Annotated in this window: 57 protein-coding genes and 2 pseudogenes (2 of these 59 running past the window's edge); 33 read left to right on the top strand and 26 right to left on the bottom strand. The window is 63.5% G+C overall.

The genetic code is table 11. The annotated features are described in order from the left end of the window. The 4 genes from BMW66_RS02440 to selD form a co-directional block, all read left to right on the top strand. On the top strand, positions 1-658 hold the 3' portion of the coding sequence (locus tag BMW66_RS02440; RefSeq protein ID WP_245729306.1) for an ABC transporter permease. It extends 287 nt beyond the left edge of the window; only the last 658 of its 945 coding nucleotides appear in the window; its start codon lies beyond the left edge, outside the window; it ends in the stop codon at positions 656-658. 3 nt (positions 659-661) lie between these two features. Then, a complete protein-coding gene (locus BMW66_RS02435) occupies positions 662-2,698 on the top strand; it encodes a dipeptide ABC transporter ATP-binding protein (protein ID WP_093115049.1) in 2,037 nt (678 codons plus the stop codon). Positions 2,699-2,734: 36 nt separating this feature from the next. Beyond that, positions 2,735-4,162, top strand: coding sequence for a C69 family dipeptidase (locus BMW66_RS02430; RefSeq protein ID WP_093115048.1), 1,428 nt, complete (start codon positions 2,735-2,737; stop codon positions 4,160-4,162). Positions 4,163-4,269: 107 nt separating this feature from the next. Next, entirely contained in the window at positions 4,270-6,447 is a 2,178-nt protein-coding gene (gene selD / locus BMW66_RS02425; protein WP_093115047.1) for a selenide, water dikinase SelD, read from the top strand. On the opposite strand, the gene mnmH is transcribed toward selD, so the two are convergent. The 6 genes from mnmH to BMW66_RS02395 all read right to left on the bottom strand — a co-directional run bounded on the left by mnmH (position 6,434) and on the right by BMW66_RS02395 (position 12,529). Continuing rightward, the gene (gene mnmH, locus BMW66_RS02420; RefSeq protein WP_093115046.1) at positions 6,434-7,504 is read right to left on the bottom strand and encodes a tRNA 2-selenouridine(34) synthase MnmH; all 1,071 of its coding nucleotides are present in this window, start codon (positions 7,502-7,504) and stop codon (positions 6,434-6,436) included. The genes selD and mnmH overlap by 14 nt on opposite strands. Before the next feature lie 62 nt (positions 7,505-7,566). Beyond that, the gene (locus BMW66_RS02415) at positions 7,567-8,853 is read right to left on the bottom strand and encodes a TRAP transporter large permease (protein ID WP_093115045.1); all 1,287 of its coding nucleotides are present in this window, start codon (positions 8,851-8,853) and stop codon (positions 7,567-7,569) included. Next, complete coding sequence (locus tag BMW66_RS02410; RefSeq protein ID WP_093115044.1) at positions 8,850-9,377, bottom strand: TRAP transporter small permease; 528 nt, start codon at positions 9,375-9,377, stop codon at positions 8,850-8,852. Before BMW66_RS02410 ends, BMW66_RS02415 begins: the two co-directional genes overlap by 4 nt. Positions 9,378-9,389: 12 nt before the next feature. Further along, positions 9,390-10,376: a TRAP transporter substrate-binding protein DctP gene (dctP, locus tag BMW66_RS02405; RefSeq protein ID WP_093115043.1), complete on the bottom strand. Its 987-nt coding sequence runs from the start codon at positions 10,374-10,376 to the stop codon at positions 9,390-9,392. A gap of 24 nt (positions 10,377-10,400) precedes the next feature. Continuing rightward, positions 10,401-11,342 (bottom strand): hydroxymethylglutaryl-CoA lyase, encoded by a 942-nt coding sequence (locus tag BMW66_RS02400; protein ID WP_093115042.1) that lies wholly within the window; start codon positions 11,340-11,342, stop codon positions 10,401-10,403. Then, positions 11,339-12,529, bottom strand: coding sequence for a CaiB/BaiF CoA transferase family protein (locus BMW66_RS02395; RefSeq protein ID WP_093115041.1), 1,191 nt, complete (start codon positions 12,527-12,529; stop codon positions 11,339-11,341). The genes BMW66_RS02400 and BMW66_RS02395 overlap by 4 nt, the downstream gene beginning before the upstream one ends. A 447-nt stretch (positions 12,530-12,976) precedes the next feature. Between BMW66_RS02395 and BMW66_RS02390 the strand changes: the two genes are divergently transcribed. The 7 genes from BMW66_RS02390 (at position 12,977) to BMW66_RS02360 (ending at position 19,831) form a co-directional block, all read left to right on the top strand. Then, a complete protein-coding gene (locus BMW66_RS02390) occupies positions 12,977-13,996 on the top strand; it encodes a TRAP transporter substrate-binding protein (RefSeq protein ID WP_093115040.1) in 1,020 nt (339 codons plus the stop codon). A gap of 98 nt (positions 13,997-14,094) precedes the next feature. Further along, a complete protein-coding gene (locus BMW66_RS02385) occupies positions 14,095-14,697 on the top strand; it encodes a TRAP transporter small permease (RefSeq protein ID WP_093115399.1) in 603 nt (200 codons plus the stop codon). Between the two features lie 10 nt (positions 14,698-14,707). Beyond that, on the top strand, positions 14,708-15,994 hold the full coding sequence (locus BMW66_RS02380; RefSeq protein WP_093115039.1) for a TRAP transporter large permease: 1,287 nt from the start codon (positions 14,708-14,710) through the stop codon (positions 15,992-15,994). 25 nt (positions 15,995-16,019) lie between these two features. Continuing rightward, the gene (locus BMW66_RS02375) at positions 16,020-16,463 is read left to right on the top strand and encodes a universal stress protein (protein WP_342741835.1); all 444 of its coding nucleotides are present in this window, start codon (positions 16,020-16,022) and stop codon (positions 16,461-16,463) included. A gap of 213 nt (positions 16,464-16,676) precedes the next feature. Then, positions 16,677-17,180, top strand: coding sequence for a TRAP transporter small permease subunit (locus BMW66_RS02370; RefSeq protein WP_093115038.1), 504 nt, complete (start codon positions 16,677-16,679; stop codon positions 17,178-17,180). Beyond that, positions 17,177-18,718 carry a TRAP transporter large permease gene (locus tag BMW66_RS02365; protein ID WP_093115037.1) on the top strand — a complete coding sequence of 514 codons (1,542 nt, stop codon included), beginning with the start codon at positions 17,177-17,179 and terminating at the stop codon, positions 18,716-18,718. The genes BMW66_RS02370 and BMW66_RS02365 overlap by 4 nt, the downstream gene beginning before the upstream one ends. A gap of 45 nt (positions 18,719-18,763) precedes the next feature. Then, positions 18,764-19,831, top strand: a complete 1,068-nt coding sequence (locus BMW66_RS02360) for a TRAP transporter substrate-binding protein (protein WP_093115036.1) — start codon at positions 18,764-18,766, stop codon at positions 19,829-19,831. Between the two features lie 121 nt (positions 19,832-19,952). Here the strand turns inward: BMW66_RS02360 and BMW66_RS19960 are convergent, their stop codons facing one another. Then, positions 19,953-20,150: a hypothetical protein gene (locus BMW66_RS19960; RefSeq protein ID WP_139196108.1), complete on the bottom strand. Its 198-nt coding sequence runs from the start codon at positions 20,148-20,150 to the stop codon at positions 19,953-19,955. Between the two features lie 84 nt (positions 20,151-20,234). Between BMW66_RS19960 and ectA the strand changes: the two genes are divergently transcribed. The 3 genes from ectA (at position 20,235) to BMW66_RS02345 (ending at position 23,580) form a co-directional block, all read left to right on the top strand. Next, the gene (gene ectA / locus BMW66_RS02355) at positions 20,235-20,801 is read left to right on the top strand and encodes a diaminobutyrate acetyltransferase (protein WP_093115035.1); all 567 of its coding nucleotides are present in this window, start codon (positions 20,235-20,237) and stop codon (positions 20,799-20,801) included. Positions 20,802-20,834: 33 nt separating this feature from the next. Next, positions 20,835-22,100 carry a diaminobutyrate--2-oxoglutarate transaminase gene (gene ectB, locus BMW66_RS02350; RefSeq protein ID WP_093115034.1) on the top strand — a complete coding sequence of 422 codons (1,266 nt, stop codon included), beginning with the start codon at positions 20,835-20,837 and terminating at the stop codon, positions 22,098-22,100. 61 nt (positions 22,101-22,161) lie between these two features. Next, entirely contained in the window at positions 22,162-23,580 is a 1,419-nt protein-coding gene (locus BMW66_RS02345; protein ID WP_093115033.1) for an aspartate kinase, read from the top strand. Positions 23,581-23,767: 187 nt separating this feature from the next. Here BMW66_RS02345 and BMW66_RS02340 read toward each other — a convergent pair whose 3' ends face one another. The 3 genes from BMW66_RS02340 to BMW66_RS02330 form a co-directional block, all read right to left on the bottom strand. After that, positions 23,768-24,133 carry a cupin domain-containing protein gene (locus tag BMW66_RS02340; RefSeq protein WP_093115395.1) on the bottom strand — a complete coding sequence of 122 codons (366 nt, stop codon included), beginning with the start codon at positions 24,131-24,133 and terminating at the stop codon, positions 23,768-23,770. Between the two features lie 56 nt (positions 24,134-24,189). Further along, positions 24,190-24,591, bottom strand: a complete 402-nt coding sequence (locus tag BMW66_RS02335) for a group I truncated hemoglobin (protein WP_093115032.1) — start codon at positions 24,589-24,591, stop codon at positions 24,190-24,192. Positions 24,592-24,680: 89 nt separating this feature from the next. Beyond that, positions 24,681-24,998 (bottom strand): tautomerase family protein, encoded by a 318-nt coding sequence (locus tag BMW66_RS02330; protein WP_245729304.1) that lies wholly within the window; start codon positions 24,996-24,998, stop codon positions 24,681-24,683. A 93-nt stretch (positions 24,999-25,091) separates the two neighbouring features. On the opposite strand from BMW66_RS02330, the gene BMW66_RS02325 reads away from it, so the two are divergent. After that, positions 25,092-25,790 carry a winged helix-turn-helix transcriptional regulator gene (locus tag BMW66_RS02325; RefSeq protein ID WP_093115030.1) on the top strand — a complete coding sequence of 233 codons (699 nt, stop codon included), beginning with the start codon at positions 25,092-25,094 and terminating at the stop codon, positions 25,788-25,790. Positions 25,791-25,804: 14 nt separating this feature from the next. On the opposite strand, the gene BMW66_RS02320 is transcribed toward BMW66_RS02325, so the two are convergent. The 3 genes from BMW66_RS02320 to BMW66_RS02310 all read right to left on the bottom strand — a co-directional run bounded on the left by BMW66_RS02320 (position 25,805) and on the right by BMW66_RS02310 (position 28,720). Next, positions 25,805-26,476, bottom strand: a complete 672-nt coding sequence (locus BMW66_RS02320) for a hypothetical protein (protein WP_093115029.1) — start codon at positions 26,474-26,476, stop codon at positions 25,805-25,807. Continuing rightward, positions 26,477-27,877, bottom strand: coding sequence for a selenium-binding protein SBP56-related protein (locus BMW66_RS02315; RefSeq protein ID WP_093115028.1), 1,401 nt, complete (start codon positions 27,875-27,877; stop codon positions 26,477-26,479). It lies immediately after the preceding gene. An 84-nt stretch (positions 27,878-27,961) separates the two neighbouring features. Further along, complete coding sequence (locus tag BMW66_RS02310; RefSeq protein ID WP_093115027.1) at positions 27,962-28,720, bottom strand: IclR family transcriptional regulator; 759 nt, start codon at positions 28,718-28,720, stop codon at positions 27,962-27,964. Between the two features lie 91 nt (positions 28,721-28,811). Between BMW66_RS02310 and BMW66_RS02305 the strand changes: the two genes are divergently transcribed. The 3 genes and pseudogenes from BMW66_RS02305 (at position 28,812) to BMW66_RS02295 (ending at position 32,032) form a co-directional block, all read left to right on the top strand. Continuing rightward, positions 28,812-29,939 (top strand): S-(hydroxymethyl)glutathione dehydrogenase/class III alcohol dehydrogenase, encoded by a 1,128-nt coding sequence (locus tag BMW66_RS02305; RefSeq protein WP_093115026.1) that lies wholly within the window; start codon positions 28,812-28,814, stop codon positions 29,937-29,939. Positions 29,940-30,190: 251 nt separating this feature from the next. Further along, positions 30,191-30,682 carry an Lrp/AsnC family transcriptional regulator gene (locus BMW66_RS02300; protein WP_093115025.1) on the top strand — a complete coding sequence of 164 codons (492 nt, stop codon included), beginning with the start codon at positions 30,191-30,193 and terminating at the stop codon, positions 30,680-30,682. 163 nt (positions 30,683-30,845) lie between these two features. Further along, positions 30,846-32,032 (top strand): annotated as a pseudogene (locus tag BMW66_RS02295) (glycine cleavage T C-terminal barrel domain-containing protein). Positions 32,033-32,086: 54 nt separating this feature from the next. Here the strand turns inward: BMW66_RS02295 and BMW66_RS02290 are convergent. The 4 genes from BMW66_RS02290 to BMW66_RS02275 form a co-directional block, all read right to left on the bottom strand. Beyond that, on the bottom strand, positions 32,087-32,779 hold the full coding sequence (locus BMW66_RS02290; protein ID WP_093115024.1) for a DUF1194 domain-containing protein: 693 nt from the start codon (positions 32,777-32,779) through the stop codon (positions 32,087-32,089). Then, positions 32,773-33,201 carry a VOC family protein gene (locus tag BMW66_RS02285; protein WP_093115023.1) on the bottom strand — a complete coding sequence of 143 codons (429 nt, stop codon included), beginning with the start codon at positions 33,199-33,201 and terminating at the stop codon, positions 32,773-32,775. The genes BMW66_RS02290 and BMW66_RS02285 overlap by 7 nt, the downstream gene beginning before the upstream one ends. Positions 33,202-33,263: 62 nt before the next feature. Beyond that, on the bottom strand, positions 33,264-34,640 hold the full coding sequence (locus tag BMW66_RS02280) for a surface lipoprotein assembly modifier (protein WP_093115022.1): 1,377 nt from the start codon (positions 34,638-34,640) through the stop codon (positions 33,264-33,266). A gap of 13 nt (positions 34,641-34,653) precedes the next feature. Then, positions 34,654-35,682: a hypothetical protein gene (locus BMW66_RS02275; RefSeq protein ID WP_139196107.1), complete on the bottom strand. Its 1,029-nt coding sequence runs from the start codon at positions 35,680-35,682 to the stop codon at positions 34,654-34,656. Positions 35,683-35,884: 202 nt separating this feature from the next. Here BMW66_RS02275 and thyX point away from each other — a divergent pair, with 202 nt between their 5' ends. The 10 genes from thyX to BMW66_RS02230 all read left to right on the top strand — a co-directional run bounded on the left by thyX (position 35,885) and on the right by BMW66_RS02230 (position 42,297). Further along, entirely contained in the window at positions 35,885-36,811 is a 927-nt protein-coding gene (thyX, locus tag BMW66_RS02270; RefSeq protein WP_093115020.1) for an FAD-dependent thymidylate synthase, read from the top strand. Positions 36,812-36,992: 181 nt separating this feature from the next. After that, positions 36,993-37,808: an urease accessory protein UreD gene (locus BMW66_RS02265; RefSeq protein WP_093115019.1), complete on the top strand. Its 816-nt coding sequence runs from the start codon at positions 36,993-36,995 to the stop codon at positions 37,806-37,808. A 14-nt stretch (positions 37,809-37,822) separates the two neighbouring features. After that, positions 37,823-38,125, top strand: a complete 303-nt coding sequence (locus BMW66_RS02260; protein WP_093115018.1) for an urease subunit gamma — start codon at positions 37,823-37,825, stop codon at positions 38,123-38,125. 12 nt (positions 38,126-38,137) lie between these two features. Further along, a complete protein-coding gene (locus BMW66_RS20260; RefSeq protein WP_175483140.1) occupies positions 38,138-38,296 on the top strand; it encodes a hypothetical protein in 159 nt (52 codons plus the stop codon). Then, complete coding sequence (locus BMW66_RS02255) at positions 38,293-38,598, top strand: urease subunit beta (RefSeq protein WP_093115017.1); 306 nt, start codon at positions 38,293-38,295, stop codon at positions 38,596-38,598. Before BMW66_RS20260 ends, BMW66_RS02255 begins: the two co-directional genes overlap by 4 nt. Positions 38,599-38,601: 3 nt before the next feature. Continuing rightward, positions 38,602-40,308, top strand: a complete 1,707-nt coding sequence (gene ureC / locus BMW66_RS02250; protein WP_093115016.1) for an urease subunit alpha — start codon at positions 38,602-38,604, stop codon at positions 40,306-40,308. Positions 40,309-40,317: 9 nt separating this feature from the next. Beyond that, entirely contained in the window at positions 40,318-40,806 is a 489-nt protein-coding gene (locus BMW66_RS02245; protein WP_093115393.1) for an urease accessory protein UreE, read from the top strand. 2 nt (positions 40,807-40,808) lie between these two features. Beyond that, positions 40,809-41,444 (top strand): urease accessory protein UreF, encoded by a 636-nt coding sequence (locus BMW66_RS02240; protein WP_175483151.1) that lies wholly within the window; start codon positions 40,809-40,811, stop codon positions 41,442-41,444. Next, positions 41,441-42,061 (top strand): urease accessory protein UreG, encoded by a 621-nt coding sequence (gene ureG, locus BMW66_RS02235; protein ID WP_093115014.1) that lies wholly within the window; start codon positions 41,441-41,443, stop codon positions 42,059-42,061. Before BMW66_RS02240 ends, ureG begins: the two co-directional genes overlap by 4 nt. Positions 42,062-42,105: 44 nt before the next feature. Beyond that, positions 42,106-42,297: a DUF3008 family protein gene (locus tag BMW66_RS02230; protein ID WP_093115013.1), complete on the top strand. Its 192-nt coding sequence runs from the start codon at positions 42,106-42,108 to the stop codon at positions 42,295-42,297. 75 nt (positions 42,298-42,372) lie between these two features. Here the strand turns inward: BMW66_RS02230 and BMW66_RS02225 are convergent, their stop codons facing one another. Beyond that, positions 42,373-44,304: a prolipoprotein diacylglyceryl transferase gene (locus BMW66_RS02225; RefSeq protein WP_245729302.1), complete on the bottom strand. Its 1,932-nt coding sequence runs from the start codon at positions 44,302-44,304 to the stop codon at positions 42,373-42,375. A gap of 141 nt (positions 44,305-44,445) precedes the next feature. Here BMW66_RS02225 and BMW66_RS02220 point away from each other — a divergent pair, with 141 nt between their 5' ends. Further along, a complete protein-coding gene (locus tag BMW66_RS02220; protein WP_245729301.1) occupies positions 44,446-45,126 on the top strand; it encodes a thiamine diphosphokinase in 681 nt (226 codons plus the stop codon). On the opposite strand, the gene BMW66_RS02215 is transcribed toward BMW66_RS02220, so the two are convergent. The 8 genes and pseudogenes from BMW66_RS02215 to BMW66_RS02185 form a co-directional block, all read right to left on the bottom strand. Next, entirely contained in the window at positions 45,083-45,991 is a 909-nt protein-coding gene (locus BMW66_RS02215) for a DMT family transporter (RefSeq protein WP_093115012.1), read from the bottom strand. The genes BMW66_RS02220 and BMW66_RS02215 overlap by 44 nt on opposite strands. A gap of 172 nt (positions 45,992-46,163) precedes the next feature. Beyond that, positions 46,164-48,110, bottom strand: coding sequence for an acetate--CoA ligase (acs, locus tag BMW66_RS02210; protein ID WP_093115011.1), 1,947 nt, complete (start codon positions 48,108-48,110; stop codon positions 46,164-46,166). 73 nt (positions 48,111-48,183) lie between these two features. After that, positions 48,184-48,939 (bottom strand): ABC transporter ATP-binding protein, encoded by a 756-nt coding sequence (locus BMW66_RS02205; RefSeq protein ID WP_093115010.1) that lies wholly within the window; start codon positions 48,937-48,939, stop codon positions 48,184-48,186. Between the two features lie 12 nt (positions 48,940-48,951). Further along, positions 48,952-49,086 (bottom strand): ABC transporter ATP-binding protein C-terminal domain-containing protein, encoded by a 135-nt coding sequence (locus tag BMW66_RS20840; protein ID WP_425441304.1) that lies wholly within the window; start codon positions 49,084-49,086, stop codon positions 48,952-48,954. Between the two features lie 153 nt (positions 49,087-49,239). Next, positions 49,240-49,608: pseudogene (locus tag BMW66_RS20835) on the bottom strand (ATP-binding cassette domain-containing protein); the annotation flags it as partial. Between the two features lie 114 nt (positions 49,609-49,722). After that, positions 49,723-50,919: a branched-chain amino acid ABC transporter permease gene (locus BMW66_RS02195; RefSeq protein ID WP_093115008.1), complete on the bottom strand. Its 1,197-nt coding sequence runs from the start codon at positions 50,917-50,919 to the stop codon at positions 49,723-49,725. A gap of 3 nt (positions 50,920-50,922) precedes the next feature. Continuing rightward, a complete protein-coding gene (locus BMW66_RS02190; RefSeq protein ID WP_093115007.1) occupies positions 50,923-51,954 on the bottom strand; it encodes a branched-chain amino acid ABC transporter permease in 1,032 nt (343 codons plus the stop codon). 138 nt (positions 51,955-52,092) lie between these two features. Beyond that, positions 52,093-53,439 carry a substrate-binding protein gene (locus BMW66_RS02185; RefSeq protein WP_093115006.1) on the bottom strand — a complete coding sequence of 449 codons (1,347 nt, stop codon included), beginning with the start codon at positions 53,437-53,439 and terminating at the stop codon, positions 52,093-52,095. A 219-nt stretch (positions 53,440-53,658) separates the two neighbouring features. Between BMW66_RS02185 and BMW66_RS02180 the strand changes: the two genes are divergently transcribed. The 4 genes from BMW66_RS02180 to BMW66_RS02165 all read left to right on the top strand — a co-directional run. After that, positions 53,659-54,957: a helix-turn-helix domain-containing protein gene (locus BMW66_RS02180; protein ID WP_093115005.1), complete on the top strand. Its 1,299-nt coding sequence runs from the start codon at positions 53,659-53,661 to the stop codon at positions 54,955-54,957. Between the two features lie 96 nt (positions 54,958-55,053). Beyond that, a complete protein-coding gene (locus BMW66_RS02175) occupies positions 55,054-55,422 on the top strand; it encodes a response regulator transcription factor (protein ID WP_093115387.1) in 369 nt (122 codons plus the stop codon). Beyond that, complete coding sequence (locus BMW66_RS02170) at positions 55,419-55,688, top strand: hypothetical protein (RefSeq protein ID WP_093115004.1); 270 nt, start codon at positions 55,419-55,421, stop codon at positions 55,686-55,688. The genes BMW66_RS02175 and BMW66_RS02170 overlap by 4 nt, the downstream gene beginning before the upstream one ends. After that, positions 55,688-56,181, top strand: the 5' portion of a protein-coding gene (locus BMW66_RS02165) for an ATP-binding protein (RefSeq protein ID WP_093115003.1). Its footprint extends 2,197 nt past the window's final position; only the first 494 of its 2,691 coding nucleotides appear in the window; the start codon lies at positions 55,688-55,690; its stop codon lies beyond the right edge, outside the window. Before BMW66_RS02170 ends, BMW66_RS02165 begins: the two co-directional genes overlap by 1 nt.

The following is a 56,181-nucleotide window of genomic DNA, read 5'->3' as shown; positions in this document are numbered from 1 at the left end:
TCAGCTTGGGCGCGACACCTTCTCGCGCATTCTTTACGGCGGGCAGGTCGCGCTCAAGATCGCGGCGATCGGGGTGTCGGTGGCGCTTCTGGTCGGGCTGGTGCTCGGGATGATCGCGGGCTTCGGGCCGCGCTGGCTCGACAATCTGCTGCTGCTCGCGTTCGACACGGTGCGGTCGTTTCCGACCATCGTTCTGGCGCTGGCGATGGTGGCGCTCGCGGGGCCGAGCATGGGGATGGTGCTCATCATCGTGATCGTCACCTCTATTCCGCAATATGCGCGGGTGGCGCGCACCGCGACACTGACGCTCAAGAACACCGACTTCATTCTGGCCGAACGCTCCCTCGGGGCCAGCACGATCCGCACGCTGTGGCATCATATCATGCCCAATGTGGTGGGCCCGCTGATGATCCTGGCGGCGATGGATGTGCCGGTGGTGGTCACGGTCGAGGCGGGGCTGAGCTTTCTCGGGCTTGGCGTTCTGCCGCCCACGGCAAGCTGGGGCACGATCCTCAACGAGGGGTATCTGGTGATCCGCGATGCGCCATGGATGGTGATCGCGGGGGGCATTCCGCTGATCCTTACGACGCTAGGCTTCACCTTTCTGGGCGAGGCGTTGCGCGACATTTTCGATCCACGCATGGGCAAGGGGCGCTGAGGCATGGAAACGCTTCTCGACATTCGCAATCTCTCGGTCGATTTCCGCACGCCGCGCGGCCGGGTGCAGGCCCTGCGCGACGTCTCCTTTCCGGTGCGCAAGAACCGCATCGTCGGCATTGTCGGCGAAAGCGGGTCGGGCAAGTCCACCGTGCTCTGGGCGATTCTTGGGCTGTTGGCCAAGAACGCCGAGGTGACATCCGGCGAGGTGCAGTTCGGCGCGCGCGATCTGCTGCACGCCGGAGAGGCCGCCCTGCGCGCCGCGCGCGGAGAGGAGATTTCCGTGGTCTTCCAGGACCCGATGACAAGCCAGATCCCGGTTCTGACCTATGGGCAGCAGATGCTCGACATCCTCTATCGCCGCCGCAACGTCTCGGCGGCCGAAAAGCGCCGTTTGGCGGTGGAGATGCTGGGCAAGGTCGGCATCCCCGATCCGGCCAGCCGCATCGACCAGTATCCGCACCATTTCTCGGGCGGGATGCGGCAGCGCGCCGGGATCGCCATGGCGCTCCTGACCGGGCCGAAGCTTCTGCTGGCCGATGAGCCGACCACCGCGCTCGACGTGACGATGGAGGCGCAGATCATCCATCTGTTGCAGGAGTTGCAGCACGAACTGGACGCCACCGTTGTCGTGGTCTCGCACAACCTCGGCCTGATCGCGGAACTGTGCGACGATGTGGTGGTGATGTATGCCGGAGAGGTGATCGAGGCCGGCGAGGTGCGCGAGATCTTTCACAACGCGCAGCACCCCTATACTCGCGCGCTTCTGGAATGCGATCCGGCGCGGATCGACGACGTGTCGCGCAAGCTGCCGGTGATCCCCGGCGAAATTCCCGATCTGACGCGGCCGCGGCAGGGCTGCATCTTCGCGCCGCGCTGCCAGCGGGTGATGCCGGAATGCCGGCAGATCACCCCACCGGATGTAGAGCGCAGCGCCGGCAATTTCGCCCGCTGCCATCTGCTTGACGGGCCGCTGGCGGACCCGTCCTGGCCGCCGCCGCACGAGGTGAACACCGTCGGGCGGGGGCAGGAAACCGCGCTCAAATCCGCCACCGTCGCCTCGGCGGAGCCGCTGCTCGATGTCAGCGCGCTGAACGTGCAGTTCGAGACGATGGGACCGATCCGCGCGAAGCTGCGCGGCGTCGAGGCCCGGCATGTGGACGCGGTGCTCGACGTGAGCCTGTCGGTGCGTCCGGGCGAGACCGTGGGCCTTGTGGGCGAGAGCGGCTCCGGCAAGACGACGCTGGGGCGCACGATCCTGAACCTTGTCAGGGCGCAGGGCGGGTCCGTTCGGTTCGAGGGCAACGAGATCCGCAACATGCCCGAAGGGCGGTTCAAGCCGTTGCGCCGCGACATGGCGATGATGTTTCAGGATCCGGTCGGCTCTCTCAGCCCGCGCAAGTCGGTGCGCGCGCTGATCACCGAGCCGTTCCAGATCCACGGCATCACCGGCGTCGATCTGGACAAGGAGGCCGAACGGCTCGCCGATATGGTGCGCCTGCCCAAACCCTTCCTGTCGCGCTATCCGCATGAGCTTTCGGGCGGGCAGGCGCGGCGCGTGGGCGTGGCGCGGGCGCTGGCGCTCAATCCCAAGCTGATTATCGCGGATGAACCGACGGCGGGGCTCGATGTGTCGGTGCAGGGAGAGATCCTCAACCTGATGGCCGACCTTCAGTTCGAGCATGGGCTGGGATACCTGATCATCACCCACAACCTGCCTGTGGTGCGCCACATCGCGGACCGGCTGGCGATCATGTATCTGGGCCGGATCGTGGAGCAGGGCGACACCGCGGAGCTTTTCCGCAATCCGGTGCATCCCTACACGCAGGCCCTTGTCGAGGGCGTGCCGCAACCCGACCCGGACAGGCGCCGGGCGCATGTGTCGATTTCGGGCGAGGTGCCGAGCCTGCTCAACCGGCCGAAGGGCTGCGACTTCGCAACCCGCTGCCCCTATGTGCAGGATCGCTGCCGGGGTGAGAAACCGCCGCATTACGAGCTTGAGGGCGGACGCAGCCACGCCTGCTTTTTTCCGCTGAACTGAACCCACGACATCACAAGAACAAGAAGAGTGAAGACCATGAGCTATGGTATCTATATCGGGCGGAACCATACCGCCGACGGTATCCCCTATCTGGCCGGATATGGCGATGAGCCGTCGAGCCACTGGCTCGAGATCAACCCGCGGCAGGATCACGCGCCCGGCAGCACCGTCACCGTCGGCGTCACGCCGCAGGCCGATATGCCCGGACGGCTGAGCGAGATACCGCAGGCGGCGCGGACGGCGCGCAATATCCGCGTGAGCTATAGCTACTACCTCGGCGTGCCCGCACCGCTGACGAATGGCGGGCTGAATGAACACGGGGTGGCGGTGCGCGACATCTGGTCCACCTCGCGCAGGGATCTGATCGCAATGACGCCCCGAGACCAGAGCGGGCCGAATTATTCCGATCTGGCGCGTTTCGTCGTGGAACGCGCCCGCACCGCCCGCGACGGGGTGGAGTTGATCGGGGCGCTGATCTCGGAGCACGGCTATTCCACCTATGGCGGCAACTCTCACATCATTGCGGACCCGGACGAGGCATGGGTGGTGATCGAGTTCGCGGGCGGCAAGGGCCTGTGGTGCGCGGAGCGGCTTGGCCCCGACAGCATCCGCGCCTCGCGCCCCGGCTACATCGCCGAGATCCCGAAAGAGCCGAACGCGGATTTCCTCTTTCCGCCGCATTTCTTCGAAACCGCCATCGAGAAGGGATGGTATGACCCGGCAGAAGGGCCGTTTCACGTCAACCGGATCTATGGCGATGGCAAATATCGCTGGGACGGGGTGGCGTGGATCGAGGATGCGATGCGCGCGCGCGCCGCGCGTCCCGAAAAGATCACGCTGGAGGATGTGTTCTGGTCGATCAGCACCGAACGTCTGACCGGCGACACCGCAGGCTACGGGCAGGTTGTGCCTCTCACCCACCCCGCGCATGATGCGCTGCGGATGATGTGGTATGCGCCCGTCGGCGCGGCGACAGCACCGCTTCTGCCGGTCTTTCTCGGCCAGTCGTCGGTGCCCCCCGCCTATCGGCAGCACCGCTACCTGACCAAGGGCGAAAGCCACCGATTTCTCGACCTCCGCAAGGATGACAAGACCCCCGATACGGTGTCGATTGTCCCGCAGGGGATCGAGACCGCCGGATCCGCCGTCTATGTCTTCAAGCGGTTGATGCATCTTGCCTTCCAGAAGCCCGATCCGATCCTGCAAGAGATCGATGACCACTGGCGCGCGGTGGAGCGTCGGGTCAACGCCGCGCTTGGCGATGTGCTGCGCAGCGCCGGCATTCTTCTGGATGCCGGAGAGGAGGCGCTCGCCGCGCAGGTGCTGACGGAATACAGCCATGCGCGGCTGGCCGAAGCACTGGCTGACTGCACCGCGCTGGCGGACGCCGCGTATGTGCGTCTGCGGGCGCTGGATGCGCTGAATCTCACGCGCAGGCCGCTTCGACCGGAGCAGATCTGGTAGGCAGGGACCGCAGAGCGCCGGGCGCGAAATTTCGCGGACAGGTGAATGGCCCCGCCCCGCACCTTGGGATAAGGAGGGGCGAATACCATTCTCCGAGGCGCACCGCGATGCAGACCCAGATCCCCCTGACCCGCGACCTCGTGCTGATCGGTGGCGGGCATACCCATGCGCTGGTGCTGCGCAAATGGGGCATGTCCCCGCTGCCCGGCACGCGGCTGACGGTGATCAACCCCGGCCCCGCCGCGCCCTATTCGGGGATGCTGCCGGGGCATATCGCGGGGCATTACACGCGCGAAGAGCTTGACATAGACCTTGTGCGGCTGGCGCGGTTCGCCGGGGCGCGCGTGATCATGGGGCATGCCACCGGGATCGACGCCGGCCAGAAGACGATCACCGTCGAGGGGCACGGCGAGATCGGCTATGACGTGGCCTCCATCGATATCGGGATCACGGCAGAGATGCCCGAGCTGCCGGGATTTGCCGACCATGCCACCGGGGCGAAGCCGCTGGACACCTACGCCAGTCGCTGGGCCGATTTTCTGGATTCGGTGCCGGCGGAGGAGGCCGCGCCGTCGGTCGCTGTGATCGGGGCCGGGATCGCGGGGGTGGAACTGTCGATGGCGATGGCGCACCGCCTGCGCGGCATGGGGCAGACGCCGGTGATCACGCTTCTGGAGGCCGGAGACGGCATCAGCGGCACGTCGCCCGCCACGTCAAGGCGACTGATGCGGGCGCTTGCGGAGAATAATGTCACCTTCCGCACCGGGGCACGCATCACGCATCTTGAGGCGGGCCGCGTGCATCTGGAGGGGGGAGAGGCGGTCGAGGCCGGATTCATCGTCGGATCGGCCGGGGCCTTCCCGCATGGCTGGCTGGCGGGGACGGGCCTGCCGCTGCACGGCGGCTTCATCGAGGTGGACCCGACGTTGCAAGTGCGCGGGCATGACGATCTCTTCGCGGTCGGCGATTGCGCGCATATGGGCCATGCGCCGCGCCCCAAGGCCGGGGTTTTCGCCGTGCGCGCCGCGCCGGTGCTGCACGACAACCTGCGCGCGGCGCTGAGCGGCGGCAGCCTGCGCCGGTTCACCCCGCAAGGCGATTACCTCAAGCTCATCTCGCTGGGCAAGAAATCCGCGATGGGGGAGAAATGGGGGCGTGTCCTCTCCGGCGCGTTCATGTGGTGGCTCAAGGACCGGATCGACCGCAAGTTCATGGATCAGTTTGCCGACTACCCGGTGATGGCCCCGCCGCGCCTGCCCGATCCGGTGACGCTTGGCGTGCGCGAGGAACTGGCGGGGGGCAAGCCGCTCTGCGGTGGCTGCGGCTCAAAGGTCGGGGCGGAGGTGCTGTCGCAGATCGTTGCCGGGGCACCGCCCGCGATGCGCGATGATATCACCCCCGCGCCGGGCGACGATGCCGCGATCCTCACGGTGGGCGGGCAAAGTCAGGTGATCACCACCGACCACCTGCGCGGGTTCATCCTCGATCCGGCGCTGATGGCACGGATCACGGCGGTGCATGCCCTGGGCGATGTCTGGGCCATGGGCGCCGCCCCGCAGGCCGCCACGATCAACGTGATCCTGCCGCGCCTATCGCCCGCGCTTCAGACCCGCACGCTGCGCGAGATCATGCGGGCGGCGGGCGATGTGATCACCGGCGCGGGCGCGGCCATCGTGGGCGGGCACACGACGATGGGGGCCGAACTGACGCTTGGTTTCACGGTTACGGGGCTTTGCGACGAAGCGCCGATCACGCACGCTGGCGGGCGGTCGGGCGATGCGCTCCTGCTGACCCGGCCGATCGGGTCGGGCACCCTGCTGGCCGCCGAGATGGCGATGCAGGCGCGCGGGCGCGATGTCGCCGCGATGCTGTCGCAAATGGCGGCGCCGCAGGGCGATGCCGCCCGCATCCTGCGCGGCGCGCGTGCGATGACCGATGTGACGGGCTTCGGGCTGGCTGGGCATCTGCGGGCGATCTGCATGGCGTCAAGCACTGGCGCCGCGCTGGAGCTTGAGGCGATCCCGACCTATGACGGGGCGGCGTATCTGGCCGGGGCGGGGCATCGCTCCACCCTCTATACCGCCAATGCGCAGGCGGCGCCGGTGATCGGCGCGCGCGGCGCGACGGGCACGCTTCTGCACGATCCGCAAACCGCGGGCGGGCTGCTGGCCGCCGTCGCCCCCGATGAGGCCGATGATCTTCTCGCGCAGTTGCGGCAGGCCGGGCACCGCGCCGCGCGCATCGGGCATCTGACCGATGAGCCTGCCGTGATCAGGTGCCGCTGACTGGCGCGCGCCGCGGCAGGTCCAGCGCGAGGATGCGATCGGCGGCCCGGCCAAGCGCCGCCGCATCAAGGTCCGTCATCGCCACCCGCGCCAGCGGCGCGCCGAGACGGGCGCTCGACTTGGCATAGCGCGGGTCGTAGTGGCGCTCCATCAGATCCTGCGCCAGCGCCCGAAGCTCTCCGGCGGCGAGCATCTCCTGCCAGCGGGCGATCTGCGCCTTGCCGTGATGCGGCGCAAGCTGCGCCAGCGCCGCGCCGAAGGCGCTGCCATCCTCCAGAAGATCGGCATAGGCCCTGACCAGATAGGCGGCGCGCGCTTCCACGCTGGCCTCGATCAGCACGCGCGGCGCGCGGGTCATCGCCTTCCACAGCGCGGGCGGCACGAACACCCCGCCGATCCTGTTGCTCTCGGCCTCCACATAAACCGGGCGCGAGGTGTCCATCCCGGTCAGCCGCATGGCGATCATCCCCTCGAACCGCTTCTGCGACGGCTGCCCGCCGGGCCGCGCGCCGAACACCGATCCGCGATGCGCCGCCAGCCCTTCGAGATCGAGCACCTGCGCGCCGCGGTCCGCCAGATGATGCAGGACATCTGTCTTCGCCGTTCCGGTGCCGCCGTCGATCACCACCACGCGATGCGCCAGCGGCGTGTCGTGCATCGCCCCGACCACCAGACGCCGGTAACTCTTGTAGCCGCCCTCGATCAGCCCGACACGCCAGCCGACCTGCTCCAGGATCGACGCGAATGAGCCCGACCGCTGCCCGCCGCGCCAGCAATAGACCAGCGGTCGCCAGCCGCCTGTCCGGTCCGCCAGCGGCCCCTCAAGGTGGGCGGCGGCATTGCGCGCCACCAGCGCGGCGCCGACCTTGCGGGCAAGGAACCGATCCTGCTGCACGTAGATGGTGCCGACATGCGCCCGCTCTTCATCCGACAGCACCGGCAGGCTGATCGCGCCGGGGATGTGATCCTCGGCGTATTCCGACGGGCTGCGCACGTCGATGATATCGTCATGGGGCAGCTGCGCGAGATCCTGCAGCGAGGTGAGTCTTTCGGCCATACCCGCGATCTAGACCAGCCCGGCGCCAAAGACCACAGGTCAACACGCCGGGAGACGTGGCTTTACCTGCCGAAGCCCGCGGCCGTCGGCAGCCATGTGGCGATCTGCGGAAAAGCGACAAGAAACGCCATGCCGCAGAGCATCAGAAACACGAAGGGACTTGCCCCGCGCACGATCCGGCTCAGCGGGGCATCGGTGATCCCCTTGATCACGAACAGGTTCATGCCCACCGGCGGGGTGATCATCGCCAGTTCGAGGTTGATCATCAGAAGGATGCCATACCAGATCGGGTCGATCCCGAGGCTCAGCATCGTCGGAAGCAGGATCGGCGTCGTGATCAGGATGATGGCGATGGATTCAAGGAACATCCCCAGCACGAAGATCAGCACCATGACCACGAGGATGAAGCCGAGCGGGCTCAGCCCGAGGTTGACGACCGCCTCTGTCACGCCGACGGGCAGACGGATGAGGGTGATCGCGTGGCCGAACATCGCCGCGCCGGCGATGATCATGAACACCATCATGGAAGTGCGCATGGTGGCATAGGCGCACTCCCAAAGATCGCGCAGGCCGAACCCGCGATAGATCACGACAGCGACGAACAGCGCATAGAGCGATCCGGCCGCCGCCGCCTCGGATGCGGTGAATACGCCGAAGTAGATGCCCCCCATCACCAGCGGGGGGGCCAGAAGCGCCCAGATCGACCGGCTGAAGGCAGCGCGCGCGCGCGCCCAACCCGCCCAGTCCGGTGCGTCGATATTGGAGTGGGTGCGCGCCTGAACCATGCAGTAGACCGAGAATACGAGCGCAAGCAGCACGCCCGGAACGATCCCGGCAAGGAACAGCGCGCCGATGGAGGCCTCCGACACGATGGCATAGAGGATCATCGGCCCCGATGGCGGGATCAGGATGCCAAGCGTGCCGCCCGCGGCAACGACGCCAAGGGCGTTGTGTTCCGGGTAGCCGAACCGCTTCATCTGCGGGATCGCGCTCGACCCGATGGACAGCGCGGTGGCGACCGAAGACCCGGAGATGGCCGCGAAAATGGTGCAGGCCAGAACCGTGGCGACGCCAAGACCGCCCTTCACATGGCCGATCACCGTATGGGCGAAATCGTAAAGATCGTCGATCACCTTGGCGCGGATCATCACCTGCGCCATGAACACGAAAAGCGGTATGGTGCTCAGGATCGGCTTGTTGAGATGGGTGTAGACCGCGTCGCCTGTCCCGTCCATGTCGCCTTCGAACAGAAAGAGGATGACGCTGGCGGTCAGGCCAAGGGCGGCAAAGATCGGAATCCCCGTCAGAAGAAGCACGATCAGCCCGGCAAACACGAGAAACAGGGTCACTTGCGCTCTCCTCTCAGCGTCGCGAACAGGCGCAGGGCAGCCATGGCGCCCAGAAGGATGGCGCCGACGACAATGGGAACCTGCGGTATCCAGGTTTCGATTTCCACATACCCCACGGAGTAGGAGCCGAAGCTGTAGGCGAAAGTGATGGAGTCCCAGATGGAGACACCGAGAATGAGGGCGAAGGCAATCACCGAAAGGTTCGAGAAAAGGCGCTGAATGCGGGCGATCGGCGGGCTCAGCCGTGTCGAAACGAGGTCGATGGAAATATGGTCGCCGCGCCGGAAGGCCTCTGCCGTGCCAAGCATGACCATCGCCACAAGAAGATATCCGATGACTTCGTCACTCCATTGAATTGGGCGGTTGAACACATAGCGTTGGATCACGGCGGTCGTGATCTGCACGAAAATGACGAGAATCAAAAACGTGCTGACCGCCCCGCAGAGGCGGACAACCCCGGTCACCAGCCGTTCGGGAAAGAAGGGGGCCTTGGCCGCCCCCTTCCGGTTTTCACGATCAGGCATCACGTCGCCCGATCACATCTTGTCGATGAGATCGAGGAGCTTCTGGCTGTCGGCGTCGTTCGCACCGAACGCCTCGTCGAAGGCCGGGCGCATGACGCTTTCGAGCCTGGCGATCTCCTCGTCGGTGGCGATATGCACTTTCACGCCCTTTTCGCGAAGCTGATCGGGGCCGGCCGCGCTGGCCGCGACCGATGCCTCGACGGCCCATTGCGCCGCCTTCAGCCCGGCCTCATCAAGCGCCTGCTTGGACTTGTCCGACAGCCCCTCGTAGAACTCGGGGTTCAGGTAGCCGTGAAGATAGGCCGAGAGCACGGGGACCACGGTGAAGGCGTCCTGAACCTCGAAGTATTTGCGCGACACGGCGGCGGCGACATCGGTCAGGGCGGCATCAACGATCCCGGTGGCCAGCGCCTGATAGACCTCGGAGCCGGGCATGGCCGTCGGGGTCGTGCCAAGCGCGCGCAGCGCGGCGTCGAAGGGTGGAGTCAGTCCGCGGAATTTCAGCCCTTCGAAATCCTCCGGCGCCACCAGCGGTTCGCCATTCGTGGTAAAGACGGTGGAATTGGTCTGGAACATCCAGACAACATTTTTCACGCCTTTCTCCTCGAGCTTGTCCTCGAGGAAGGCCGCGGCCTCGGACTCGGGCCATTTTTCCCAGATCTCGATATCACCGAAGGCAAAGGGCGCCACGGTCACGTTCATGATCGGCAGCGTCTTGCCCCACTGAAAGTTGAGCGAAAAGGCGCATTCGATGTCGCCCTTGGCGGTGGCGACGATGTTCTCGCGCGCGCCCACAAGGCTGTCGGCGCCAAAGATCTGCACGTCGATCTCGCCGTCCGAGAGCGTTTCCACCTCTTCGGCCCAGCGATCGACCACCTTGGCGATATGGTGCGCCGGCGGAAGCTGATGGCTGCACCGCATCTCGGTCGCGGCGAGGGCCCCGGTCGGGGCCGCTGCCAGAATGGCAAGGCCCAGGGCCGTCTTGGTCAGGTGCTTCATGATAGTTCCTCCCTTGGTTGAAAATCAGGCGCGCCATCGCGCGTTCTGAGGTGGGCCCGCACGATGCAGCGCCCCGTGAAAGTCATCGTCGGGCATCGCCTCCTCCGCGATGCGCCGGGCAGTCTTGAGGGTGTCCAGGTCGATCCCGGTGGCAAACCCCATGGTTTCGGCAAGATAGACAATATCCTCGAATACGACATTGCCGGTGGCGCCGGGGGCGAACGGGCAGCCGCCCAACCCGCCCAGAGAGGCGTCGATCACCCGAGCGCCATTGTCGAGCGCGGCGGCGGCATTGGCCACGCCCATGCCGCGCGTGTCGTGCAAATGGATGATGAAGGGGCGTCCCGCGCAAACACCGGACATGCGCGCGCAGAGTTCGCCGACCGCCTTCGGCCCGGCATAGCCCACGGTATCGGCCAGCCCGACAATATCGGCCCCGGCCTCAAGGCAGGCGTCCGCCAGCCGCAGCACCTCGTCATGGGCGACATCGCCGGCGAGCGAGCAGCCAAAGGCCATGGCGATCCCCGCGTTGACGATCTTGCCGGGGGCCTCGGCGTCGCGCCGCGCCGCGATCTGCCTAACCAGATCGACGGCGTCGCCGCGCGAGCGGCGCATGTTCGCCTCGCTGTGTTCCTCGGTGGCCGACACGACGCAGACCATTTCGCGGATCGCGGTGGCGAATGCCGCCTCCGCCCCCCGTTCATTGAGCGTCAGGGCCGCGGAATGCAGATCGTGCCGCTCCGCCCCTTCGATCATGGCGCCTACGTCGGCGAACTGCGGAAACCGCCCCGCCGGCAGGAAAGAGCCGATCTCGAAATGGCGCACGCCCGCCGCGGCCTCGCGCTCCAGCCAGTTGAGTTTCGCCTCCGTCGCGGGGTGGGAGCGGGCGATCTGAAGGCCGTCGCGCAGGCCGACCTCGCGCAGGGTGATCCGGTCGGCGGGGTAGATGGCGTCGATCCGGCTCATGCGGTCACCCGGCGCCCTGCGCCGCTTGCGGCGGCGATCTCCGACTCCGACAGCCCCGCCGCGCCCAGCACATCGCGCGTATCCTGCCCGATCCCGGCGATATCGGCGCCCGCGCTCATCACCGCATGGTCATCGACCTCGAAGGGAAAGCCCGGCGCGCGATAGCTCTGCCCCTCGGGCAGATGCGACACATGCAGGCCACCGGGGCGGTTCACATGCGGATCGTCATACATCTCTGCGGGGCGATTGATGGGCGAGAAGGGGATGCCCGCCTCCTCGAACACGGCGATCAGGTCGTCAAAGCCGCGCCCGCGCACCGCCTGCGCCACGATGGGAATCGTCCAGTCCCGCGCCTCGATCTGATCCATACGGGTTTGCAGGCGCGGATCGCTCCGCAACTGATCAAGCCCGAGCAGATCGCACAGCGTCACCCACTGCCCCTCGGTCACGGCGCCGACGAAGATCTGCCGCCCCTCGGCGGTTTCGAAGATGTCATAGACCGGCCATGAGAACTCGCGCTCCGGCATGGGCGGCGCCTCGCGCCCTTCGATGTCGAATTGAACCATGTGCTGCGCCACGAGGAAAAGACAGTTCTCGAACAGCCCGGTGCGCAGCGTGTGCCCCTTGCCATCCTTGCCGCGCTGCAACAGCGCCGCAAGCACCGCGAAGGCGCCGAACAGCCCGCCCATGATGTCATTGGCCGATGAGCCGATGCGCAGCGGCCGCCCGGTCGGCCCGGTCATATAGGCCATGCCGGTCATCATCTGCACCACCTCGTCCATGGCGGTGCGGTTCTCGTAGGGGCCTTTCAGAAACCCCTTGAGCGACGAGACGATGAGATCGGGGTAGCGCTCGCGCAGCGTCTCGGGCGCAAGCCCCATCTTCGCAAGCGACTGATCGCGGAAGTTCTCCACGAACACATCCGCCGTATCCAGCAAACGGTGCAGCGCCGCGCGGCCCTCATCGGTCTTGAGATCGAGCGTGATGCTTTTCTTGCCGCGGTTGAACGTGGGGTAGAAGCCGCGCCCCATGCCGGTCAGCGCGCGCGTCTTGTCGCCCTCCGGCGGTTCGACCTTGATGACCTCCGCCCCGAGAAAGCCGAGAAACATCCCGCAGGACGGCCCCATGATCATATGCGACATCTCTATGACGCGCAGTCCGGTCAGCGGTTTGAAGTCATCGGTCATTCATGCGTCCTCCTTGGGGGGACCATAGCCTCCCGGTCGCATGATGAATATTATAATGTTTCGACATATGCCTTCTTGAAACAAGAACGGTTAGCGTAATCTGAACGCGCCCCGAACCTGCGTGCGCCTCGTGCAATGGTCACTGAAATCATGTGTCAAACCATGCGAGCGGGCGGGTTTGCCGTTGAAACACCTGATGAAAAGCGACTTTTTTATGTAGAAAGTTGACACCTCGCTTTGCACAGGCCATCGTTCATGTGTCTCAAACGTGGTTCCGCCCGGATCGCCGGGTCCGCACAATTATGTGGCACGGGAACAGACAGCGCGCCCGACGGGCCGCACACGCGTGTGAAATGTCATGCTGGCATACGCGCGGACATTGTGGATCAAACTGCCGCGCGCTGCCGCGTGGTCCGCAGAAAACTAAAACTTGAGGGGAGTTTTCTTATGAAAATCACCAAACCCATCCGACACATCGTGACTGGCTTTGCGCTGGCCTCGGCGCTTGGAACGGTCGCCGCGGCCGACACATGGCGCTATGCCTTCGAAGAGGCGATCGACGAGGTTCAGGGCGTCTTTGCCCAGAAGTTCAAGGAAGAGGTCGAGAAGAATTCCGATCATACCGTGCAGCTCTTTCCCTACGGGACGCTTGGCGAATCCGCCGACACGATGGAGCAGGCACAGGCCGGCATCCTGCAGTTCGTGGATCAGTCGCCGGGCTTCACCGGCTCTCTGATCCCCGAGGCGCAGGTTTTCTTCGTGCCCTACCTGCTGCCGCAGGACACCGACGCGCTGGCGAGGTTCTTCCGCAACTCCGAGGCCATCAACGAGATGTTCCCCGAGCTTTACGCCGAACAGGGGCTTGAACTGCTGACCATGTTCCCCGAAGGCGAAGTGGTGATGACCACGAAAGAGCCGGTGACCGGGCCCGACGATCTCGACGAGGTGAAGTTCCGCGTCATGACCAACCCGCTTCTGGTGGAAAGCTACAAGGCGTTCGGCGCAACGCCCACGCCGCTTCCGTGGGGCGAGGTCTACGGCGGGCTGCAAACGAACATCATCCAGGGCCAGGAAAACCCGATGTTCTTCGTCGAATCCACAAAGATGTATGAGGTCACGGACCACATCACCTTTACCGGCCACAACAATTTCACCACTGCCGTGATGGCCAACAAGGACTTCTATGACGGGCTGTCCGAAGAAGATCAGCAAATGATCCAGGACGCCATCGACGTCGCCTTCGATCACATCATCGAGTATCAGGAAGGGCTCACGGAAGAAGCTCTCGACGCGATCCTGGAAGCCAAGCCGGAAATGAACGTCACGCGGCTGACCGAAGAGCAACGCCAGCCGTTCATGGACGCCGCTGAATCGGTGGAGCAGCAGTTCCTCGACATGACCGGCGATAGCGGTGCCGAGATTCTTGAGCAAATGAAAGAGGATCTCGCAGAAGCGACATCCGACTGAAGATCACAAATGACGGGCGCCCACAGGGCGCCCGTTTTTTCAATGAAAACAAATTCAGGGATGGGACAGTGACGGAGCATGACGAAGACGGCTCGCAAATTCAGTCGCAAACCGATACGACATCGACAGACGATGCTCCCTTAAAGGCCTATAAGTCGGATCTTCCGGGGCTTTTGGGTGTCGTGGACACAGGGATTGCCCGCATCGAATCCGTTTTTCTGGCGGCTGGGGTTCTCTTGATGGCCTGCAACACCATCGCGAATGTGGTGGGCCGTTTCGTTTTTCAATCGAGTCTTTTCTTTTCCGAAGAGCTCAACCGCGTTCTCATCATCCTGATCACCTTTGCCGGCATCTCCTATGCGGCGCGGCAGGGTCGGCACATCCGCATGTCCGCGATTTATGACACGCTTCCGTCGAAACCGCGCAAGCTTCTGATGATCGTGATTTCCCTTGTCACCGCGGTCTTCATGCTCGGGTTGGCGTGGTATTCGCTGCAATACATGTTGACGCAGGCCGGGCGCGGCCGGGTGCTGCCGTCGTTGCAGATCCCGGTCTGGATCATTCTGGTCTGGGTGCCGGTCGGGTTCTTCATGACCGGGCTTCAGTACCTGCTGACCGCGATCAAGAACATGATTCAACCCGACATCTATCTCTCGACCAATGTGCTCGAGGGATACGATGACGACGAGATCGAGATCTGAGGAGAGCATCATGTCGATCACGATTTTTTCCATCATGGTGGTTCTTCTTCTGCTGGGATTTCCCATGATGATCCCGCTCATCGTCGCGGCCTTCGTCGGGTTCTTTACCCTCTTCGGCGGCATGGGGCAGATGGAGACCATGGTCCAGCAGATGATGGCCGGGATTCGTCCGGCCTCTCTGATCGCGGTGCCGATGTTCATTCTGGCCGCCGACATCATGACGCGCGGACAGTCGGCGGGCCGGCTCATCGACATGGTCATGGCCTTTGTCGGGCACATGCGCGGGGGGCTGGCCGTTTCGACCGCCGCCGCCTGCACGATGTTCGGCGCGGTGTCCGGCTCCACTCAGGCGACCGTGGTCGCCATCGGCTCCCCCTTGCGGCCGCGCATGCTCAAGGCCGGATACAAGGACAGCTTCATTCTGGCGCTGATCGTGAATTCCTCGGACATCGCCTTTCTGATTCCGCCATCCATCGGCATGATCATCTACGGGGTGGTGTCGAACACCTCCATCTCCGAGCTGTTCATCGCCGGCGTCGGGCCGGGGCTTCTGATTCTGGTTCTGTTCTCGATCTACTCGTGGATCTACGCGGTGAGACACAAGGTGCCGACGGAGGAGCGGGCGACATGGTCCGAGCGGATGACGACCACGCGCAGGGCGCTCTGGCCGCTCGGGTTTCCGGCGATCATCATCGGCGGCATCTATGGCGGCATCTTTTCCCCGACCGAGGCCGCGGCGGCCTGTGTGCTCTATGCGCTGTTTCTGGAAATGGTGGTGTTTCGGGAGCTGGATTTCAGAGGGCTGTATGACACCGCGAAGTCCACCGGGCTGATCACGGCGGTCGTCTTCATCCTCGTCGCGGTGGGCAATGCCTTTTCGTGGGTCATTTCCTTCGCGCAGATCCCGCAGGAAATCCTGAGCGGTATCGGCATCGACGAAATGGGCCAGATCGGCGTTCTGGTGGTCATCTCCATCGCCTTTTTCATCGGCTGCATGTTCGTGGACCCCATCGTGGTGATCCTCGTTCTGGTTCCGATCTTCGCCCCGGTTGTGGACAGTGTCGGGCTCGACCCGGTTCTCGTGGGCGTTATCATCACCTTGCAGGTGGCCATCGGCTCTGCGACACCTCCATTCGGGTGTGACATTTTCACGGCCATCGCGGTGTTCAAGCGGCCCTACATGGACGTGGTGCGCGGCACGCCGCCGTTCATCCTGATCCTGCTGTGCATATCCGCGGCGCTGATATTCTTTCCGCAGATCGCCCTTTTCCTGCGGGACATGGCCTTTGCCAAATGATCCCGGTGCAACAAACAGATAAGGAATGACGATGTTCAAGAATATCCTTGTCCCCTTCGATGGCTCCACCGGGGCGGAGGAGGCCCTCATCACGGCGGCCAGCCTGGCCAAGCTCTGCGATGCGGAAGTGACGGTCCTGACGGTCTATCGCCACCACTCGATGCTGGAGGCGTCGTTCTCGATGGTGCGCACGCAAGAGCCGGGCAGCATCGACGACGCCATGCGCAGCCACGCCAAGGAGGTGGCCGAACACGGCAAGGCGATCCTGACGGAACAGGGCGCCCCCCGCGTGCGCGGCTTCACCAAGGTCGGGCAGCCCGCGCGCACGATCATCTCTTTCGCCAAGCAGCACGAGAACGATCTCATCGTGATCGGCAGCCGCGGAATGGGATCGGTCGAAAACTACCTGCTGGGCAGCGTATCGCACAAGGTCACCGGCCTGTCGCCCGTTCCCGTGCTGGTCATCTGAGGCCAGAACCCACCGCCCGAGGCGGGAAAGCCGGCGCGGCGCCCTTGCCCCGGGGCGCGGCCGGGCATTTCCCACTTGGCACACTGGCCCCCTTTCATTACCAACGGTCCCGAACGACCGGGGGGAATTCATGCACACAGACTGCGATGCGCCGGGGCCTTTCCGCGCCCGGCGGGCAGGGGGCCGTCATCGGGCAGGCGCCGGGGCCGCGCGATGGTGAAACTGAGGTCGCTGATCCTGGCGCTCTGCCGCTGGGCGGACAGGGCCACCGCAGTGCTGTGCGGCACGGCCTGTGCCGTTCTTGTGGCCAGCGTTCTGGCCATCGTCGTTCTGCGATTCGGCTTCGACACCGGCTTCATCAAGCTACAGAACCTTGCCGGCTATGCCTTTGCGGTCCTAATGATCCTGTCGTTGCCCTACTGTCTGGCGCGCGGCGGCCATGTGCGGGTGGAAGTGATTTCCGAGCGCCTGCCCGCCGCTTACATCCGCGTCGCCGATACCGCCGCGCTCCTTTTTCTGATGGTGCCGGTGTTCGGCCTGATGATCTGGGCCTATTGGCCCGATCTGCTCTATAGCTGGTCGATCCGCGAGGGCGCGATCGAGACGGGGGGCCTCGGCGGCGTCTATCTGGTCAAGACCGCGCTGCCGCTGGCGGGCGGGCTGATGATCCTTCAGGGCCTCGGCGCGGTCCTCTCGCCAGAGGCGCGCGAGACATGATCCTGTCCGAGATGTTCCTTGCTCTCATGCTGCTCGGCCTCTTCGCCGGCATCCTGAGCGGTATTCCCGCCATGCTGGCGATTGCCGGGGTGCCGCTGCTCACCGCCGTGATCGCAAGCGCCTTCGGGGCCTTCGATCTTGGGTTCCTCAACTTCTTTCCCGCGCGCGTCTATGGCGTGATGTCCAACCCGCTTCTGATGGCAGTGCCGCTTTTCGTGCTCATGGGGGTGCTGCTCGAAAAATCCCATGTCACGCAGAAGATGCTCGATGTGCTGCGCCGGATGCTCGGCGGTTCCGCACGCGGCATGGCGCTTTCAGTTCTGGCGTTCTCGGCGATCATCGCCGCATCGACGGGAATTGTCGGTGCGACGGTGGTGATGCTGGTGCTGATCAGCCTGCCCGCGATGCTCGACGCCGGGGTGCCCAAGCGGCTGGCCAGCGGAATCATCTGCGCCAGCGGCACATTGGGGCAGATCATTCCGCCCTCGATCCTTCTGGTGCTACTAGGCGATCAGATCGGCAATACCTACCTCGAGGCGCAGCAGCAGGCGGGCAATTTCGCGCCCGATGCGGTTTCGGTCGGCGATCTCTTTGCCGGGGCGTTGTTGCCGGGGCTGGTGCTTGTCAGCCTCTATGCGCTTTACATCTTCGCCACGCTGCGGGGCAGCGGCGTCCCCAAGGCGGGGTCGGTTCAGACCGGACCACAGCCGCGCCCGCGCGAGATTCTCGAAAGTTTCGCGCCACCCCTGCTGATGATCCTCGCGGTTCTCGGCTCGATCCTCGCCGGCATCGCCACCACGACAGAGGCGGCCGGCCTCGGCGCGGTCGGCGCTCTCATCCTCGCGGGCTATCAGTTGCAGGAACCGGGCACGGGGCGGCGCCTCGTGGCGCTCGGGGCGGTGGCGGTGCTGGCGCTTGTCGTGCTGCGCATGGTCACCGACGGACGCTACGGGACCGGCCTGATCGTTCTGGCTGCCTTCTTCGTGGCGCTTCTGGTGCTCGCCATCGCACTGTCGATGCGCACCCTGCTGCGCACCGATGTTCTTGTTGTCGCAACCAGCGACACGCTGAAGATCACCGGGATGGTGTTCGGCATCGTTGTCGCGGCCTCGCTTCTGGCGCTGGTCTTTCGCGGCTTCGGCGGTGACGATCTGGTGTCCGAGCTCATGGCGAACCTGCCGGGCGGGGAATGGGGCGCGCTGGCGGTCATCATGGGGCTGGTGTTCCTGCTCGGGTTCATCCTCGAAGCGGTGGAGATTATCTATATCGTCATCCCGCTTCTCGGGCCGCCGATCCTCGGGGGCGATGTCTCGCCGGTCTGGTTCGGCGTGCTGCTTGCGATGAACCTGCAAACCAGTTTCCTGACGCCGCCCTTCGGGTTTGCGCTGTTCTACTTCCGGTCCACCGCGCCGCGCCACATCACCACCCGCGACATCTATATCGGCGTGGCCCCGTTCGTTGTCCTGCAACTGATCGGGCTGGGCATCCTGATCGCCTTTCCGCCGCTTGCAACATGGTTGCCCGGCGTGCTGTTCTGACCCCAGACGAAAACGAACCTGAAAACTGAAAACTCGGAGGAGAAGATGAAAAGAAGAACATTCCTGGCCAGCGGTGTCGGCGTCGCCGCCGCCGCAGGCAGCCTTGCAAGCCCAGCCGTGGCGCAAGGCAATATCGTGTGGAACCTGCCCACCGCCTTTCCCAAGAACGCCCCCGGCGTCGGAACGAACGTGCAGAGTTTTGCGAAGATGGTTGAAACCATGTCCGACGGACGGCTGAGTTTCCGCGTCCACGGGGGCGGTGAACTGGTGCCCCCCTTCGCCGTCGAGGATGCCGTGCAGCAGGGCAACGCGCCCGTCGGACACGGCCCCACCTACTATGCCGCCGGGAAAAACTCCGCGCTGCACTGGTTCACCGCAGTGCCCTTCGGCATGACATCGAACGAGCATTTCGCGTGGCTCAAATGGGGCGGCGGTCAAGAGCTCTGGGATGACATCTATGCCCAGCGGGGCCTCAAGGCGTTCTATTCCGGCAACTCCAACACGCAATCGGGTGGCTGGTTCAAGAAAGAGATCAACACCGTCGGCGATCTCGATGGCCTGAACATGCGCATCGCGGGTCTGGGCGGGGAGATCTACCGCAAACTCGGCGTCAATGCCGTGCTGATGCCGCCGCCGGAAATCTTCCAGTCGCTGCAATCGGGGGCGATCGACGCCGCCGAATGGGTGGGTCCGATGCTCGATCAGGCGTTCGGCCTTCAGAAGGTGACCAACCTTTGCTACCTGCCGGCCTACAATGAGCCGGGCGCGGGTCTTGCGGTGGTCTTCAATCAGGATGCATGGGACGAGTTGCCTGCCGATCTGCAAATGATCTGTCAGGCGGCGTCCTATGCTGCCGCGCTGGAGACGCAGGCGCAATTCGACTACTACAACGCGCAGGCGATGGCCTCGCTGCGCGAAGAGGGCGTGAAGTTCCTGCATTTCAGCGAGGAGATTGTCACCGCCATGCGCGAGGCGTGGGAAGAGGTGCAGAACGATCTGACCGAGGCCAACCCGGACGTGGCGCGCGTGCGCGAAAGCTATGACGCCTACCTCGTTCAGGCGCAGCGCTACGCCAAGGACATGACCGTCCCGATGCTGACCGGCCGCGGCTGATCTCGCTTCCGGCAGGGGCGGGGCCCTGAGCGGGCCCGCCCCTGCCGCTTGCCACCGCTCTCAGCGTCTTGGGGCGGGAAATGCGCGCGGGCGGCGTGATCCGTCCTGCGTCAACCCGATCTCAACCTTGATGAACAGAACCTTGCCGAACGCCCTGTTCAGGACGCTTTGCGCGGAAATCGGCACCGATGCGATACCGACGCAATACCGACGTTATACCGACACAGGTTTTCAGGCGTTTGATCTGTCTGTTAAAGGTCTTCCGGACAGAAGAGGAGCCGCTGGTTTCTGACCGCTTGACCCGCAAGAATGCCGCCATGCGCCAGAAAGCCAAAGACTAGGAGCGTGCAATGATCTATGATCGCATAGCGAATTCTGATCATGCTGCGGGAAAGGCGGAACAATGGCAATTCAAGAGGGTACCGATGACGGCCTTACCCTGCGGGCACCGACATCCGAGGATGGTGCCGATGTCTGGCAGCTTATACAGGATAGCGGACCGCTGGATGAAAATTCCATGTATTGCAACATCTTGCAGTGCGACCAGTTCGGCGACACCTGCGTTGTCGCCGAACTCGACGGCACTGTTGTCGGCTGGGTGTCGGCGTTCATCGAACCGAGCGATCCCGAATCGCTGTTTATCTGGCAGGTCGCCGTCGACGCTAAGGCGCGCGGGATGGGCGTGGCACGGCGCATGCTCGACCATCTTCTGGCCCGCGAGATCTGCGCGGGGGTGACACGGCTTCGTACCACGATCACGGCGGACAACGAGGCGAGTTGGGCACTGTTCAACTCCTTTGCCGACCGGATGGATGCCGACCTCGAGCGTGAACCCCACTATGAGCGCGAAGAGCATTTCGAGGGACGTCATGCCACAGAATACATGGTCACCATCGGCGAATTCGATGCCTCGGGGGCCCGCGATGAAGACAAAACCTCCGACGAGAGCGACGCAAGCGTGGCTTCCTAGGCCCAATGCAACCCCAGACAAACGGGACCGCAGATGACTCATACCAGAACCGATATCTTCGAACGTCGCGAATCTCAGGTGCGCAGCTATTGCCGCAGCCTTCCGGCGATTTTCACCAGCGCCGAGAATGCGACAATGCGCGACATCGAGGGGCGTGAATACATTGACTTTCTCGCGGGCTGCTCGGTGCTCAACTACGGCCATAACGATCCGGACATGACAGCCGCGCTGATCGAACACATCACTGCGGGCGGGATCGCCCACGGGCTGGACATGTATACCGACACCAAGGCCGAGTTCCTGCGGGCCTTCGAGCGGCTGATCCTGCAACCGCGCGGCATGGACTACAAGGTGATGATGACCGGGCCCACCGGCACAAACGCCGTCGAGGCGGCGATGAAGCTGGCGCGCAAGGTGACGGGACGTGCGAACATCATCGCGTTCACCAACGGCTTTCATGGCATGACACTCGGAGCGCTGGCGGCGACCGGAAACGCCGGCAAACGCCAGGGTGCCGGCGGCGTGTCGCTGGGTGACGTCACGCATATGCCCTATGAAGGGTCGCTGGGCGCGGACGTTGATACCCTCAAGGTCATGGAGGCGATGCTTGCCAACCCGTCGAGCGGGATCGACGCGCCGGCGGCCTTTATCGTCGAGACGGTGCAGGGTGAGGGCGGGCTGAATGCCTGTTCGGCCGAATGGCTACAGGGGGTGGAGAAGCTCGCGCGTGCGCATGACGCGCTTTTGATCGTCGACGACATACAGGCCGGTTGCGGGCGCACCGGGCACTACTTTTCTTTCGAGGAGATGGGCGTGACGCCCGATATGGTCACGCAGGCCAAATCCTTCTCGGGCTACGGGCTGCCGTTCGCCGCGCTGCTGATCAGGCCCGAGTATGACATATGGTCGCCGGCCGAGCACAACGGCACCTTCCGCGGCAACACCCATGCCTTCGTGACTGGACGCGTGGCGCTGGAAAAATTCTGGAGTGATGAGAGCTTCGCCGTCGAGGTTCGCCGCAAGGGCGATGCCCTGCGAAAGGGGCTGGAGGCCGTCGCGGCGCATGTCCCGGGGGCAACGCTGAAAGGGCGCGGGATGATGCGCGGCATCGACGTGGGCTCGGGCGAGCTTGCAGATCGGATCTGCGCCGCCTGTTTCGAGCGCGGCCTGATCATCGAAACTTCGGGCGCCCATGGCGAAGTCGTCAAAGTGCTCGCTCCGTTGACCATCCCAATGGAACAGCTGGAGGCCGGGCTCGACATCATCGGTGCCGCGGCCGGCGTCGTGGCGGGCAGCTGAGGCACGCGATCGCGTGGTCGTCCTGACGGCGCGGAGCGCATTTACCGGGCAGGGAGCTCCCATGGCTGAACATACGGTCGAGAAGATCGGCGGCACCACAATGAGCCGCTCCAACGAGTTGATCGACACGCTTTTCAAACGGGGCGGCCCCGGCGCCGATCTCTACCAGCGGGTCTTCGTTGTGTCCGCCTATGGCGGCATCACCGATCTGCTTCTGGAAAACAAGAAGTCCGGCTCGCCCGGCGTCTACGCGCAGTTTGCCGCCGAAGACAGCAGCATGGGCTGGAGCAACGCGCTCAACACCGTTGCCAATGCTATGTGCGAGGCCCATGGACGCCTGCTCGACGATCCCGGCGACCAGCGCGCCGCCGATGAGTTCGTTCGTGATCGGATCGAGGGTGCGCGCTCTTTCCTGATTGATCTGCAACGCCTGTGTTCCTACGGGCATTTCCGGCTCAACCAGCACATGATGACCATCCGCGAATTGCTTTCGGGACTGGGGGAGGCCCATTCGGCCCATGTCACCGTGCTCATGCTGGCCCGGCACGGTATCAATGCCCGGCTGATTGACCTGACCGGCTGGCGTGACGAAAGCCAGCCTGCGCTCGCCACCCGCCTGGACGATGCGTTCGCCGATGTTGACCTTGCGCGCGAAATGCCGGTTGTCACCGGCTACGCCCAGTGCCGAGAGGGGCTGATGCGCGAGTACGACCGCGGCTATTCCGAGGTCACTTTCGCGCATCTGGCCGCGCGGACTGCGGCCCGCGAGGCCGTCATCCACAAGGAGTTCCACCTCTCCAGCGCCGATCCGCGGCTTGTCGGGGAGGATTGCGTCGTCAAGATCGGGCATACGAATTACGACATGGCCGACCAGCTTTCGAACCTCGGCATGGAGGCGATCCACCCCTCCGCCGCCAAGATCCTCCGCCAGGCCGAGATTCCGTTGCGCATCGTGAATGCCTTCGATCCGGGCGATCCGGGCACGCTGATCGATTCCGACACAAGCGGCCCGCCCCGCGTCGAGATGGTCACCGGGCTTCCCATTCTCGCACTTCAGGTGTTTGAGCAGGACATGGTCGGCGTGAAAGGCTATGACGCCGCCATACTCAAGGCACTGACCCGCCACGATGTCTGGATCGTCTCCAAATCGTCCAATGCCAACACGATCACGCACTACGTCAATGGCACGCTCAAGGCCATGCAGAGGGTCGAAAAGGAGATTCTGACCTCCTATCCGGCCGCCGAGATTGAAATGCGCAAGGTCGCGCTGGTCAGTGCGGTGGGCAGCAACATGTCGGGGCTTCAGGTGCCCCGCCGAGGGCTGAATGCGCTGGCCGAGGCTGGCATCGATCCCATCGCGGTGCAGGATACGGGGCGGCATGTTGACGTGCAGTTTATTGTCGACAGCGAGCAGATGGCCGAGGCCGTCAAGGCCCTGCATGCCGCACTGGTAGAGCAGGACGCGATCGCCGCGAGATAAGGTGGCCGCCCCTGCGTGGACGCCTGCCCGGGGTGGCGGTGGAGCACCCTCGCCCACGCCGCGAGTTCGTGCACCTGAACCTCCGCTCATACCGGGACGGCGTGGCGCTGTTGTCCGCCGCATCGGTCGCTCTGTTGGCCCGGTTCCTCGTCAGCGTCGGGGACAATGCCCCCGGCACCCGGCCGCGTCAGTGATGCTGCGACGCAGCCTCGAACAGAATCAGCTCGACACGCTCGGACCCGTCCACATAGGCGTCGTGACCCGGCGGGATCTCGAAAAAATCTCCCGTCTCGATGGTCGTTTCCGCCCCTGTGTCCACCATGCGAACCACGAGCCTTCCACCGATGCAGTAGCCGGTATGGTGCATGGGACAGGTGTCGGGCGAACCGAGAAGAGGCTTTTCATCCCGTTCCCAGGTCCAGCCCGGTTCGAAGGTCGCATACATGCCGGTTGTTCCGGCGGTTGTCCGAACGATATCGATTCCACCCCGCTCTTTCATGTCGAGCGCTTCGTCCGGAGTTTCGAATCGTCTGGTTTCAATGGTTTGTGACATGGTCGGTGTGTCCTTTTCCGGTGTTTTCAGCGGTGGGTCCGCGATGCTGGCGGACATCATACGCCCACGATGTCGTCCTTCAGGGAGTTGAGCATCGAGCGTACCTCGGTCCGCGACGCCTCGTCGTGTCCTTGCTCGGTCATGGTGGCGATGATGTCGTCGACTGCGGCCTCGTATTCCGCTTCGCTGATATTCATCCCACGATGGGTCTCTGCCATGCTGCGGCCGCGATAGATGTCGGAACCGCCGCATTCGGCCGAGAAGAACATGCAGGTCTGATGCTTGATCTCCGCCACCCTCTCGGGACACTCCAGATAGGGCAGGAAACGCGCCTTGATCGTCGGGTTTCTCAGGTGCGCGTCAACGATACCGTCGACGAGTCGCCGAATCCCGGCAGAGGCGCCGAGCCGGTGGTAGAGTGTAACGTTGACCAATTGGTCTACCGTCGTGTCTGTCATTCGTTCACCTCCTTGGCTGTCTGCCAAAGGTGCGGCATCGGGTGGAATGCACGCGGGCCGCACCTTTCCCGGTCGGGATCTCAATCGGCTCAGGCGCTTTGTGCCTGTGCCGACTTGACATCGGTTGCCGTCATGGCCTTGCCCCCTATGCCCCATGCGCCGCTTGCGATCTCCTGGACACGGACCCAGGTCACGCCGCGCAGGGGCTCGCCCTCGATGCGGACCATCGCCTCGGTCACGTCCTCTATCATCTTCCTCTTCTGATCAGCGTCGAAGACGCCTTCAATCAACTGTATGTCCACAAGCGGCATGACACGATCCTCCTCTACGGCTTCGTTTTCGGTGACATCGGTTCGATCCGATGCGGTGCCAATCTGCCATCCCCGGACGAGGTCTGACCAGTTCACGGACTGAACCAGCCCCGATACTGTTTCTGAACTAGCCCGGATCGGGGTGCCTGTGGCATCCTTGGATCCACAGCCAGGAGAAGGAAGGTCACGATGACGAACGCGAGCTACAAGCAGTTCTGTCCCGTTGCCATGGCAGCGGAGATTTTATGCACGCGGTGGACGATCGTGTTGTTGCGGGAGTTTATCGCCGGCTCCACACGCTTCAACGAACTGCGGCGCGGCGTGCCGCGCATGTCACCTGCATTGCTGTCCAAGCGCCTGCGCGAACTTGAGGCTGCCGGACTGCTGAAACGCGAACGGTTGCCGGGATCGCCGGAGGTCGATGCCTACCGCCTGACACAGGCCGGGCGCGATCTATCGCCGGTGATTGAGGCGATTGGCATGTGGGGGCAGAAATGGGTCGAGACCGAGCCCTCACTCTCGAACCTCGACCCCGAGCTTCTGATGTGGGACATGAGGCGCAACCTCGATACCGATCCGGTGCCCGACCGAAGGACCGTGATAGAGTTCCTGTATTCCGAATTGCCGCCTTCGCAGCGCAAGTGGTGGCTCATCGTTGAGCCGGATCGCAGCGTCGATCTTTGCCATGTCGATCCGGGATTCGACGTGGATCTTTATGTCCACGTCGATCTTCGCACCATGACCGAGATCTGGATGGGTCTGAAAACGGTGGCGCGCGCCACTGACGAGGGCAAGCTGTCGATGGTCGGCCACACGTCGCTTGCCGACAGCATGCAGTCCTGGCTGGGGCTGAGCCCGTTCGCGCAGCAGCCCAAGCGCGCGAGCTGACCCGGTTTGCCTCATCAATGGCCCTCAAAGGCAAGGTAAATCCCGAAACAACCGACCAGAATGAGGCTTGATGCCCAGAGCACATCAAGATTGAACCATGTGCGCGACAGAAACTTCAGGCCGAAATAGAAGTATATTGCCATAGCAATCACGCCGCCCGCGATGGTCATGGCCAAAGTGTGCGCCAAAGCTACGAAGACGGCAGAGGCGATGTTCTGCCCCATCAGTTCCCGTGCCGCGTCGTGGCCACCGTCTGCCGTTTCAACACCGCAAATGCCAAGGTAGATCGGGACCAACATCAACCCGGCCCCATGCGCCATCGCGGCCAGAAAAGACCACAGCACCAGCTTTGTGGGGTGGATCCGGGACAGAAATCTGGGGTGCCTGCGATTGATCAAAAGATAGATCCCTGCGGCGATCACCAGCGCACCGGCACCAATGCGAATCTCTTTCTGCCAGTTGACCAAAGCGGTCATCATCGAGAAGGGCAGCAGAATTGCCAGCATGGCCAGCAGATGCCCGACGGCAAGCGCGCCGATGGCTTTTGCCATGGCCCTGTTCCGGCCTTCCATCAGGCCAGCGGATACCGCCAGCGGCCAACCCATGCCGGGATTGACCCCGTGATAGAAACCCGAAAGGATGACGGCCCCCCAAAGAGCCGTCATCGTGCTTGTGTCGAGTTCCATTCAGACGTTGGGGTAGCAGAAACTGTCGGTCGAGCAGTCTCCGCCCTCAAGCCGGATCTGGTGTGCCCGGTAGCCCTTCGGGAAATCGACGTAGAAATCCGGTTCAAGCTCCAGCCCGCCAGTCTCGCCGACGTGGGCCATGACCATTTGACCGCCCTCTTGCCCCGGATAGAACTGTTCGTCCCATGTGGAGTAGAGCGAGTTGGTCCAGTAGACCCGCTTGCCGTCGCGGCTGATCTCGACCATCTGCGGTCCGAAGGCGAAGTCACCGCCGCCCGGGTGTTTGGTGCCACGCGCGATGCCGCCGAGTTCCACCTTGCCTGTCAAAACCGGGTTCATCGGGTCAGACACATCATACTGGTGCATCTCGCCCAGCCCCCAGCAGGCGACATAAAGGTATTTGTCATCAAGGCTGAGATCGATATCGGTGACCAGCGGCGGCACGGCCTCGAACCCCTGCAACAAGGGCGGCAGGTTCTCGGGTTTTTCCGGGCGCGGGTCGATGGTGATGGTCTTCTTGCTCTGCCAGGTGCCATCGTCACCACGCCACCAAGTGAAGATCGCCCCTTGCAGGTTGGTCGTGTCCACCACCACGCCGCAGAACCCATGAGATTTCTTTGGGTCATGCGCGGGCCGAATTTCCAGCGCCATCTGGTAGTTCTCACCAAAGTCGATTGTCTGGATGTTCTTGCGGCGGCGCAGATCCCAGAAATGGATCGAGTGGCCGTATTTGTTGGACAGAAGATCCTCGGCCACGATGCCGTTCTCGAATTGCGGCGGCAGGCCCCATTCCGAACTGACCATGTAATCCTGCGGCAGATTCCACCAGAAATCGTAGTGCTTGTCCTGCTTGCCCCGGTCCATTTCATACTGGCCGATGATCTCGAAGGTTTCGCAATCCATGATGAAGATGCCCGGCGGGCCGTCCGTGCCATCCTTGCCACCGCCACCCAGCGTCGAGACATAGATCCCTTCCGGACCGCAGTGTATCGTGTGCGGGCGTGAATAGCCGGTCTTGGCAAAGACTTCTTCAGGCTCGATGATCTTGTGGATTTTCAGATCCAGCGGATCCTTGGTGTCGATCACATAGATGCGCGAGGACCGAATGCCCGGAACGATCAGGTAGCGCCGTTCCAGAAAGGCATGGCCCGACAGCGGTGACAACGATGACGAGCAGGCGTTCCAGCCGAAATGATGAAACTCGTCTCCCTTGTTGGGCATCAAAAGTTGATGGACGATGCTGCCATAGCTGTCGGATTTCGGGTTCAGGTCGATCACGGCGATGCCGTCAGGCTGCGCGCCATCGGGACTGAGCATCACTGTGAAGCCGTAGTTCTCCACCGGGGCCTGCATGGCAAGCTGCGCGGTGGCGTGAAATGTCGGGTCCGGTCTTATAGTCATGTCTACCTCCCTTGAATGAACAAGCCCGTGATGGGCAGTCTTGGTTTCGGCTCTCCTCTTCTTGGCGGTGTGGCCGTTGCCTCCTCAAACCTCGGCCACGTTGCACAGTTGAATGGCCCCGCTGATGCGGTCGGCCAAGTTTATGAGTTTCAGTCCGATTCCTGAACGGTCCGCCTCTCCGAAGCGCCGGATTGGTCCGACGGCCCCCACGCTGAAGATCGCGCCGATATTGCCAATGGAGACCGGCGCGGCCACACTGGCAATCCCGAGGTCAATCTCCTGATCGCAATCGGCAAAGCCCCGCTCTGCGATCCGGGCAAACTCTGCGCGCAACTCCGTTTCGGTCGTCTTGGTGTGCTCGGTATAGGCTTTGAGGCTGCCACCAATGATGCAAGTCTGGAATTCCGGTTCAGCAAAGGCCGCAATAGCCTTGGAACACGAACAGGCATGCATCGGGCGCACTCCGAGCCCCGGATGAACGAAGGCTCGGCCGGGATCTTCCGGGGTTTCAACATGGATGATCTCGACCTGACTGCTTCGAAAACGGGCCAGGAAAACGGTTTCGTTGAATTGGATCGCTGCGGCCTTGAGCAGGGGCGCCGCCGCCTTTCGCACATCCACGTCGGACTTCCCGAGAAGGGCGATGCGGATCAGACGCTCACCGATAACGACGCGTCCGTCGCCTGAAGGCGCCTCAATGAGGCCTTGTTCCTGAAGCGTCTGAACCAGCCTGTAGCAGGTGGGTTTGGGCAGACCTGTTGCCTTCTGGATTTCCGCTGTGGAAACGGAACGTCCTGCGATGGCAATGAGCTCAAGAATTGTGATCAGGCGGTCCAGATGCATATTGACCGAATCATTCCATAACGTGAGACTACTTCTTACAAAGTGATACAATTTCTCGATAGAGCAAGAAAAAAGACGGAGACTTCAAGATATGCGCACACGTGCCGCCGTGGCCCTGGAGGCCGGAAAGCCGTTGGAAGTGATGGACGTGAATCTCGATGGCCCCAAGGCGGGCGAGGTTCTGGTGGAGATCAAGGCCACCGGTATTTGCCACACCGACGAGTTTACCCGCTCGGGCGCCGATCCCGAGGGGATTTTCCCCGCCATTCTGGGGCATGAGGGCGCAGGCGTCGTTCTGGAAGTGGGCGAGGGTGTCACCACGCTCAGTCCCGGCGATCATGTCATCCCGCTTTACACACCGGAATGCCGCGAATGCTATTCCTGCCGTTCGGGCAAGACGAACCTGTGCACCGCGATCCGCGGCACGCAGGGGCAGGGGCTGATGCCGGATGGCACGACGCGATTTTCCATGCTCGATGGCACACCGATCCATCACTACATGGGCTGCTCGACCTTTGCCAACCATACGGTCATGCCGGAAATCGCGCTGGCCAAGGTGCGCGAGGACGCACCGTTCGACAAGATCTGCTATATCGGCTGCGGCGTGACAACGGGTATTGGTGCGGTGATCAACACGGCAGGTGTTGAAATCGGGTCCACCGCGGCGGTGTTCGGTCTGGGCGGGATCGGCCTCAATGTCATTCAAGGGCTGCGTATGGCGGGCGCGGACATGATCATCGGGGTTGATCTGAACGACAACAAGGAAGAGATGGCGCGCAAGTTCGGGATGACGCATTTCATCAACCCGAAGAAGGTCGAGAATACCGTGCAGGAAATCGTCAAGCTGACGCAACGCGGTGATGACCATCTCGGCGGCGTGGACTACAGCTTTGATGCGACCGGCAATGTCAATGTCATGCGCGATGCTCTTGAATGTTCGCACCGCGGCTGGGGTGTGTCGGTCGTTATCGGCGTGGCGCCAGCCGGTGCCGAGATTTCGACGCGGCCTTTCCAACTGGTCACGGGGCGGGTCTGGAAGGGCACGGCGTTCGGTGGCGCGAAAGGGCGCAGCGAGGTGCCCAAGTTCGTGGACTGGTACATGAATGGCAAGATCGAGATCGACCCGATGATCACCCACAAGCTGACGCTCGACCGGATCAACGAAGGGTTCGAGTTGATGCATGAGGGCAAATCGATCCGGGCGGTGGTCGAGTTTTGAACGATGCGCCAACCGGGCCGCTGCGCCCGCCACACTGACAAGCTGACATTCACGCACCTTCAGTGTCGTGCTTCATACCGTCGGGTTCGTCAGGTGCGCCGGTAAAAGACAACGAAGATTTGCCGCGATCAGCCTATGGATCGTCGCAGGGGGCTGTGCTCATTCGAAGCCGTGGAATTACGGTGAACAGGGGTTTTGCTTGTTGAATACCGCACCTTTCCGGTGTGGTATTTCCCGTAAGGGGCGCACACATGAAAAGACCTGTTCTTGATGCGACCGACATCCGGATCCTCAGCGCAGTCCAGGAACATGGTCAGCTGAGCAAGACCCGGTTGGCAGAAATCGTCAACCTTTCACCAACGCCATGCTGGTCCCGTCTCGACAGGTTGAAAGCGGCGGGGTTTGTCCGCGGGTTTCATGCGGAGATCGCGTTGGAGCGGGTCACCGATTTTACCCAGCTTGTTGTGACGGTTTCGTTGGCGCATCATCGCAAACCGGATTTCGAAAGGTTCGAGGCGCATATCCGAGACCTCGACGAAATCACCCACTGCATCGCGACAGGCGGCGGCATGGACTACGTTATGACGGTTTTTGTTCCCAGTCTGACCTCTTTCCAGACCCTCATGGACGGCCTGCTTCTGGCCGATGTCGGCATTGACAGATATATCACCTACATTGCGACTCGGCAGGTCAAGGCCAGTTCTCCCAACCTTGCCAAGCTGACCACCAGAACCACATGCTGAGGCAACACGTCCGGTTGGTCTGGCGCGGGATCGCAAATTGGCCTGATCGGTCTCGTGTATGGCCGGATTTCAGAACGCGCTCGGGCGCCGCAAATGCTAGAGTCTACCCGGTATTCTGACAGATCATGGCAGATGATGCCGACTGTCAGCACGGGAGGATGACATGACGCAATCACCTGATATCGGTTTTGGGACCCAGATCCGCAGATCGCCCTATTTCGATGCGACGGTTCGGTGGGGTGCGCGGGGGTTTTCAGTCTACAATCACATGTATATTCCTCGCGATTTCGGCGACCCGGTCCAGAACTTCTGGAACTTGGTGAATGATGCGATCCTGTGCGACGTGGCTGTTGAGCGCCAGGTCGAGATCACCGGACCGGATGCGGCGAAATTCACTCAGCTTCTGACGCCGCGCGACCTGTCGAACATGGCTGTCGGGCAATGCAAGTATGTTCTGATCACCAATGCCGAGGGCGGCATTCTGAACGATCCCATTCTTCTCAGGCTGGGTGAGAACCACTTCTGGTTCTCGCTGGCCGACAGCGACATCCTGCTTTGGGCGCAGGGTGTGGCCGTGCATTCCGGTCTCGATGTCACCATCCGCGAACCGGATGTGTCGCCACTGCAATTGCAGGGCCCGAAATCGGGCGAGGTGATGAAGGCGCTCTTTGGCGACAGCATCATGGATCTGCGTTATTTCCGGCTGCGCGAGACAGAGTTGGACGGTATTCCGCTGGTCGTGTCGCGCACCGGATGGTCCGGCGAGCTGGGGTATGAGATCTACCTTCGGGACGGAGCGTGCGGTGATGCGCTCTGGGAACGTATCATGGCTGCGGGCCTTCCACTGGGGCTGAAGCCGGGCCACACGTCCACGATCCGCCGGATCGAGGGCGGCATGCTGTCGTATCACGCGGATGCCGATATCAATACCAACCCCTACGAGCTTGGTCTTGACCGGCTGGTCAATCCGGAGATGACAGCGGAGTTCGTTGGCAAGTTCGCGTTGCGACGTATTCGGGAGCGCGGGGTTACGCGCAAACAGGTCGGCCTTCAGATGAATGGCGCGCCACTCCCGGCTCCGAACACAACGTTCTGGACCATCACAAAGGATGGCACCCGCGTCGGCAAGGTCACCTCTGCCGTCTATTGCCGCGCCTTGAGCGGAACATCGCGCTCGCCATGGTTTCTTGCGAATTCACCGAACTTGGCACGGACCTACAGGTTCGGACGCAATCGGGCGTGATCGACGCCACCGTGGTGAAGCGGCCCTTCCACGATCCGGGACAGAACCCGTCTCAGTCTGGCTCCAACGGTTCGGATCAACGTCTGGTGTCGAGGGAAAACAGGTGAAAGTGTACGGGTCTTGATCGTCCGGCAGGCGCGCACTTGGACACCCCAAGGCATTTAGCCCGGCGACAACGCTCCGACGGTGCGCGGCGAGACCTCGCGCAGCAATTTGCGGGTCATGGCGCGTTCGAAATCGGCAAAGCCCTGCGCCACCTCCAGAAAGGCGCCGGGGCCGCGGATCACTTCTTCGCGGTAGTAGTCGATGAGCGAGATCTCTCCCTCGAAATCCGCGCCATTGATTACCAGCCCGTTCACGGTGACGCCGTTGAAGGGAAATTCGGCATAGGCGGCGGCGGGGGGAAATCCCTCGTTATTGACGCCATCACCGGACATGTCGAGCGTCTTGAACAGGCAGGCGGGGCCGGCTTGCAACAGCGTCGCGCCGTGGCCGAGGGCGTAGCCCATCGCGGTGGGAAACTCCGTCTCGCTTCGGGTGGAGGCGGCAATTCGGTTGGCGGCCGCCAGAAGCGCGCCGCGATCGTCGATCATCGTCCAGTCGAGGAGGGTCTTGTATTTGAGCCGCCCGCTCCATTCATACGCGGCCAGCGCGACGGGTGGCGCGGCGAAGAATGCCTCCTGCACCTCGGGGGCGAGAAGGGCGGCGGCCAGCCCCTTGCGTTGCAGCGCGTCCTCCGCCTCATCGACCGAGGCCGAGACATCGAGCGCCAGCAAGAGCGCGAGCCGGCACTCCTGCGCCTGCGCCCCCAAAGGGGCGCAAAGCGACAGGAGCAGAGCCAGAGCCCTTACCAATGGCCCGTGTTTTCCATGCTCGCCCAGGGCTCTGCGGGGGCCAGAGATTCGCCCTGTTGCAAAAGCTCGATCGAGATGTTGTCGGGGCTGCGCACGAAGGCCATGCGCCCGTCGCGCGGCGGGCGGTTGATGGTCACCCCTTTGTCCATGAGATGCTGGCACATCGCGTAGATGTCGCCGACCTCATAGGCGAGATGGCCGAAATTGCGGCTGTCATCGGGCAGTGCGTCGTCGCCATCCCAGTTGTAGGTCAGCTCCACCGGGCATTCCTCCTGTCCCGGAGGGGCCATGAACACGAGCGTGAAGCGCCCGCCCTCATTGTCCCAGCGGCGCGTTTCCTTCAGGCCCAGCAACTCATAGAAGGCCATGGATTTTTCCAGATCCTTCACGCGGACCATGGTGTGCAGATATTTCAGATGCATTGCGCTCTCCCGTTCGAATCCAGCCCACAGCGTAGGGTGCGAGGCTGAAATGTCGAGGGGGGTCAGAAGGCCGAGCGAAAGCCCATGTGGAGGCCGAACGCCTTCTTTTCATAGAGCCCGACGTTGGAGTCGGTGCGCGAGGCGTGCAGCGTGACAGAGGGCACGAAGCCGTAGTAATCGAGCTTGGGAAACACGGCAGTGAGATGGGCGGACATTTCGGTGTCGTGGCGCCCGTCGGAAGTGAACCGGGAGCGGTCGTGATTTTTTTCTGACAGCGACAGCCCCATGGAAAGCTGCATGTCCATCACCGGCTTCGCGATCGCGTATTCGGCTCGCGCGGTCAGCCGGCGGTAATCGAGATGCGGGGAAGTGGAGGTGCTTTGCCGCGCGCTCAACCCAAGGCTCAGCCGGTCGCCGTTGCCGAGCCGGTGGTCGAGCCCGACGCGCAACCCGGCAAGATCGGCATCGGGGGTGCCGCGCATTAGGTCCTGATGCTCCGCGCTCAGCCCAACATGGGCACGCGTCCGGCGCGAGAGTGCGAAATGCTTGGCCGCACCGAGCTTGACGAAATTCATGTAGGGATCACCGCCATACCAATTCCGGCCCAGTTCTGCGGTGATCTCATAGGGGGCCTTGGTGCCGGGCAGCCGGGCCGTGCGCGACAGCCCGACACTGACAGAGCTATAAGCGAAATCGCTGCCGGACACGTCCGGCGCGCTGGCCTTGGCGGAATCGGAGAGGACGTAGGTCTGATGCTGAAGGTTGAACAGCGCCTCGTTGCGGGCGGTCTTGCTCTCCGACAGGCGATAGCGGGCGCGCAGCCCGGCGCTGATCTGCGTTCCCGACAGGGCGGCGGCCGCGCCGGTGATGGGAAACTCGATCCAGTCGTTCAGTGTCACGCTGTTGGCAGTGCTTCCGCTATTCACGTTGGAGCTTGGCGCGATGGAGAAAGAAAGCTGCGCCGACCACGGGTTGCGCTGGCGCACATAACGGAAATCGCGGATCGCGCGGGCGCGCAGGCCGGGGCTCGGGGCGTGTTCGCTCGCGCGGCGCAGCCACCATTGCGCGCGGGTGCGTTTACCATCCGAGGCCAGCGCCTGCGCCATCGCCAGCGCCGCGCCATAACGTGGATGATCGGCTTCGGCCAGCCGCCATGCGCGGCGCGCGGCCTGTTGCGCGACGCGATATTGTCCCAGATCGCGCGCGGCGCGGGATTTCATCACAAGCGCCTGAATGTCACCGGGATCGCGCGCAAGCAGCGCCTGCGACAACTCCAGCGCCTGTTGGGGTTCGTGGTAGGCGATGGACAGCGCGGCGGCATGGCGCATTTCCGCCACCGAGAGTGTGACAGGCCCCTCCGCCGCCGTGGGTGCGGCGGTCAGCAAGGCCAAACCCGCCGCCGCGGCAAAGGGACGGATGCGATGCACGATGCGTTTCATTTGCGCCCCCTTGTCAGCGGGCGAGAATAAAGCCGCCGGTTTCGCGCGTGGTTACATTCTCAAAGCGCGGATCATCCGAGGTGATGACAAGAACCCCGGCTATTTCACCGGCATTCTCACCCGAGAGGATGGCGTAGTAATTGCCGCTCTCCCAGATTTCAGAGCCGGAAGAGGCGTTGATGACCCTGCTGTTCAACTCTCCCATCATCTCGCCGTTGGCATCCACGTTGCCGGAACCGCTTACCACGAAATTGAGAGAAGGAAGCGCGGTATAGGTAGTGCCGGTTTCCGAGCTGAGCGCGGTGAGCACGTCGGCGGTAATGTCATTCCCGGCGGTGTCATAGATCGTGCGGTTGGCCACCTGTCCAACTACGCCTGCGCCGTTGTTGAAATCGTCAAAGTCGATGGAAACGGTCATATCGCCTTCGGCATACTCCATGCCGCCCACGCCCTCGAAATCGCGCAGCGCGGCATAATCGCCGGAGTATGTCGCCTGCCCACTGGTTGGCAGGGTCACGTCCCCGCTACGCTGGTAGATGAATCCGCCAAAGCCATAATCTGCATAGGCACCGGTGCGCACGATGGCTACCTTCGTCTCACCTGACGGGCCGACACGGTAAAGCGCCTTGTGCGACAACTGGTTTATCGGCTTGCCCGAAACCGGATCGGTCACGGTGCCAGCATTTTCATAGACCGCGAAACTGTTCAGGGTGCCGACCTGATCGTCGCGACTATAGGCGTCGTCCCCGTCAAACGCGAGGTTGTCGACGGTGAAGGTGTCTTCGCCATTTTCATTGTTATAAGTGACGGTTTCGACCATACCGCTTCCGTCGCCGTCATTTTCTTCGTAGCGGGTGATGCCCGTCTCGGGCGAAGGGCTGGTGGTGCCGGGTGGCAGATCATCGCCAAAGATCCCGACGTTCTCTTCTTCTTCCGACTGCTCTTCTTCTGTCTCTGTCTCGTCGTCGAACGGGTTCGTGCCGCCACCAAGACAGGCGGACAGAAGCCCGAGCGCGAGCAACATCGCGGCTATACGGATCATGATACTGCACCCTCAATATATGTTCTGCGCTTTTCACGCTTTTGCCAAAACTCTTGCCTCTGCTTGCGTCGAAGTCAATCCACGCCGTTGAATTGCGGGCAACCTGTTGCAGACAGGGCGCCTCAATCCTGTGGTGGCGGCGGCGGTTGTCCCAAGATATGGTCGTGGCGAACAGAGTCGGAGCAACAAAAGGATTCGCCCGATGCCGCTGACGCCAGAGCAACAGGCCGAGATCGAAAACCAGCGCAGCACGACGCGCGAGACCCTGCGCGCGGTGAGCGAGGGGATGGAACGGCATCTTTATACCGCGATCCCGGTCCTCGATCACGGCTTTGTGCGGGTGATCGACTACATGGGCGATGATGCCGCGATCTGCCAGGCGGCGCGCGTGAGCTATGGCAAGGGCACCAAATCGGTGAGCAACGACGAGGGGCTGATCCGCTATCTCATGCGGCACTGGCATTCGACGCCCTTCGAGATGTGCGAGATCAAGCTGCATGTGAAACTGCCGGTTTTCGTTGCGCGGCAGTGGATCAGGCACCGCACCGCGAACGTGAATGAATATTCCGCGCGCTATTCGATCCTCGACCGTGAATTCTACATCCCCGAGCGGGACGCGCTGGCGGCGCAGTCGCGCACCAACAATCAGGGCCGGGGCGCCGCGCTTGAGGGCGAAGAGGCCGACCGTGTGCTGCGTATCCTGCGCGACGACGCGATGCGCTGCTACGATCACTATGAAGAGATGATCGGCGAGGACGGCCAGCAGGGGCTGGCGCGGGAGCTGGCGCGGATGAACCTGCCCGCCAATATCTATACGCAGTGGTATTGGAAGGTGGACCTTCACAACCTGCTGCATTTCCTGCGGCTGCGCGCCGATGCCCATGCGCAATACGAGATCCGCGTCTATGCCGATGCGATCTGCGACGTGGTGGCCGATTGGGTGCCCTTCGCCTTCAGGGCGTTCGAGGATTACCGCATGGGGGGCGCAACACTCTCGGCCACGGCGCTGGACTGCCTGCGCCGGATGCTGAAGGGCGAGGCGGTGACGCAGGAGACCTCCGGCATGAGCAAGGGCGAATGGCGCGAATTCGAAGGGATCCTGAACGGCCCGGCGCAACCGGGGTCGTAGCGCGAATCCATCCATCGGGCGCCCATGATTTCATCATTCGGGTGAATCTTGCCCCGTTTGTGGGCAAAAACTCTTAGTGGCGGGCAAAATCAGCGCGTGGCGGCAGACCCCGCAGAGGGGTTTGATAGCGTCCGTTGCCGAACCCACCAGACACGGTGCGTTCGGGAATCGGATGTGACGCATGAATGCCATTGCAGACCTCATGAGGCCGCAGCGCAGCACAGGCCGCGCTTCCGTTGCCATCGCGACACGCAGGGGCCGCGCGGCGATTGCCGGGCTGCATCAGGCGGGATCGGCCAAGGCGATGTATCTGCCCGGTGCGGGCGGGCCGGAGGTCGTGTTTCTCAATACCTCGGGCGGGCTGACGGGCCGCGACCGGCTGCGCTATGCGCTTGATCTCGGGTCCGGGCTGCGCGCCACGGCGACGACGCAAACGGCGGAGCGCGCCTATCGCGCTGTGGGTGATCCGGCACATGTGCGGGTGCGTCACAGCGTCGGCGCGGGCGCGCATCTCGACTGGCTGCCGCAGGAAACCATCCTGTTTCAGGGCGCGCGGCTGCGGCGCGAGACGCAAATCGACCTGACCGGCGATGCCACTTGCCTGCTGCTGGAGGCGGTGGTTCTGGGCCGCGCGGCGATGGGAGAGCGCGTGAGCCGGTTGGAATTCACCGACCGCCGGATGATTTCGCGGGACGGTGTGCCGCTGTTTGCCGAGCCTCTGCGCCTGACGGGCGAGGCGTTGGCGGCGGGGGCGGCCGTGCTGGCCGGGGCGCGCGCGATTGCCACGCTGGTTCTGGTGGCGCCGGACGCGGCGGACCGGCTTGAGGCGGCGCGCGCCATTCTCGATGAGCCGGGCGTGCGCGCCGGCGCCTCGGCCTTTGACGGCAAGCTGGTGGTTCGGCTGATGGCGGGCGACGGCTGGCCGCTCCGGCGGCAGATCCTGCGCGCGCTGGCGGTGCTGAGGCCAGGCCGTCTGCCGCGTGTCTGGCAAACTTAGAAAAGGATCGCAGAATGTATCTGACCCCCCGCGAGAAGGACAAGATGCTGATCAGCCTGGCCGCCATGGTGGCGCGGGGCCGGCTGGCGCGCGGCGTGTTGCTCAATCACCCCGAGGCGGTGGCGCTGATCACCGATTTCGTTGTCGAGGGCGCGCGCGAGGGCCGCAGCGTCGCCGACCTGATGGCGGCGGGAGCCGATGTGATCACCGCCGATCAATGTATGCCCGGCATCCCCGACATGCTGCCCTCGGTTCAGGTCGAAGCGACATTTCCCGACGGGACCAAGCTGGTCACCGTCCACCATCCCATCCGCTGAAAGGGTCCGATCATGCGTTTACTCCTTGCTGTCCTGATATTTGCGCCCGCGCCCGCGCTGGCCCATTCCGGCGCGCATCTGCATCCGCACGGGATCGATGCGTTCTGGCTTCTGGTGGTGGGGCTAATCGCGGTGGCGGGCGGTTATCTGATCGGACGGGGACGGAAATGATACCCGGAGAGTTCTTTCCCGCCGCGCAGGACATCACCCTCAACGACGGTCGCCCCGTCACCGTGCTGGAGGTCGCCAATACCGGCGACCGGCCCGTGCAGGTGGGCAGCCACTACCACTTTGCCGAGGCCAACAGCGGCCTGTCGTTCGACCGCGCCGCCGCGCGCGGCCAGCGCCTCGACATTCCCGCCGGCACCGCCGTTCGCTTCGAGCCGGGCCAGACGCGTGAGGTGCGGCTGATCCCCTATGCGGGCGCGCGGCGGGTGTTCGGCTTCAACGGTCTTGTGATGGGGGAGGTCTGAGCCGTGGCATACAGCATTTCCCGCAGCGACTATGCCGAGATGTTCGGCCCCACCACCGGCGACCGCCTTCGCCTTGGCGACACCGAACTGATCATCGAGGTGGAGCGCGACCTGACCACCTATGGCGAAGAGGTGAAATTCGGCGGCGGAAAGGTGATCCGCGACGGCATGGGCCAGAGTCAGGTTACGCGCGCCGAGGGCGCCATGGACACGGTGATCACCAATGCGCTGATCGTCGATCACACCGGCATCTACAAGGCCGATGTGGGCCTGCGTGACGGGCGGATCGCGGTCATCGGCAAGGCGGGCAACCCCGACACGCAGCCGGGCGTCGATGTGATCATCGGGCCGGGCACCGAGGTGATCGCGGGCGAGGGAGAAATCCTGACTGCGGGCGGGTTCGATGCGCATATCCATTTCATCTGCCCGCAACAGATCGACGATGCGCTGCATTCCGGCATCACCACCATGCTGGGCGGCGGAAGCGGTCCGGCGCATGGCACGCTGGCCACCACCTGCACGCCCGGAGCGTTCCATATCGGGCGGATGTTGCAGGCCGCCGACGCGCTGCCGATGAACCTTGGCTTTGCGGGCAAGGGCAATGCGAGCCTTCCGGGCGCGCTGCGCGAACAGGTGGCGGCCGGGGCCTGCGCGCTCAAGCTGCACGAGGACTGGGGCACCACCCCCGCCGCCATCGACTGTTGCCTTGGCGTGGCCGAGGAAACCGATGTGCAGGTGATGATCCATACCGACACGCTCAATGAATCGGGGTTTGTGGAGAACACCATCCGCGCCATCGGCGGGCGCACCATTCATGCCTATCATACAGAAGGGGCGGGGGGCGGCCATGCGCCGGACATCATCAAGGTGGTGGCGACGCAGAACATCCTGCCGTCGTCGACCAATCCGACGATGCCGTATACCGTCAACACCATCGAGGAGCATCTCGACATGCTGATGGTGTGCCACCACCTGAGCCGCAGGGTGCCCGAGGATGTGGCCTTCGCCGAAAGCCGCATCCGGCGCGAAACCATCGCCGCCGAGGATATCCTGCACGACATGGGCGCGTTCTCGGTGATGGCATCGGACAGTCAGGCGATGGGCCGCGTGGGGGAGGTGATTTCCCGCACATGGCAGACCGCCCACAAGATGAAGGTGCAGCGCGGACGGCTGAGCGGGGAGACGGGCGAGAACGACAATGCCCGCGTGCGCCGCTATATTGCGAAATACACCATCAACCCGGCCATCGTGCACGGTATGTCTGCCCATATCGGCAGCATCGAGGTCGGCAAGCGCGCCGATCTGGTGCTCTGGAACCCGGCGTTTTTCGGGGCCAAGCCCGAGATGGTGCTCATGGGCGGGTCCATCGTGATGGCGCAGATGGGCGATCCCAATGGGTCCATCCCGGCGCAGCCGGTGCATTCGCGCCCCATGTTCGCCGCTCTGGGGCGGTCACTGGAACGCTCATCGATAAGTTTCGTCAGCGCCGCCGCGCAGCGGGCCGGGACCGGCGTGCAACTGGGGCTGGCCAAGGACACCGTGGCCGTCGAGGGCTGCCGGGGGCTGCAGAAGGCCGACATGAAGCACAACAGCGCCACGCCGATGATCGAGGTGGATCCCGAAACCTATGAGGTGCGCGCCGATGGCGAGGTGCTGACCTGCGAGCCGGCGCAGGAGCTGCCGCTGGCGCAACGCTATTTCCTGTATTGAGGTGTGATGATGACCGACCTGCCCGTTGCCCGCCGTCTGTTGCCGGACGCCTCGCCCGAGGTAGCCGATGTTGTGGCGCTCGACTACGATCAGCGCCTGTTGCGGCGCAAGCGTCTGGTGACGACGGGCGGTCTGGCCTTCCTTGTCGATCTTGGAGAGGTCACGAATCTTGACGATTACTGGGGCTTCGCGCTCGATGACGGGCGCGCCATAGCGGTGGAGGCCGCGCCCGAGGATCTGGTTGAGGTGACCGGAGATCTGCCGCGGCTGGCATGGCATATCGGCAACCGGCACACGCCCTGCCAGATGTGCGGCGATCACCTGACGATCCGCCGCGATCATGTGATCGAGGCGATGCTGACACGGCTGGGGGCGGGTCTGCGGCCGGTGACCGGGCCGTTCCGGCCCGAGGGCGGCGCCTATGGCAAGGGACGGACCATGGGCCACGATCACGGCGGGCACAACGATCATCACCACCCGCACCCACATCCCGCCTGATGCTGACCCCCGCGCATCTGACGCTGGTGCAATGGCTCTCGCCTGCCTTTCCCACCGGGGCCTTCGCCTATTCGCATGGGCTGGAGCAGGAGATCGCCAGCGGCACCGTGCACGACCGGGCCAGCCTTGAGGCGTGGCTGGGCAATATCCTGCGCTTCGGCGCGGGCTGGCAGGATGCGGTGCTGCTGTGCCTCGCGCTGAGAGCAGGGGCCGATACGCGGGCACTCGATGCCCATGCGCGTGCGCTGCAACCGAGTGCGGAGCGGCTTGGCGAAACGCTCGACCAGGGTCGGGCGATGGCGCGCTGCGTGTCGGCGGTCGGTGGCCCGCCGGTCGAGGCCGGTCCCTTGCCGCTGGTGCTGGGTCGGGCGGCGGCGGGGCTGAACTTGCGGCGCGCAGAGGTGGCGGCGCTTTATCTGCAAGGCTTTGTGACCAATCTGGCGGTTATCGCGGTGCGCCATGTACCTCTTGGCCAGAGTGAGGGGCAGCGGGTGATCTCCGCCCTGCAACCGCTGATCGTGGAACTGGCCGGGGCTGCCGCCGACGCCGGCCCGGACGACCTTGCAAACGCGGCGCTTTCCGCCGATCTGGCGGCGATGCGGCATGAAACCATGGACGTGAGGATTTTTCGCACATGAGCAAGTCTCAAAACGGCCCGCTTCGGGTGGGGATCGGTGGCCCGGTGGGCGCGGGCAAGACGACGCTGACCGAAGGGTTGGCGCGCGCGCTGGCGCCGCGCCTGTCGATGGCGGTGATCACCAACGACATCTACACCCGCGAGGACGCCGAGGCGCTCATGCGCGCGCAGGTCTTGCCGATGGAACGTATTCGCGGGGTGGAAACGGGCGGCTGTCCGCATACCGCGATCCGCGAGGATGCCAGTATAAATCTTGCGGCGATTGACGATCTGACTGCGGCGTTTCCCGATCTCGACCTGATCGTGATCGAATCGGGTGGCGATAATCTGGCCGCGACCTTCAGCCCGGAACTGGCGGATCTGACGATCTATGTGATCGACACCGCCGCCGGGCAGGACATCCCGCGCAAGCGCGGGCCGGGGCTGACGAAATCCGATATGCTGGTGGTCAACAAGATTGATCTCGCGCCGTATGTGGGCGTGGACCTGGCCCTGTTGGAGGAAGACACCCGCGCCGCACGCGGCGCCCGGCCTTTCGTGCTGGCCGAATTGCGCCGCGGCGACGGCATTGACGCGGTGGCCGCGTTCATAGAACGTGAGGGGGGTCTTGGCGCCTGAGCCGCATCAGGGGTCATCCCGGCCTGATGGAAAGGACACCCCCAATGCCTGCAAAGTCGAAAGCTCAACAACAGGCCGCCGGTGCCGCACTGGCGGTCAAACGCGGTGAAGCGGAGAAATCCAGCTTGAAGGGGGCCGCGAAAGATATGTTCGAAAGCATGAGTGAGGCGGAACTGGAAGATTTCGCATCGACCCCACGCGAGGATCTGCCCGACAAGGTGGAAGGCGATGACTGATCATCAGTCAGCGTCAAAAGACGAAACGGCGCCACCAAGGGGAGCGCCGTTTCGCATGAACCGTATATATGGGGATCAGCCGGCGGCGCGATCCTCGGGCTTGTAGCCAATCTGCTCCGAGACGGTGAAACGTCCGCCCGCGATCTTTTCGATCTTGTTCTGCCGCAGAAGCTGACCAAAGCTGCGCAGCCCGTCTTCGCGGTTGAAATCCGCATCATGCGCTTCGCGGGCAAGACGCATGAGCATCGGGCGTGAGAACTGGTCGTGGCCCTCGACATAGGACAGATAGGCCGCCGCCGCTTCAAGCAGGTCGGGCAACCCTTCCGCCCCCATCGATTCGGCATAGTCGGCAAAGCTGCTGGCGGATGCGCTCTCGTATTCACTCGGCACAGGCCGCGCGGCGGCGACACGGCGCGGACGGACCGGGGCCTGCGGCTGCGTGGTGTCCACCCGCTGTTCGGCCACCAGTTTGAGTGGCGACGCTTCACTGTTGTCCCGGTCAGGGCGCCGAGTTTCACCGCGGCCTTCGCGCGTCGGACGGCTGGGCCGGGCGGGGCGCATCACCTCCGCCAGATCCGAGCGATAGGGCTCCGCGGCGTCGCGCTTGTTGGCGGCGTCCTCGCCTCCGGCGCGGCGTTCGGCCCTGGTTGCGGCCACGGCAGCACGCAGATGTGCGATGGCGCTGCGGCGGCGGGTGCTTTCAGGCTCATCAAGCTGGCGGTTGGTCTGCGCGAGGATACGGCCGAGATCGTCGCCTTCCTTTGAGTTTTCAGGCAGGCGCGGGGCTGGCTGCGTCGTGGCCTCTTCCTCGTCCACGGGGGCGGTCTCGTCGTCCGCCTCGGCAGCCTCGTCCATTTCGCTTGTTTCGGCTGTGTCCTCCGGGGCGTCGTCCGCGTCGTCGCGAAGATCGGCCGACTCGTCTTCAGGGCCGGTGTCCAACTCGGCCTCGACCTCGGCCAGTTCGGCCATCAGGTCGGCCTCTTCCTCGGGCGAAAGGGACGTGGCCTCGGTGCTGTCCGGCGCAGGGGGGGCTGTGTTTTCGGCCGCGTCGGCCGCTGACTCGTCCAGAAGTCCGGTGGCCACCGCACGCTCGAAATCGGCACGCTTCATGCGGATCACACGGGCGCGGACGGGGGCCGCCGTGGCGGTCTCATCCTCGAAATCCCGGGTCTCGACGATATCCATTGCCGAGTTGTCGTCCCCCAGATCATCAATCGGAGCCCGGACTGCGGCGCCGGTGGCGCCAATGTCCTGTGACTCAGAGGCATAGTCCTCGGCGTGTTCGTCCTCGGAATACTCCTCCCCACTCTGTGCTTCGGCACGGGAGACGACGGCACGGATACGGCGCAGCTTCGCCGCGATGGAGTTGTCGTCGTCTTCTTCTTTCGCGGCAGTGGCTTCCGGTTCCATTTCGGGCTCCGGCTCGGCCTCTGCCACGGCTTCCGGTTCCACTTCGGGCTCCGGCTCGGCCTCTGCGACGGCCTCCGGTTCCATTTCAGGCTCCGGCTCGGCCTCTGCCACGGCTTCCGGCTCCGCTTCGGGCTCCGGCTCGGCCTCTGCCACGGCTTCCGGCTCCATTTCGGGCTCCGACTCGGCCTCTGCCACGGCTTCCGGCTCCACTTCGGGCTCCGGCTCGGCTTCTGCCATGGCCTCCGGCTCCAATTCGGGTTCCGGCTCGGCGACTGCGCCGTATTCGGGCTCGGCCTCTCCAGCTGAAACGCCCGGCGTCATCGGAGCGGGCGGTGTTTCCGCCATACCGGCGCGCAGCACAATGGCGCCATGTTCGGTCCGGGCCTCAACCTTGCGGGAAATTTCGCGTTCCGCGATTCGGGTGAGCATTTCCGCATCCGGCACGGGCGGCTCAGCCCCGAAATATCGGTCGTCCGCGGCCAGGTCGCGGAAATACTCTGCAATTGCCTTCATGGTCTCGAAACTTTCGTCGAACCCTTCCAGCGTGCAGGAAAAGGTGCCGTAGGAGACCGTCAAAACCTTGTTGTTCGTAACCATCGGATGTGCGTCCTTTGAACTGTGCAAGGGCTTCTATATCACGGGGCAGGCGTCGAAAGCTGACCGATTCTGTGCCTGACAGGGTATCATTTCAGGGCCGAATTGTGGTCTGTTTCCTGAAATGCGGCAAATGAGGGTGAAATGCCAGAGATTGTTCGTAGTGTCGAACCAGTCACCCTTGCCGGGGCCGGGGAGATGGGAGAGCATGATCTCGATCTTTGCCTCAAACACGCACCACGCTTGGTGGCGGCCGATGGCGGCGCGGTGATGTGTCTTGCGTGCGGGCAGGTGCCCGAGGCGGTCATCGGGGACATGGATTCGCTCGACCGCGCCGTGCAGGCGGGGCTGCCGCCGGAGCGAATTCACCGGATCGACGAACAGGAAAGCACCGATTTCGACAAGGCGCTGCGCCATATTGCGGCGCCGCTCGTGCTGGGTGTGGGATTCACCGGGGCACGGATGGATCACTTTCTGGCGGCGTTCAATGTGCTGGTTCGCAATCCGGGGCGGCGCTGTATCTTGCTGGGCGCGCAGGATCTGGTGTTCCTTGGGCCACCGCTGTTTCGGATGGCGCCGCAGGTGGGCACGCGGCTGTCGCTCTATCCGATGGGCGCGGTGGAGGGGTTTTCCGAAGGGCTTCAATGGCCGATCGCCGGGCTGACCTTCACCCCCGATGGGCGGGTAGGGACGTCGAACCGGGTCACCGGGCCGGTGGAGATCGGGTTCACCGCGCCGAAAATGCTGGTGATGTTGCCGCGCGACAGCCTCGGACTGGCAGTCAGGGCACTTGCGGAGCAACCCGGCTCATGGCCCGTTCCCTGAGTACGACATAAAGGCCCGAGGCGACCGTGATCACGATCCCCGCCGCCGCCAGCCCGTCGGGCAGGTCGGCAAACATCAGCCAGCCGATCAGCGTGGCAAAGGGAATTTCAAGATACTGCATCGGTGCCAACGTGGCCGAGGGCGCGTAGCGCAGCGACCATGTCATCACCAGATGCGCGAATGTGCCGAGCAGACCAATGCCAATCAGAAGAAGCGCGCTCTGGGCGTCGGGGCGGATGAACTGCAATTCCGGAATCGCGTTGAGATCCCCCCAGAGCGCAAGCGGAACGAGCAAGACCGTTGCCATCACGCCCGACACCGCCTGAAGGCCAATGGGATCGGTCTCCTTGGCGATGTGGCGCGTCACCAGCATGAAGAGCGAAAAGACCACCGCCACCACGAGCGGCAGAAGCGCGGGCCAGCCCACGTCCGCGAAACTGGGTTTGATCACCATGAGCGTGCCGGCAAATCCGACGATGCAGGCGATCAGGCGACGCGGCCCGACCTCTTCGCCAAGCACGAACTTGCCCAGCAGCAGCATCAGGAACGGCATGACGAAGGCGATGGCCACCGCATCCGCCAGCGGCAGATAGCGCAGGGCGGTGAACATCGCGCCGATACCGATGATATGCAGCACCGTGCGCAGCAGAATGAGATGAAAGACCGACCGCCGCACCCGCCAGATCCGGCCGGTCATCATGATTACGGGAATGAGAATCGCCGCCTGCACCGCGAAGCGGACCACAAGCACCATGCCAAGCGGTACGCTTTGCCCCAGTATCTTGGCCAGCGCGTCCCCAAACGGCGCGAGCACACAGAACAGCAGCATGAGAGAGATGCCGAGAAGGGGACGATCCTGAGCCATGATCCGACGTTAGAAAGAAGAGGGCAGGGGCGCAATCACGGAGCGCGACCCACGTGACGTGACTTGGCGTCACTTTGGGGATGGAAAGGAAAAACCGGGCCGATCCCAAGGGGATGGCCCGGCAGGAGGGTTGCCCGTCGCCTGCTTGGGGCGCCGGTGCGCCGCTGGTCGTTCAGCGGTTCATCCTGTTGTCTATAAGGTCGTCGACGACGGCAGGGTCGGCAAGGGTCGACGTGTCGCCAAGCGAGCCATGATCGTTCTCGGCGATCTTGCGCAGGATGCGGCGCATGATCTTGCCGGAGCGGGTCTTCGGCAGGCCCGAGGCCCATTGGATGAGATCGGGGCTGGCGATGGGGCCAATCTCGGTGCGCACCCACTGGCGCAGTTCGGTGCGCAGATCATCTGTCGGCTCCACCCCGTTCATCAGCGTGACATAACAGTAGATGCCCTGTCCCTTGATGTCATGCGGATAGCCGACGACTGCGGCCTCGGCGACCTTGGGGTGGGCGACGAGGGCGGATTCGACCTCGGCGGTGCCCATGCGGTGGCCCGAGACGTTGAGCACATCGTCCACGCGCCCGGTGATCCAGTAATCGCCATCCGCGTCGCGCTTGCAGCCGTCGCCGGAGAAGTAATAGCCCTTGTAGTCGGAAAAATACGTCTTTTCGAAACGGGCGTGATCGCCCCAGACGGTGCGCATCTGGCCCGGCCAGCTGTCCTTGATCGCCAACACGCCCTCGGCGGGGTTGCCAGCGATCTCCTCGCCGGTCTGCGGGTCGAGCACCACCGGCTGCACCCCGAAGAAGGGCTTCATCGCCGCGCCCGGCTTGGTGGCATGGGCGCCGGGCAGCGGCGTGATCAGATGCCCGCCGGTTTCGGTCTGCCACCACGTGTCGACGATCGGGCAGCGTCCCTTTCCCACCACCTCGTTATACCAGGTCCAGGCTTCGGGGTTGATCGGCTCGCCCACGGTGCCGAGGATGCGCAGGGATGACAGGTCGCATTTCTCGACCGGCTCGTCGCCCTGGCCCATCAGGGCGCGGATTGCCGTCGGCGCGGTGTAGAACTGGGTGACGCGGTGCTTCTCGCAGACCTGCCAGAAGCGGCTGGCGTCTGGCCATGTCGGAACGCCCTCGAACATCAGCGTGGTGGCACCATTGGCCAGCGGGCCGTAGACGATATAGCTGTGCCCGGTGACCCAGCCGACATCGGCGGTGCACCAGAAAATGTCGCCGTCATGGTAATCGAATGTGATCTCATGCGTCATCGCGGCATAGACGAGATAGCCGCCCGAGGTATGCACCACGCCCTTGGGCTGGCCGGTGGAGCCGGAGGTGTAGAGGATGAAGAGCGGGTCTTCCGCCCCTATCTCGGCCGGCTTGCAATAATCGTCGGCTTCCATCGCCATTTCATTATAGTCGAAATCGCGCCCGTCGATCCATGTGGTCTGCCCGCCGGTGCGCTTCACGACAAGGCATTTCACGCTGTCCTTGCAATGCAGAAGCGCGGCGTCGCAGTTGGATTTCAACGGCGTCTTGCGCCCGCCGCGCGGGGCTTCGTCGGCGGTGATCACCACTTTGGCATCGCAGCCGTTCACACGGGCGGACAGCGCATCGGGCGAGAAGCCGGCGAAAACCACCGAATGAACGGCACCGATGCGCGCGCAGGCCAGCATCGCATAGGCGGCCTCGGGGATCATGGGCAGGTAGATCACCACCCGGTCGCCGCGACGCACGCCCAGATCCTCGAGGATATTGGCCATGCGGCAGGTGCGGCGGTGCAGTTCGGCATAGGTGATGTGCTGCGCGGTGTCCTCTGGATCGTCCGGCTCCCAGATGATGGCGGTCTGATCGCCGCGATCCTTCAGGTGCCGGTCGATGCAGTTGGCCGAGACATTCAGCGTGCCGTCGGAGAACCAGTTGATCGCCACGCTGCCAAGATCGAACGACACATCCTTGATCTGGGTGTAGGGTTTGATCCAGTCGATCCGCTTGCCCTGCTCGGACCAGAATCCCTCCGGATCGGACAGCGACGCCGCATACATCTCATCGTATTTCGCCACGTCGATATGGGCATTGGATATCATCTCATCGGACGGGGGATAGGTTGGAGATGTCATTGCAGCAAGTCCTTTCGTCAGCCTTGGATGGTATGCCCGTCGCCCCCGGACGGGGCGCCGCGGGCGGTCCTGATCAGATGGCCAGATACTCCGCGCGCAGGCTTTCGTTTTCAAGCACTTCTTCGGCGGTGCCATCGAAAACGATCTGCCCGGTGTCGAGGATCACGGCCCGGTCGGCCAGTTCCAGCGCGCGCACCGCGTTCTGTTCGACGATCACGGTGGTGATGCCCTGTTCCTTGATGATGCGGAGTGTTTTCTCGATCTCGTCCACGATCACGGGAGCCAACCCCTCATAAGGTTCATCGAGCAGCAGCACCTTGATGTCCCGCGCCAGCGCTCGGGCTATGGCGAGCATCTGCTGCTCCCCGCCCGAAAGCGTCACCCCGTCCTGACGTCGGCGCTCGCCCAGACGGGGGAACAGTTCGTAAAGACGGTCGATCGACCAGCCGACAGGCGGGGCGATCTGCGCAAGTTGCAGGTTTTCCTCAACCGTCAGACCAGAGATGATGGAGCGATCCTCGGGCACGAGGCCGATACCGGCCTGCGCGGCCTGATGGCTGACCATCGTGTGAAGCGGTTGATGGTCAAGCCAGATCTCGCCATGCGTGACCTGCGGGCTGAGCATTCGCGCGATGGATCGCAGGGTCGAGGTTTTGCCCGCGCCGTTGCGGCCCAGAAGCGCAAGAATCTCGCCCTCATGCACGTTGAAAGAGATGTTCTGCACGATATAGCTCTCACCGTAATAGCTCTCCATGTTCCAAACGGAGAGGAAGGCGGGGGCGGTTTCGGCGTAATTGCGGCCCTTCGAAAAGTCCGGTTTGACGTTCATCGCAGTCTCTCCTTATGCCGCCGCTTCGCCAAGATAGGCTTCGCGCACCTTGGGGTGGCCCTTGATGTTCTCGGGCGTGTCCTCGACCAGCGGCGAGCCCTGCGCGAGAACGGTGATCCGCTCGGCAAGACTGAACACCACATGCATGTCATGTTCGATGATCACGATGGTGATGTCACGCTCCGACTTGATCTGCTTGAGCAGGTCGATGGTGTTGTTGGTATCGGCGCGGGCCATCCCGGCGGTCGGCTCATCGAGAAGCAGAAGCCGCGGTTCCTGCGCGAGACACATAGCGATCTCAAGCCGCCGCTTGTCGCCGCGCGACATGGAGGCCGCGTGCATGTGCCGCTTGTCGGCCATGTTCACGTCGGCGAGGATCCGGTCCGCCCAGTCCACGATGTCCTTTTCGCGCATCATGTTCTCGATCGCATGCATCCGAAAGGAGCCGTCGCGCTTGGCAAAGCAGGGGATCATCATGTTTTCCAGCACCGATAGCGCGCCGAAGATTTCCGGCGTCTGGAACACCCGGCTTATACCCATCTGGTTGATCTTGTGGGCCGAAAGGCCCAGCACCGATTGCCCGTCGAACATCACCGACCCGGTATCGGGGGTGAGCTTGCCGACCAAGACATTGAGCAACGTAGACTTGCCCGCGCCGTTGGGTCCGATGATGGCATGGCAGGAGTTTTCTGCGACGCTGAGATTCACGTCCCCCAGCGCCTGCAACCCGCCGAACCGTTTGCCCACGTCCTTGACTTCGAGAATACCCATGGGTGTGCCTCCTTATTCCGCGGGATCGGTTTTGGCGGATGTGTCGTTGTCTGTCTTGTCGGCCGGTTTGCGGCGGAACAGCCGCGCGATGCGCTGTCCGCCTTCCACCAACCCGCCGGGCAGGAACACGACCACCAGCACAAACAGGATACCGAGCGTCAGGTGCCAGCCCTTGCCGATGAAGGGATGGATGATGAACACCACCGCATCCTCAAGCCCGTCGGGCAGAAAGGCGAACCAGCTGTGCAGGATCGAGTCGTTGATCTTCGAGAAGATGTTCTCGAAATACTTGATGAAGCCCGCGCCCAGGATCGGCCCGATCAGCGTACCGGCCCCGCCCAGAATGGTCATCAGCACGACCTCGCCCGAGGCGGTCCATTGCATCCGCTCCGCCCCGGCAAGCGGGTCCATCGCCGCCATCAGCCCGCCTGCGAGCCCGGCATACATGCCCGAGATCACGAAGGCCGCGAGCGTGTAGGGCCGCGGATTCAACCCGGTGTAGTTGAGGCGGGTCTGGTTCGATTTCACCGCCCGCAGCATCAGCCCGAAGGGAGACCGGAAGATGCGGATTGAAAGATAGAAGGCGACCATCAGAACCACCGCGCAGAGGTAGTAGCCGTTGTTGAACGTGAACTCCCACCCCCCGAATTTCAGATACGACGAATCGTTCATCACCAGCCCGAAGAGATGGGGGCTGCTTGGTGAGAATCCCGACATCAGGATCTGCGGATCGCTGGTATAGACCTGAAGGCCGGTCTCGCCATTGGTGATCGGGGTCAGCACCGAATACGCGAGGCTGAAGCTCATCTGCGCGAAGGCCAGCGTCAGGATCGAGAAATAGATCCCCGACCGGCGCAGCGAGATGAAGCCGATCAGCAGTGCGAAGACGGCCGAGACCACTATCGCCAGAAACAGCCCCGGCAGGATGTTGTAGTCGAGCAGCTTGTACATCCAGACGACGGAATAGCTTCCGACCCCGAGAAAGGCCGCGTGTCCGAACGACAGGTAGCCCGTCAGTCCGAAAAGGATGTTGAATCCGATGGCGAAGATACCAAAGATCACGAAACGCTGCATCAGGTCGGGATAGCCCGCGTTGAACTGCGCCATCGCGCTCCCCACCGGGAAGGGGTTGAGCAGGATGGGCGCGAACAGCGCGAGGAAGGTCACCACCAGAAACAGCAGGAAGTCTTTTCTATTCAGTCCGAGCATGGCCTATCCCTCCATCACGCCTTTGCGGCCCATCAGGCCCCGCGGACGGGTGAGCAGAATGATAATTGCAACGAGGTAGATGATGATTTGGTCGATACCGGGCAGGATCGACTTCACCTCGTTCATCGACGCGAAACTTTCGAGAATTCCGAGCAGGAACCCCGCCAGCACCGCGCCGGGGAGAGAGCCCATGCCGCCGACGACGACCACGACGAAGCTCAGCACCAGAAAATCCATCCCCATGTGGTAGTTGGGCGAATTGATCGGCGCATACATCACGCCCGCCATGCCCGCGACCGCCGCCGCGATACCGAACATGATGGTGAACCGCTTGTCGATATTGATACCCAGAAGGCCCACCGTCTCCCGGTCGGCCATGCCCGCGCGCACGACCATGCCGAAGGTGGTGAATCGCAGGAAGGCAAAGACCGCCCCGATGATCACCGCGGCAAAGAGGAAATAGACCAGCCGCCAGTAGGGATAGATGATCGCGTTGGGATCGAAGCCCAGAAGCACACCGAAATCCAGACTGCCGCGAAAGGCATCGGGCGCCGGGGTGGGGATCGGGTTGGCGCCGTAGAAATACTTGATGATTTCCTGAAGCACGATCGCAAGACCAAAGGTCACGAGGATCTGGTCGGCGTGTTCGCGCTTGTAGAAATGCTTGATCAAGCCGCGCTCCATCACAAAACCGACCACAAGCATGACCGGGATCGAGAACAGGATCGCCAGAGGCACCGACCAGTCGATGATCGCACCGCCCACCTCGGGGCCGAACCAATGTTCCAGATAGGCCGTCTCGACCGTGGCCGGATTGCCTAGAAAGTCGGTCTTTCCCGGGTCGATGGTCTCGAAGCTGAAATTGAGAATCCGGCTGAGTGTGACGGCGCAGAAGGCGCCGATCATGAAAAGCGCCCCGTGGGCGAAATTCACCACGCCAAGCGTGCCGAAAATCAATGTCAGGCCAAGCGCGATCAGCGCATAGGCAGAGCCCTTGTCGAGCCCGTTCAGAATTTGCAGGATGATTGCGTCCATGGTCCCCACCGTGCGAGTTAGGGGATGCGCCGGCCCACTGTCGGTCCGGCGCATCCCCGTAAGAAGAAACAGATTTCCAGCTTAGAAATCTGCCCGGGAAATTCTAGTGAAAGACATTTCCCGTCACTCCTGTGGCGATCAGCTGCCCGGGTTGCACTCGCCCAGTTCGCCGCCGTCGAACATCGGGTGATCAGCCGGGTAGGTCACCTGCGCCGCCGGGGTCACCTCGACGACTTCCAGAAGGTCGAACTCGCTTTCAGGGTTTTCCTTGCCTCGCACGACAAGCACGTCCTTGAAGCACTGGTGATCCTCGCCACGATAGAGCGTGGGACCGTTGCCCATCCCGTCGAACTCGAACCCTTCGAGCGCCTCCACGATGCCGCAGGGGTTGAAGGTGCCCGCGCGTTCGGCCGCGTCGGCATAAAGCAGCGTCTGCACATAGCAGGTGTGCGCCGCCTGGCTCGGCGGGAAGCCGTATTTCTCCCCGAAGGATCTCACGAAGGCCTTGGAGCCCTCGTCCTGAAGCGACCAGTGCCAGTTGGTCGAGCCGAGAATGCCCTTCACGTTCTCGCCCGCGCCGCGCGCCATCAGGCGCGAGTAAAGCGGCACGACGATCTCGAAGTTCTTGCCGTTGACCGTCTTCTCCTTGAGACCGAACTGCACGGCGTTCGTCAGCGAGTTGACCATGTTCCCGCCGTAGTGGTTGAGAACCAGTACGTCGGCGCCCGAGTTCAGAACCGGCGCGATATAGGACGAGAAATCCGTCGCGGCCAGCGGGGTCAGCACGGTGTTCACCGTTTCCCAGCCGAGCGCCTCGGTGGCGGCAACGATGGATTCCTCCTGCGTCCAGCCCCAGGTATAGTCGGCCGTCAGGTGATAGGCCTTCCGGTCGGAGCCATAAAGCTGTTCCAGCACCGGCGCCAGCGCGGCGCCCGACATATAGGCGTTGAAGAAGTGGCGGAAGCCATTGGCCTTCTTGTCCTTGCCGGTGGTGTCGTTGGAATGGGTCAGACCGGCCATGAAGATCACGCCCGCCTCCTGGCACAGGCCCTGCACGGCAATGGCCACGCCCGAAGATGAGCCGCCGGTGATCATGACGGCGTCGTCCTTCTCGATCATCGAGCGGGCAGAGGCGCGCGCGGCGTCCGATTTGGTTTGCGTGTCGCCGGTGACGTATTCCACCTTCTTGCCGAGAATGCCGTTGCCCTTCAGCGCCTTGGAGCTGAAGGTGTTCATCATCCCGCCGTCGCCGCCGCCGTTGAGATGCTCGACGGCAAGCTCATAGGCGCGCAGCTCGTCGGCGCCCTCGTCGGCATAGGGGCCGGTCTGGGGCACGTTGAAGCCAAGCGTGACGGAGCTGCCGGTGGGTTCATTCATATAGGCGGCGGCCGAGCTGGCGGTGAAAATCGTGGGTAGTGCGACGCCGGCGCCCGCGATGGCGCCCGACTTCAGCACGCCACGGCGTGTCAGAGTGGTCTTGGACATGTAATCCTCCCTTTTATGAGATGTGATCGGCGGCTCCTCTTTTCCGCCGGTCACAGGCACTTGATGTGCAGCGCCATTATCGCGGGCTTTTCGAAAATGAGGCAATAACCTCTTTCAGGATAACAATTATTTTGTAAATAACTGAACAGTTTACTATAGTATACTGTAAATTAATTTTTCGGCAGTGCAGAAAGCCGTTGATAAGACCGGAGAAATGTCATGGCGCGCGACACAATCACAGGCAGCCGCATCCGCGAACGCCGCAGCATGGCCGGTATACGGCAGGCCGATCTGGCGCGGGCCGTGGGTATCTCGCCCTCCTATCTCAACCTGATCGAACACAACCGGCGCAGAATCGGTGGCAAGCTGCTGCTGAGGATTGCCGATGTTCTGGGGGTGGAACCCTCGCTTCTGAGCGAAGGCGCGGAGGCGGCCTTGATCGCCGATCTGCGCGAGGCGGCCGCCGATGCGGACGATGCGCAGCCGGAACTTGAACGGGTGGATGAATTCGCCGGCCGATTTCCCGGCTGGGCCGCGCTTCTGGCGGAGGGGCACCGCCGGATAGGCGCGCTGGAGCACACGGTGACGACGCTCACCGACCGGCTGACCCATGACCCGCATCTGGCCGGGTCTATGCATGAGGTGCTCTCGATGGTGACGGCGGTGCGCTCCACCGCCGCGATCCTGGCTGAAACGCCCGAGCTTGAGCCGGAATGGCGGGGCCGCTTTCACCGCAATATCAATGAGGATGCGACCCGTCTGGCCGAAAGCAGCCGCCGCCTTGTGGCCTATCTCGACGGCGCGGGCGATGCCGGCGCGTCGCTGACCTCTCCGCAGGAGGAGGTCGAGCAGATGATGGCCGCGCGCGGGTATCACCTGCCGGAGCTGGAGACCGGGCAGGCGTCCCCCGATGCGATCGTGGAGGAGGCGACCGGGCTTGACACCGCGGCGGCGCGCAGCCTTGCGCAGACCGCGCTGCGGCTTTACCGCGCCGATGCGCAGGCGATGCCGCTGGACAAGATGGCGGCGACGCTCGCAGAGGTGGGGATCGACCCCGCCGCCCTTTCGCGCCGCTTTTCCGTGCCGCCGGTGGCGGTGTTCCGGCGGCTGGCGGCGATGCCCGACGAGGTCATGCCCGCCCCCGTGGGTCTGGTCACATGCGACGGCTCCGGCACGCTTGTGTTTCGCAAGCAGATCGCCGGCTTCGATCTGCCCCGCTTCAGCGCCGCCTGCCCGAAATGGCCGCTTTTCAGCGCCCTGAGCCGTCCGCAGACCCCGATCCGTCGCACCGTGACCTTTGCCGGGCGCGATCCGCGCGCTTTCGACGCCTATGCGATGAGCGACCGGATCGGCCCGGCCAGTTTCGATCACGATCCCCTGCATATCGCCTATATGCTGCTGGTGCCGCGGGGGGCGGTCCAGCCCGGCGCACCGCTCGTGGGATCAAGTTGCCGGGTCTGCCCGGTGGAGGAGTGCCCGGGCCGGCGCGAGCCGTCGATCCTCGTGGACGGGATTTGACGTGGATTTTGCGACACTGCCCCCTTAGACTGATCCGGCGCGTGGGGAGACGCGCCAAAAATGCGACCAACGATCATCGGGGAGGAGATTATCGGAATGGGCAAGCGTGTTCTTCTGATCGAGGACGAGCCGAATATCATTGAAGCAATCAGCTTCATTCTGTCACGCGACGGCTGGTCGGTGGCGACCCATGCGAACGGCCATGACGCGGTGGACAAGGTGACCGCCCACGCACCGGATCTTCTGATCCTTGATGTCATGCTTCCGGGCAAGAGCGGGTTCGAGATCCTGCGCGAGCTGCGCGAGGCGGAGCCGACACGCGGCCTTCCGGTCCTGATGCTGACCGCCCGTGGCCAGACCAAGGACCGCGAGATGGCCGAACGCGCCGGTGTGAGCCGGTTCATGACCAAACCCTTTTCAAATGCCGATGTGCTCGACGCCGTGCGCGAACTGGTGGCGGTATGACCGACCGACCCGCGCTTTTCCTCGAACGACGGTCCTACCGGCGGCGGCGACTGACCGACATGATCCGGGCGCTGCCGGTGGTCGGCGCACTGCTCTGGGCGGTGCCGTTGCTCTGGCCGCTGGAGGGCGAGGGGACCGTGCGGACGTCCGACGCGATCATCTATATCTTTTCGGTCTGGGCCGGGCTGATCGTGGTGAGCGCGCTGCTCACCCGGCTGATGCCGCGGGGTGAAGGCCGCACGGACGATGGGCAGGACGGCGCCTGATGGCCCCGCTCAACATCCTTATCGCGGTCTGCCTGATCTATGTGGCCTTTCTCTTTGTCGTCGCCTTCGCCGCGGAGCGCGCCGCGATGCGCGGGCGCGGGGGGTGGCTGCGTTCTCCGGTGGTCTATACGCTGTCGCTGTCGATCTATTGCACCGCATGGACGTTCTACGGCGCGGTCGGTTACGCGGCGCGCTCGGGGCTGGAATACCTGACCATCTATATCGGCCCCTCGCTGGTCATGTTCGGCTGGTGGTGGGTGCTGCGGCGGCTGGTGCGGATCGGCCGGTCGCAGCGGATCACCTCCATCGCGGACATGATTTCCTCGCGCTATGGCAAGTCGAACATGCTGGCGGTGGGGGTCACGGTTCTGGCGGTGATCGGCACGACGCCCTACATCGCTCTGCAACTGCAATCGGTCACGCTCAGCTTCGAGGTGTTCTCGGATGTGCAGGCCGCCGGGCAGACCGCGCCCGACCATGGCGCGACCGCGCT

It is taken from the genome of Salinihabitans flavidus, from assembly GCF_900110425.1.
Lineage (GTDB): Bacteria > Pseudomonadota > Alphaproteobacteria > Rhodobacterales > Rhodobacteraceae > Salinihabitans > Salinihabitans flavidus.
This window is presented reverse-complemented; position numbering and strand designations above follow the sequence as displayed.

Bases quoted from the DNA above. Each gene is read 5' to 3' on its own strand.
- BMW66_RS02370 (WP_093115038.1), top strand. From the start codon at position 16,677: ATGGTGAAACTGAGGTCGCTGATCCTGGCGCTCTGCCGCTGGGCGGAC.
- BMW66_RS02400 (WP_093115042.1), bottom strand. From the start codon at position 11,342: ATGAGCCGGATCGACGCCATCTACCCCGCCGACCGGATCACCCTGCGC.
- BMW66_RS02185 (WP_093115006.1), bottom strand. From the start codon at position 53,439: ATGTCCAAGACCACTCTGACACGCCGTGGCGTGCTGAAGTCGGGCGCC.
- BMW66_RS02345 (WP_093115033.1), top strand. From the start codon at position 22,162: ATGGCTGAACATACGGTCGAGAAGATCGGCGGCACCACAATGAGCCGC.
- BMW66_RS02220 (WP_245729301.1), top strand. From the start codon at position 44,446: ATGCCAGAGATTGTTCGTAGTGTCGAACCAGTCACCCTTGCCGGGGCC.
- BMW66_RS02170 (WP_093115004.1), top strand. From the start codon at position 55,419: ATGACCGACCGACCCGCGCTTTTCCTCGAACGACGGTCCTACCGGCGG.
- BMW66_RS02285 (WP_093115023.1), bottom strand. From the start codon at position 33,201: ATGCATCTGAAATATCTGCACACCATGGTCCGCGTGAAGGATCTGGAA.
- BMW66_RS02360 (WP_093115036.1), top strand. From the start codon at position 18,764: ATGAAAAGAAGAACATTCCTGGCCAGCGGTGTCGGCGTCGCCGCCGCC.
- BMW66_RS02190 (WP_093115007.1), bottom strand. From the start codon at position 51,954: ATGGACGCAATCATCCTGCAAATTCTGAACGGGCTCGACAAGGGCTCT.
- ectA (WP_093115035.1), top strand. From the start codon at position 20,235: ATGGCAATTCAAGAGGGTACCGATGACGGCCTTACCCTGCGGGCACCG.
- BMW66_RS02205 (WP_093115010.1), bottom strand. From the start codon at position 48,939: ATGAACGTCAAACCGGACTTTTCGAAGGGCCGCAATTACGCCGAAACC.
- BMW66_RS02435 (WP_093115049.1), top strand. From the start codon at position 662: ATGGAAACGCTTCTCGACATTCGCAATCTCTCGGTCGATTTCCGCACG.
- acs (WP_093115011.1), bottom strand. From the start codon at position 48,110: ATGACATCTCCAACCTATCCCCCGTCCGATGAGATGATATCCAATGCC.
- BMW66_RS02280 (WP_093115022.1), bottom strand. From the start codon at position 34,640: ATGAAACGCATCGTGCATCGCATCCGTCCCTTTGCCGCGGCGGCGGGT.
- BMW66_RS02380 (WP_093115039.1), top strand. From the start codon at position 14,708: ATGTCGATCACGATTTTTTCCATCATGGTGGTTCTTCTTCTGCTGGGA.
- BMW66_RS20840 (WP_425441304.1), bottom strand. From the start codon at position 49,086: ATGCATGTGGTGTTCAGTCTTGCCGAGCGGATCACCGTTCTCGCGCAG.
- mnmH (WP_093115046.1), bottom strand. From the start codon at position 7,504: ATGGCCGAAAGACTCACCTCGCTGCAGGATCTCGCGCAGCTGCCCCAT.
- BMW66_RS02335 (WP_093115032.1), bottom strand. From the start codon at position 24,591: ATGACAGACACGACGGTAGACCAATTGGTCAACGTTACACTCTACCAC.
- ectB (WP_093115034.1), top strand. From the start codon at position 20,835: ATGACTCATACCAGAACCGATATCTTCGAACGTCGCGAATCTCAGGTG.
- selD (WP_093115047.1), top strand. From the start codon at position 4,270: ATGCAGACCCAGATCCCCCTGACCCGCGACCTCGTGCTGATCGGTGGC.
- ureG (WP_093115014.1), top strand. From the start codon at position 41,441: ATGAGCAAGTCTCAAAACGGCCCGCTTCGGGTGGGGATCGGTGGCCCG.
- BMW66_RS02300 (WP_093115025.1), top strand. From the start codon at position 30,191: ATGAAAAGACCTGTTCTTGATGCGACCGACATCCGGATCCTCAGCGCA.
- BMW66_RS02430 (WP_093115048.1), top strand. From the start codon at position 2,735: ATGAGCTATGGTATCTATATCGGGCGGAACCATACCGCCGACGGTATC.
- dctP (WP_093115043.1), bottom strand. From the start codon at position 10,376: ATGAAGCACCTGACCAAGACGGCCCTGGGCCTTGCCATTCTGGCAGCG.
- BMW66_RS19960 (WP_139196108.1), bottom strand. From the start codon at position 20,150: ATGGCGGCATTCTTGCGGGTCAAGCGGTCAGAAACCAGCGGCTCCTCT.
- BMW66_RS02215 (WP_093115012.1), bottom strand. From the start codon at position 45,991: ATGGCTCAGGATCGTCCCCTTCTCGGCATCTCTCTCATGCTGCTGTTC.
- BMW66_RS02310 (WP_093115027.1), bottom strand. From the start codon at position 28,720: ATGCATCTGGACCGCCTGATCACAATTCTTGAGCTCATTGCCATCGCA.
- thyX (WP_093115020.1), top strand. From the start codon at position 35,885: ATGCCGCTGACGCCAGAGCAACAGGCCGAGATCGAAAACCAGCGCAGC.
- BMW66_RS02340 (WP_093115395.1), bottom strand. From the start codon at position 24,133: ATGTCACAAACCATTGAAACCAGACGATTCGAAACTCCGGACGAAGCG.
- BMW66_RS02195 (WP_093115008.1), bottom strand. From the start codon at position 50,919: ATGCTCGGACTGAATAGAAAAGACTTCCTGCTGTTTCTGGTGGTGACC.
- BMW66_RS02230 (WP_093115013.1), top strand. From the start codon at position 42,106: ATGCCTGCAAAGTCGAAAGCTCAACAACAGGCCGCCGGTGCCGCACTG.
- BMW66_RS02315 (WP_093115028.1), bottom strand. From the start codon at position 27,877: ATGACTATAAGACCGGACCCGACATTTCACGCCACCGCGCAGCTTGCC.
- BMW66_RS02410 (WP_093115044.1), bottom strand. From the start codon at position 9,377: ATGCCTGATCGTGAAAACCGGAAGGGGGCGGCCAAGGCCCCCTTCTTT.
- BMW66_RS02375 (WP_342741835.1), top strand. From the start codon at position 16,020: ATGACGATGTTCAAGAATATCCTTGTCCCCTTCGATGGCTCCACCGGG.
- BMW66_RS02265 (WP_093115019.1), top strand. From the start codon at position 36,993: ATGAATGCCATTGCAGACCTCATGAGGCCGCAGCGCAGCACAGGCCGC.
- BMW66_RS02320 (WP_093115029.1), bottom strand. From the start codon at position 26,476: ATGGAACTCGACACAAGCACGATGACGGCTCTTTGGGGGGCCGTCATC.
- BMW66_RS02395 (WP_093115041.1), bottom strand. From the start codon at position 12,529: ATGACCGATGACTTCAAACCGCTGACCGGACTGCGCGTCATAGAGATG.
- BMW66_RS20260 (WP_175483140.1), top strand. From the start codon at position 38,138: ATGCGTTTACTCCTTGCTGTCCTGATATTTGCGCCCGCGCCCGCGCTG.
- BMW66_RS02245 (WP_093115393.1), top strand. From the start codon at position 40,318: ATGACCGACCTGCCCGTTGCCCGCCGTCTGTTGCCGGACGCCTCGCCC.
- BMW66_RS02260 (WP_093115018.1), top strand. From the start codon at position 37,823: ATGTATCTGACCCCCCGCGAGAAGGACAAGATGCTGATCAGCCTGGCC.
- BMW66_RS02365 (WP_093115037.1), top strand. From the start codon at position 17,177: ATGATCCTGTCCGAGATGTTCCTTGCTCTCATGCTGCTCGGCCTCTTC.
- BMW66_RS02305 (WP_093115026.1), top strand. From the start codon at position 28,812: ATGCGCACACGTGCCGCCGTGGCCCTGGAGGCCGGAAAGCCGTTGGAA.
- BMW66_RS02390 (WP_093115040.1), top strand. From the start codon at position 12,977: ATGAAAATCACCAAACCCATCCGACACATCGTGACTGGCTTTGCGCTG.
- BMW66_RS02225 (WP_245729302.1), bottom strand. From the start codon at position 44,304: ATGGTTACGAACAACAAGGTTTTGACGGTCTCCTACGGCACCTTTTCC.
- BMW66_RS02255 (WP_093115017.1), top strand. From the start codon at position 38,293: ATGATACCCGGAGAGTTCTTTCCCGCCGCGCAGGACATCACCCTCAAC.
- BMW66_RS02325 (WP_093115030.1), top strand. From the start codon at position 25,092: ATGACGAACGCGAGCTACAAGCAGTTCTGTCCCGTTGCCATGGCAGCG.
- BMW66_RS02275 (WP_139196107.1), bottom strand. From the start codon at position 35,682: ATGATCCGTATAGCCGCGATGTTGCTCGCGCTCGGGCTTCTGTCCGCC.
- BMW66_RS02180 (WP_093115005.1), top strand. From the start codon at position 53,659: ATGGCGCGCGACACAATCACAGGCAGCCGCATCCGCGAACGCCGCAGC.
- BMW66_RS02175 (WP_093115387.1), top strand. From the start codon at position 55,054: ATGGGCAAGCGTGTTCTTCTGATCGAGGACGAGCCGAATATCATTGAA.